The 47,395-nt window shown below is 63.1% G+C and carries 44 protein-coding genes and 2 pseudogenes; 9 read left to right on the top strand and 37 right to left on the bottom strand.

What is annotated here, in order from left to right; genetic code table 11:
* The 3 genes and pseudogenes from CFR80_RS20245 to CFR80_RS10155 form a co-directional block, all read right to left on the bottom strand.
* Nucleotides 1–178, bottom strand: a pseudogene (locus tag CFR80_RS20245) (IS110 family transposase); the annotation flags it as partial.
* Nucleotides 175–3,285, bottom strand: coding sequence for a hypothetical protein (locus CFR80_RS10160; RefSeq protein WP_181418193.1), 3,111 nt, complete (start codon nucleotides 3,283–3,285; stop codon nucleotides 175–177). The pseudogene CFR80_RS20245 and the gene CFR80_RS10160, both read right to left, overlap by 4 nt.
* 98 nt (nucleotides 3,286–3,383) lie before the next feature.
* The gene (locus tag CFR80_RS10155) at nucleotides 3,384–4,337 is read right to left on the bottom strand and encodes a hydrogen peroxide-inducible genes activator (protein ID WP_010513353.1); all 954 of its coding nucleotides are present in this window, start codon (nucleotides 4,335–4,337) and stop codon (nucleotides 3,384–3,386) included.
* A 144-nt stretch (nucleotides 4,338–4,481) separates the two neighbouring features.
* On the opposite strand from CFR80_RS10155, the gene ahpC reads away from it, so the two are divergent.
* From ahpC to CFR80_RS10140, 3 genes are all read left to right on the top strand, one after another.
* Nucleotides 4,482–5,045 (top strand): alkyl hydroperoxide reductase subunit C, encoded by a 564-nt coding sequence (ahpC, locus tag CFR80_RS10150; protein ID WP_010513351.1) that lies wholly within the window; start codon nucleotides 4,482–4,484, stop codon nucleotides 5,043–5,045.
* A 76-nt stretch (nucleotides 5,046–5,121) separates the two neighbouring features.
* A complete protein-coding gene (gene ahpF / locus CFR80_RS10145) occupies nucleotides 5,122–6,711 on the top strand; it encodes an alkyl hydroperoxide reductase subunit F (RefSeq protein ID WP_010513350.1) in 1,590 nt (529 codons plus the stop codon).
* A 217-nt stretch (nucleotides 6,712–6,928) separates the two neighbouring features.
* Complete coding sequence (locus CFR80_RS10140; RefSeq protein ID WP_048855927.1) at nucleotides 6,929–8,320, top strand: NAD-dependent succinate-semialdehyde dehydrogenase; 1,392 nt, start codon at nucleotides 6,929–6,931, stop codon at nucleotides 8,318–8,320.
* Between the two features lie 70 nt (nucleotides 8,321–8,390).
* Here the strand turns inward: CFR80_RS10140 and CFR80_RS10135 are convergent, their stop codons facing one another.
* The 9 genes from CFR80_RS10135 to CFR80_RS10100 all read right to left on the bottom strand — a co-directional run bounded on the left by CFR80_RS10135 (nucleotide 8,391) and on the right by CFR80_RS10100 (nucleotide 19,449).
* Entirely contained in the window at nucleotides 8,391–9,956 is a 1,566-nt protein-coding gene (locus tag CFR80_RS10135) for a glucoamylase family protein (protein ID WP_110507298.1), read from the bottom strand.
* A 130-nt stretch (nucleotides 9,957–10,086) separates the two neighbouring features.
* Nucleotides 10,087–11,607: an efflux transporter outer membrane subunit gene (locus CFR80_RS10130; RefSeq protein WP_010513346.1), complete on the bottom strand. Its 1,521-nt coding sequence runs from the start codon at nucleotides 11,605–11,607 to the stop codon at nucleotides 10,087–10,089.
* Nucleotides 11,608–11,612: 5 nt separating this feature from the next.
* Entirely contained in the window at nucleotides 11,613–13,145 is a 1,533-nt protein-coding gene (locus tag CFR80_RS10125; protein WP_010513345.1) for an MDR family MFS transporter, read from the bottom strand.
* Nucleotides 13,142–14,308 (bottom strand): HlyD family secretion protein, encoded by a 1,167-nt coding sequence (locus tag CFR80_RS10120; protein WP_029329281.1) that lies wholly within the window; start codon nucleotides 14,306–14,308, stop codon nucleotides 13,142–13,144. The genes CFR80_RS10125 and CFR80_RS10120 overlap by 4 nt, the downstream gene beginning before the upstream one ends.
* 327 nt (nucleotides 14,309–14,635) lie before the next feature.
* Entirely contained in the window at nucleotides 14,636–15,043 is a 408-nt protein-coding gene (locus CFR80_RS10115; RefSeq protein WP_010513343.1) for a YceI family protein, read from the bottom strand.
* A gap of 8 nt (nucleotides 15,044–15,051) precedes the next feature.
* Complete coding sequence (locus CFR80_RS19820) at nucleotides 15,052–15,273, bottom strand: hypothetical protein (protein ID WP_010513342.1); 222 nt, start codon at nucleotides 15,271–15,273, stop codon at nucleotides 15,052–15,054.
* A gap of 9 nt (nucleotides 15,274–15,282) precedes the next feature.
* Entirely contained in the window at nucleotides 15,283–16,113 is an 831-nt protein-coding gene (locus tag CFR80_RS10110) for a DODA-type extradiol aromatic ring-opening family dioxygenase (RefSeq protein WP_010513341.1), read from the bottom strand.
* Nucleotides 16,114–16,242: 129 nt separating this feature from the next.
* Nucleotides 16,243–17,406 (bottom strand): OprO/OprP family phosphate-selective porin, encoded by a 1,164-nt coding sequence (locus CFR80_RS10105; RefSeq protein WP_010513340.1) that lies wholly within the window; start codon nucleotides 17,404–17,406, stop codon nucleotides 16,243–16,245.
* Between the two features lie 168 nt (nucleotides 17,407–17,574).
* Entirely contained in the window at nucleotides 17,575–19,449 is a 1,875-nt protein-coding gene (locus tag CFR80_RS10100; protein ID WP_010513338.1) for an N-acyl-D-amino-acid deacylase family protein, read from the bottom strand.
* Between the two features lie 266 nt (nucleotides 19,450–19,715).
* Between CFR80_RS10100 and panS the strand changes: the two genes are divergently transcribed.
* Nucleotides 19,716–20,636 carry a ketopantoate/pantoate/pantothenate transporter PanS gene (gene panS / locus CFR80_RS10095; RefSeq protein ID WP_010513337.1) on the top strand — a complete coding sequence of 307 codons (921 nt, stop codon included), beginning with the start codon at nucleotides 19,716–19,718 and terminating at the stop codon, nucleotides 20,634–20,636.
* 18 nt (nucleotides 20,637–20,654) lie between these two features.
* Here panS and CFR80_RS19815 read toward each other — a convergent pair whose 3' ends face one another.
* The gene (locus tag CFR80_RS19815) at nucleotides 20,655–21,038 is read right to left on the bottom strand and encodes a hypothetical protein (protein ID WP_232275562.1); all 384 of its coding nucleotides are present in this window, start codon (nucleotides 21,036–21,038) and stop codon (nucleotides 20,655–20,657) included.
* 93 nt (nucleotides 21,039–21,131) lie between these two features.
* Here CFR80_RS19815 and CFR80_RS10085 point away from each other — a divergent pair, with 93 nt between their 5' ends.
* Nucleotides 21,132–22,148 (top strand): LLM class flavin-dependent oxidoreductase, encoded by a 1,017-nt coding sequence (locus CFR80_RS10085; protein ID WP_010513335.1) that lies wholly within the window; start codon nucleotides 21,132–21,134, stop codon nucleotides 22,146–22,148.
* A 127-nt stretch (nucleotides 22,149–22,275) separates the two neighbouring features.
* On the opposite strand, the gene CFR80_RS10080 is transcribed toward CFR80_RS10085, so the two are convergent.
* The 15 genes and pseudogenes from CFR80_RS10080 to CFR80_RS10010 form a co-directional block, all read right to left on the bottom strand.
* On the bottom strand, nucleotides 22,276–23,205 hold the full coding sequence (locus CFR80_RS10080; protein ID WP_029329279.1) for a 2-hydroxyacid dehydrogenase: 930 nt from the start codon (nucleotides 23,203–23,205) through the stop codon (nucleotides 22,276–22,278).
* Nucleotides 23,206–23,234: 29 nt separating this feature from the next.
* A pseudogene (locus CFR80_RS20140) lies at nucleotides 23,235–24,030 on the bottom strand (2-keto-4-pentenoate hydratase).
* A 186-nt stretch (nucleotides 24,031–24,216) separates the two neighbouring features.
* Complete coding sequence (locus CFR80_RS10070) at nucleotides 24,217–25,206, bottom strand: ABC transporter ATP-binding protein (protein WP_029329278.1); 990 nt, start codon at nucleotides 25,204–25,206, stop codon at nucleotides 24,217–24,219.
* Nucleotides 25,203–26,237, bottom strand: coding sequence for an ABC transporter ATP-binding protein (locus CFR80_RS10065; protein ID WP_010513332.1), 1,035 nt, complete (start codon nucleotides 26,235–26,237; stop codon nucleotides 25,203–25,205). Before CFR80_RS10065 ends, CFR80_RS10070 begins: the two co-directional genes overlap by 4 nt.
* A complete protein-coding gene (locus CFR80_RS10060) occupies nucleotides 26,227–27,198 on the bottom strand; it encodes an ABC transporter permease (RefSeq protein ID WP_010513331.1) in 972 nt (323 codons plus the stop codon). Before CFR80_RS10060 ends, CFR80_RS10065 begins: the two co-directional genes overlap by 11 nt.
* Nucleotides 27,195–28,196 carry an ABC transporter permease gene (locus CFR80_RS10055; protein WP_010513330.1) on the bottom strand — a complete coding sequence of 334 codons (1,002 nt, stop codon included), beginning with the start codon at nucleotides 28,194–28,196 and terminating at the stop codon, nucleotides 27,195–27,197. Before CFR80_RS10055 ends, CFR80_RS10060 begins: the two co-directional genes overlap by 4 nt.
* Before the next feature lie 254 nt (nucleotides 28,197–28,450).
* Nucleotides 28,451–29,761 carry an AGE family epimerase/isomerase gene (locus CFR80_RS10050; RefSeq protein WP_010513329.1) on the bottom strand — a complete coding sequence of 437 codons (1,311 nt, stop codon included), beginning with the start codon at nucleotides 29,759–29,761 and terminating at the stop codon, nucleotides 28,451–28,453.
* On the bottom strand, nucleotides 29,754–30,614 hold the full coding sequence (locus CFR80_RS10045) for an SDR family oxidoreductase (protein ID WP_010513328.1): 861 nt from the start codon (nucleotides 30,612–30,614) through the stop codon (nucleotides 29,754–29,756). Before CFR80_RS10045 ends, CFR80_RS10050 begins: the two co-directional genes overlap by 8 nt.
* 394 nt (nucleotides 30,615–31,008) lie before the next feature.
* Nucleotides 31,009–31,413, bottom strand: a complete 405-nt coding sequence (locus CFR80_RS10040; RefSeq protein ID WP_010513326.1) for a hypothetical protein — start codon at nucleotides 31,411–31,413, stop codon at nucleotides 31,009–31,011.
* Nucleotides 31,414–31,869: 456 nt separating this feature from the next.
* Nucleotides 31,870–32,034, bottom strand: a complete 165-nt coding sequence (locus CFR80_RS19305) for a hypothetical protein (RefSeq protein ID WP_157132894.1) — start codon at nucleotides 32,032–32,034, stop codon at nucleotides 31,870–31,872.
* A gap of 128 nt (nucleotides 32,035–32,162) precedes the next feature.
* A complete protein-coding gene (locus CFR80_RS10030) occupies nucleotides 32,163–32,405 on the bottom strand; it encodes a hypothetical protein (RefSeq protein WP_010513324.1) in 243 nt (80 codons plus the stop codon).
* Nucleotides 32,406–32,594: 189 nt separating this feature from the next.
* The gene (locus tag CFR80_RS10025; protein WP_010513323.1) at nucleotides 32,595–32,933 is read right to left on the bottom strand and encodes a hypothetical protein; all 339 of its coding nucleotides are present in this window, start codon (nucleotides 32,931–32,933) and stop codon (nucleotides 32,595–32,597) included.
* Nucleotides 32,934–33,297: 364 nt separating this feature from the next.
* Nucleotides 33,298–33,486, bottom strand: a complete 189-nt coding sequence (locus CFR80_RS18890; RefSeq protein ID WP_010513322.1) for a hypothetical protein — start codon at nucleotides 33,484–33,486, stop codon at nucleotides 33,298–33,300.
* Between the two features lie 115 nt (nucleotides 33,487–33,601).
* On the bottom strand, nucleotides 33,602–34,630 hold the full coding sequence (locus CFR80_RS10020; protein WP_010513321.1) for an MYG1 family protein: 1,029 nt from the start codon (nucleotides 34,628–34,630) through the stop codon (nucleotides 33,602–33,604).
* Nucleotides 34,631–35,135: 505 nt separating this feature from the next.
* Entirely contained in the window at nucleotides 35,136–36,593 is a 1,458-nt protein-coding gene (locus CFR80_RS10010; protein ID WP_010513318.1) for a phosphomannomutase, read from the bottom strand.
* 71 nt (nucleotides 36,594–36,664) lie between these two features.
* Here CFR80_RS10010 and CFR80_RS19300 point away from each other — a divergent pair, with 71 nt between their 5' ends.
* On the top strand, nucleotides 36,665–36,838 hold the full coding sequence (locus CFR80_RS19300; RefSeq protein WP_010513317.1) for a hypothetical protein: 174 nt from the start codon (nucleotides 36,665–36,667) through the stop codon (nucleotides 36,836–36,838).
* 74 nt (nucleotides 36,839–36,912) lie between these two features.
* Here CFR80_RS19300 and CFR80_RS10005 read toward each other — a convergent pair whose 3' ends face one another.
* Together CFR80_RS10005 and CFR80_RS10000 are read right to left on the bottom strand one after the other, a co-directional pair.
* A complete protein-coding gene (locus tag CFR80_RS10005; protein WP_010513316.1) occupies nucleotides 36,913–37,278 on the bottom strand; it encodes a hypothetical protein in 366 nt (121 codons plus the stop codon).
* A 328-nt stretch (nucleotides 37,279–37,606) separates the two neighbouring features.
* A complete protein-coding gene (locus tag CFR80_RS10000; protein ID WP_010513315.1) occupies nucleotides 37,607–38,308 on the bottom strand; it encodes a pirin family protein in 702 nt (233 codons plus the stop codon).
* Between the two features lie 187 nt (nucleotides 38,309–38,495).
* On the opposite strand from CFR80_RS10000, the gene CFR80_RS09995 reads away from it, so the two are divergent.
* Complete coding sequence (locus CFR80_RS09995) at nucleotides 38,496–39,428, top strand: LysR family transcriptional regulator (RefSeq protein ID WP_029329277.1); 933 nt, start codon at nucleotides 38,496–38,498, stop codon at nucleotides 39,426–39,428.
* 34 nt (nucleotides 39,429–39,462) lie between these two features.
* Here the strand turns inward: CFR80_RS09995 and wrbA are convergent, their stop codons facing one another.
* From wrbA to CFR80_RS09965, 6 genes are all read right to left on the bottom strand, one after another.
* Nucleotides 39,463–40,059, bottom strand: a complete 597-nt coding sequence (gene wrbA, locus CFR80_RS09990; RefSeq protein ID WP_010513313.1) for an NAD(P)H:quinone oxidoreductase — start codon at nucleotides 40,057–40,059, stop codon at nucleotides 39,463–39,465.
* A 140-nt stretch (nucleotides 40,060–40,199) separates the two neighbouring features.
* On the bottom strand, nucleotides 40,200–40,886 hold the full coding sequence (locus CFR80_RS09985; protein WP_010513312.1) for a phosphoribosyltransferase: 687 nt from the start codon (nucleotides 40,884–40,886) through the stop codon (nucleotides 40,200–40,202).
* A gap of 102 nt (nucleotides 40,887–40,988) precedes the next feature.
* Entirely contained in the window at nucleotides 40,989–41,303 is a 315-nt protein-coding gene (locus CFR80_RS09980; protein WP_085948199.1) for a hypothetical protein, read from the bottom strand.
* 161 nt (nucleotides 41,304–41,464) lie between these two features.
* Nucleotides 41,465–41,671: a TOBE domain-containing protein gene (locus CFR80_RS09975; protein WP_010513310.1), complete on the bottom strand. Its 207-nt coding sequence runs from the start codon at nucleotides 41,669–41,671 to the stop codon at nucleotides 41,465–41,467.
* A gap of 121 nt (nucleotides 41,672–41,792) precedes the next feature.
* Nucleotides 41,793–42,599: a family 1 encapsulin nanocompartment shell protein gene (locus tag CFR80_RS09970; protein ID WP_010513309.1), complete on the bottom strand. Its 807-nt coding sequence runs from the start codon at nucleotides 42,597–42,599 to the stop codon at nucleotides 41,793–41,795.
* Nucleotide 42,600: 1 nt separating this feature from the next.
* Nucleotides 42,601–43,626 carry a Dyp-type peroxidase gene (locus CFR80_RS09965; protein ID WP_010513308.1) on the bottom strand — a complete coding sequence of 342 codons (1,026 nt, stop codon included), beginning with the start codon at nucleotides 43,624–43,626 and terminating at the stop codon, nucleotides 42,601–42,603.
* 312 nt (nucleotides 43,627–43,938) lie between these two features.
* On the opposite strand from CFR80_RS09965, the gene CFR80_RS09960 reads away from it, so the two are divergent.
* Nucleotides 43,939–44,655 (top strand): aspartyl/asparaginyl beta-hydroxylase domain-containing protein, encoded by a 717-nt coding sequence (locus CFR80_RS09960; RefSeq protein WP_010513307.1) that lies wholly within the window; start codon nucleotides 43,939–43,941, stop codon nucleotides 44,653–44,655.
* 411 nt (nucleotides 44,656–45,066) lie between these two features.
* The gene (locus CFR80_RS09955; protein WP_029329273.1) at nucleotides 45,067–46,263 is read left to right on the top strand and encodes an MFS transporter; all 1,197 of its coding nucleotides are present in this window, start codon (nucleotides 45,067–45,069) and stop codon (nucleotides 46,261–46,263) included.
* 136 nt (nucleotides 46,264–46,399) lie between these two features.
* On the opposite strand, the gene CFR80_RS09950 is transcribed toward CFR80_RS09955, so the two are convergent.
* Nucleotides 46,400–47,290 (bottom strand): SGNH hydrolase domain-containing protein, encoded by an 891-nt coding sequence (locus CFR80_RS09950; protein WP_258367762.1) that lies wholly within the window; start codon nucleotides 47,288–47,290, stop codon nucleotides 46,400–46,402.
* Nucleotides 47,291–47,395 lie beyond the last annotated feature (105 nt).

Raw genomic sequence — 47,395 nt, 5'->3', positions numbered from 1 at the left:
AATGATGCGATGTGCCGCAAGCTTCGAGCACGACCTGACACCGCTCGAGTTTCCCGAAGAATGAGGCAACCTCACTGCGCCCGAGCTTTCGCTTGAGAAGACATTTTCCATTTGCATCTGTGCCGTGCGCCTGAAAAACGGACTTGGCGATATCCAGGCCGATCATGGTAATTTTCATCCGGGCGGTCTCCTCTGAATGGTCATTCCGACCCCAGCATGGCACATTGATGCCGCATGGAGGCCGTCCACCCCATCTTGTAACGCCGCCTCGGGCTGCCCGGTCTCCACCAACTGGTGCGCCATGGTCTCCAGCGTGCTGATCAGGGGCGGGGTGAAGGTTGCCGGGTGCCTGTGGGCAAGGGGCTCAAGGCAGTCGATGACCTCACGGTACAGCACCATGCATTGTGCCGCAGGCTGCCCGTCCCGTCTTGCGACATAGGACAGCGTCTCCAGCGCTTTCCTTACGTCCCCTGCAAATGTTTCCGGGTCCAGGGCGGCCAGTTCGGTCCTTATGCGCAGCCCCTCCCGCCATGGTGCGAGGGAGAGTTCATGCCGGCCCAGTTCCATCTCCAGCCCCGCACGCCATATCAGTATCGTGCCCAGCTGCGCGCGCTGCCGCATGTTGTCCGGGTCCCGCGCCACGATGTCACGTTGCAGGTCAAGCATCTGCCCCAGCATGACGGTCAGGTCATGCATATGGCTGGTGCTCGCCATCAGGTCCGCCAAGTCGCTGAATGCGTCAGACAGGGCGGCGTGGACCGCATCGGGATCGCGCCGGGCCAGATCCATGTATAGCCGGACCGCGGCGGTGGCGCTGCGGATCGCGTCCTCGATCCGGTCATGCCTTTTCTGGTGGTGTGACAGGGCCATAAGGCTATGGGCCAGCGGGCGTGTGAACCGTTGGGCGTCGTTGTGTGCCAGCGCGGTGTACAGGTCGGCGGCTTCCTGCGCCGCCTGCATGTTTTCTGCCGACAGGACCGGGTTGATGGGCGACATGTCCGTGCTGAACGTGACCAGCGTGCGGGCCAGCGTGGGACGGAATACCTCTGGCCCCTCTTCAGCCAGTGCCCGGCACAGGCGCACGGCTTCCCGCAATGCGTGATATGCCTCTTTTCCCCGGTCCATGGCGTTCTGACAGCGTGACAGGGTGATCAGGCTGTCCACGGTTTCCGGCATGCCCGCGTCGTGCCGTTGTTCCGTGATGGCGGTCTGGAGTGAGAAGGCTTCTTCAATGGATTTCAGCGCGGCAGCATGCTGGGACAGCTCAAGCTGACGGAGGGCAAGCTGATGCAGGCTGTCCGCAAGCGCGGGGCGGAATGCATCCGGGTGGCCGTGGGCCAGCGTGGTGTACAGGATAACTGCATCCAGCGCCGTCTCGCGCGCATCGTCATGCTGCTGCATGCTGGCCTGACACGATGACAGCAGCACGAGAGCAGCCGCCAGCCCTGGCTGAAATGTCACCGGGCTGTCATCCGCCAGAATGGTCAGGATGACGATGGCGCGGCGCACTGTTCGCATTGCCGCTGCAGACTGCCCCAGCGCATGCTGGCAGCGTGCGACCTGAAAAAGCCCTGCTGCCCGACCGGGGCGGAAGGTTCCGGGATCATCATTGGCCAGCGCGGTGTAGGCCGCCAGCGCCTGCCGCGCCATGGGCAGGGCCACAGCCGGATTGTCCAGCCCGTTCTCATAGGCTGCGATGTCATGCAGGGTGGCGGCCAGCGCGGGACGAAATGTAGTCGGGTCCCGTGTCGCAAGGCGGTTGTGGACCGACAGCACATCCTGCGCCGCCCTACGTGCCGCGCCGGCATGCCACAGGTCCGCATGGCGGTGGAACAGGGCGGTTAGGACACGGCCCAGTGCAGCCGACTCCTCCCCACCATCACGCAGGGACGTGGCCAGCCTGTCCACTGCGTCCAGCGCGGAGGTTCTGGCCACCGCACCATGGCGGGGCAGGAGGCAGGCAAGAAGCCGGAGGGTATCACGCTCCTGTCCGCACAGGTGCAGCAGGCGGTCCAGCCACGCGATGGGCTGCGGGTAATCCGTCCTGTCCCACAGGCCATGGCAGGCACGGCTTATGCCCGCGACCAGCGGCAGGCGCACCTGCGGGCACGCCCACAGCCGGTCTAGCGCTGAGGTCCCATCGGGGGCGAGCAGGTGTAGCCCAAGCGCCCCGGTGACCAGATCGGGCAGGGGGGCGAGCATGCACCCGTCATGCCCCGGCTGGACCAAACGAAGGGCATGCAGGCATGCATCAGCCACAGTAACGGCGGACAGGGATGTGGGCGGCTCATCCGCAATGTCGTGTTCTGCCACCTGCCGCAGCACGTCCGGGGGCAGCCCGCCACACAGCAGGCTGATGCCAAGCAGGTGCAGCGCCCGTGGCCATACGGTTTCGGGCACGTGGCCATCGTGCCAGATGGCCCTGATGCGCCGGATTTCTTCATTGACCACGCGCGACAGGAGGGAGGGAACATCCAGCGTGCGGGCGACCAGCAGCCCTTCGCGTGCCGCGACGGTTCCCAGCGCGGTCAGGAACAGGGTCGATCCCTCGCGCGCAAGACTGTCCAGCCTGTGGCGCAGCATGCGTGCTGTATCGGCGGGCGGGGCCTTGCCCGCCGTTGCACGATAGGCGGCGCTAAAAACCGCATATTGCGTGTCCATGTCGGTCAGGGGGGCAAGGTCGGGCCATTGCGCGGGGGACAGCATGGCAGGCAGGGTGGCCGTCTGCGCATCATCGGGTCCGAAAATGTCATTGACCCACAGCGTATCCAGCCCGGCGCGTTCCAGCAGGACAATACGGAACGGATGGACCGCGCGGGGCTGGTGGCCCAGTTCGTGCAGCCAGGCGCGGATGGGCGTGGTCAGGCTGGCAGCATTGTCGATGATGACCAGCGTGGGCTGGTGCCACACGGTCGTGAAGGGATCATCGTTAAAAACATGCGCGCACGCGGGCGACAGGAACCCCGCCATCCAGCCCTGTTCACGCGCGCGGGCAGCCAGTTCCATGCCCAGCCGCGTCTTGCCCATGCCCGGCCCGCCGGTCACGATCTGGACGGATACGGCCTGCGTCGTGTCCGCCATCCACTGGCCAAGCGCATGAAGTCGCGCCCTGTGCCCGTAAAAGGGGATGTCATGGCCGCGGCCGGGAGGCAGGGCAGGGTCCGTGTCGGGCGTCAGGCGCACGTCATGGCTCATGGGGGACGCCGTGGGCGTGGCGCCATTGCGGAGTATTTTCAGGACCGTGTTTCTGGTCCGGGACTCAGGCATGCGATGGCGACGGCTCATTGCCTGAATATATCCATGGATAAAAGGCGCGATAAGGATTCTTTCATATGCCCCGGCGCTGCATGGTCCTGAAAAAATGCCTGCCCGTAACGCAGGGTTCAGTCACGCGGGGCGGGGGCGGATGATACGGTATCGACCGGCGTGCACCCTTCGGGCGGGTTGTCACGCAGGAAGCGGGCGAATTCACTGAAGGCCGGGCCACGCGGGTCGGACGTGCGCCAGACAAGGCCGATCGTGCGATAGGCCGACGGAAGCGCGGTCACGGTGATCAGCCCCTCCCATGCGGCCCGGTGGCGCAGGGCGAGACGGGGGATGAGGGAATATCCCTCGCCCGCACCGATCATGTGCCATAGCATTTCTAGGCTGGTGGCCAGACGCGGCTGATCGCGCTGGGGCGGCATGCCACACAGCGTCAGCGCCTGATCACGCAGGCAGTGCCCGTCTTCCAGCAGCAGCAGGTCCGGTCCCCGCAGGTCGGGCATCGCCAGCGTCCTGCGTTGCGCCAGCGGGTGACCGGCGGGAAAGGCGGCAAGAAAGGGTTCGCGGAACAGGGGCGCGCATTCGAACCCGTCCCCACCGACCGGCAGGGCTGCGAATACCACATCCAGTTCATCATGCCGCAGCATGCGCAGCATCGTGTCCGTCAGGCTGTCGGTCAGCTGCAGCTTCAGCTGCGGATAGGCGCCGCGCAGCAGCGGCAGCAGGTCGGGCACGTAATAGGGGCCAAGCGTTGCAATGACCCCCATGCGCACCAGCCCCTCCAGCGGGCCGGTGCGCACGCGCGCGGCCTCGATCATGGCGCGGGCGGCGGCCAGCACGTCGCGCCCCATCGCGATCAGGCGCGCGCCATCGGGGGTTACGGTCACATGGCGGCGGGAGCGTTCAAACAGCACAACGCCCAGCAGGGATTCCAGCTTGCGCACCTGTTCCGACAGGCCGCCCTGGCTGACGCCGCAGCGTTCGGCCGCGCGGGAGAAGTTGCGCAGGTCATCCACCGCCACCACATACTCGATGTCGCGCAGCGACAGGCCGGAAAGGGGAATATAGCTCATGTCTATAGATAGGACCGATTTCGGGGTGTTTGTAAAAAGGTTTTTCCGATCACACCCATTGACAGAAACGGTTTCTCCCCATTTCGTGTTTGTGGGACAAATGGCCCGTCAACACCTGACAAGCCAAAGTAAGGAGCATTCCGCATGGCACGCATTAATTCATCTCTGAAGCCGTTTGAGACAGACGCTTTCCACAACGGAAAGTTCATCAAGGTGACCGATGCCGATGTGAAGGGTAAATGGTCCGTATTCTTCTTCTATCCGGCGGATTTCACCTTTGTCTGCCCGACGGAACTCGAAGATCTGGCTGACAATTACGAAGCGTTCCAGAAGCTGGGCGTGGAAATCTACTCGGTTTCGACCGACAAGCATTTCACCCACAAGGCATGGCACGACACGTCGCCGGCCATCAGCAAGATCAAATACGTCATGCTGGGTGACCCGACCGCGCACATCGCACGTAATTTTGATGTGTATATCGAGGAAGCTGGCGTGGCCGACCGCGGCACCTTCCTGATCGATCCGGAAGGCAAGATCCAGTACATCGAAATCACAGCCGGCAGCGTTGGCCGCAGTGCCGCCGAACTGCTCGCCAAGATCGAGGCCGCGCAGTACGTCGCCTCCCACCCCGGTGAAGTCTGCCCCGCGAAGTGGAAGGAAGGCGGCAAGACGCTTACCCCGTCGCTGGACCTCGTCGGCAAGATCTGACGCCCATGGTCATGGTCCGGCCCTGCGGGGCCGGGCCAGCCATGCCACCTTTTCCCAAAGAGCGGAGTCCATTCCCATGTTGCAAGATCCCATCAAGACGCAGCTCAAGGGTTATCTGGCCAGCCTTGCGCACCCGATCGTGCTGGAGGCCAGCCTGGATGACACCCCCAAATCGCGTGAGATGCACGAACTCCTGCACGAGGTCGCCGCCCTTTCGGACAAGGTGCAGGTATCCGAGGCAGGTCAGGCCACCCGCCGCCCCAGCTTTGTCATTCGTCGCGATGGCACGAAAACGCAGGTCACGTTCGCCGCCATTCCCATGGGGCACGAATTCACGTCTTTCGTGCTGGCCATGCTGCAGGTCGGCGGTCATCCACCCAAAATCCCCGATGACGTGGCGGCCCGGATCCGCGCCCTGCCGGGACAGTACAGTTTCGAAACCTACGTCGCCCTGTCATGCCAGAACTGCCCCGATGTGGTGCAGGCGCTCAACGCCATGTGCGTGCTGAACCCCAACATCCACAATGTCACGATTGACGGGGCGCTGTTCCCTGATGAAGTCGCCGCGCGCAACATCATGTCCGTGCCGCAGGTGTACCTGAATGGCAAGCTGTTCGAGACGGGGCGCCTGGAAATCGAGCAGATACTGGCCCTGCTGGATGCCGACGCCCCCCGGCAGGCCGCCGAAAAGCTGAAGGACATCGCGCCGTTTGATGTCCTGATCATCGGGGAAGGGCCTGCCGGGGCGTCGGCTGCGGTCTATGCCGCGCGCAAGGGGCTGCGCACCGGGCTGGTAGGCGACCGTTTTGGCGGGCAGGTCATGGATACCGCAGGCATCGAGAACTTCATCTCGATCCCTGAAACCGATGGCCCGAAACTGTCTGCGGCACTCGAGGCCCATGTCCGGCAGTACGATGTGGACATCATTTCCGGCCAGCGTGCAAAGGAACTGTTTCTCGCACCCCAACCCGGCGGCCTGCATGGCGTGGTGCTGGAAAATGGCGCGGTGCTGCATTCCCGCACGGTCATACTGGCGACGGGTGCGCACTGGCGGCATCTGGGCGTGCCGGGTGAGGAAGAATACCGCAATAAAGGCGTGGCCTACTGCCCGCATTGCGATGGCCCGTTCTACAAGGGCAAGCGCGTGGCCGTGGCCGGTGGCGGCAATAGCGGGGTGGAAGCGGCAATCGACCTTGCGGGCATCGTGGCCCACGTGACGCTGCTGCAGCGCGGGTCGCACCTGAAGGCGGACAAGGTGCTGCAGGACAAGCTGCATACCCTGTCCAACGTCACGGTCCTGACCGAAGCCCTGACAACCCGGATCGAGGGCAATGGCCGCAACGTGACGGGCCTGACCTATCGCGGTGGCGATGGCGCGGACCATCATATCGATCTGGAAGGGGTGTTCGTGCAGATCGGCCTGCTGCCCAATACCGGCTGGCTGAAGGGGACGCTGAACCTGAATGACTTTGGTGAAATCATCGTGAATGACCACTGCGCCACATCTATCCCCGGTGTGTTCGCGGCGGGGGATGCGACAACCACGCCTTACAAACAGATTGTCATTGCCGTGGGCGAAGGGGCGACGGCCGCGCTGTCTGCCTTTGATTACCTGATCCGCGTGCCTGCGCCCGCGCCCGTGCCGGAAAAGCTGGTTACGGCCTGATGATCGATCCGTCCGTCCCGACCAGATCATCATGAAGCGTTCCGGATGCCGCCTTTTTTAAAAGGCGGCATTTTTCTTACGTGCGAATGCCACGCAACCCGTCTGCCTTCGGGCCGTTTCGCAGGGGCAGGCGGCATGAAGGTGGCGTTGGTCGATAGGAACCGCGCGGCCGCATGAACCACGCCTGTTGCCTCATGATCCCGACGGAGACAGGCCAATGGCGTACAAGACAGTCAATCCGTTTACCAACGAAACCGTTGCAACATTCCCCGATCTGACGGATGCGGAACTGGCGCAGAAGCTGGACCGCGCCCATGCGACCTACAGGGACTGGTCGAAACTGCCCTTTGCCCGGCGCGCGGCGATTGTGGGCAAGGCCGCTGATCTGCTGCGCGAACAGAAAGACAGGTATGCCCGCCTGCTGACGCTGGAAATGGGCAAGCTGTATCGCGAAAGCCTGGCGGAAGTCGAACTGTCCGCCGATATCCTGCAATATTATGCCGATAATGCCGAAACCTTCCTTGCGCCGCAGAAACTGACGGAAAAAAGCGGGCGCGGGGACCAGGCCATGGTGGTCAGCCAGCCGCTGGGCATCCTGTTCGCCATCGAGCCATGGAACTTTCCCTACTATCAGCTTGCCCGCGTGGTGGGGCCGCAGTTCATGGCAGGCAACGTGGTGGTGGTGAAGCATGCATCCAACGTGCCGCAGGCGGCGGCCGCCTTTGAACAGCTGTTCCGTGATGCTGGCGCGCCGGAAGGGCTGTACACCAACCTGTATGCCACCCGTGACCAGACAGCGCGCATCATTGCCGATGACCGCGTGATTGGTGTCGCCCTGACCGGCAGCGAGGGCGCAGGGGCCATTGTGGCGTCACAGGCGGGCAAGGCGCTGAAAAAGACCACCATGGAACTGGGCGGTAGCGACGCCTTCATCGTGCTGGAAGACGCGGACCTCGAAAAATCCGTGAAATGGGCGGTCTGGGGGCGCATGAACAATGGCGGGCAGTGCTGTGTCGCGGCCAAGCGCATTATCGTGGCCGAGCAGATTGCTGATGCCTTCCTCGATCGCTTTGCAACCGAACTGGGAAAACTGGTGCCCGGTGACCCGATGGATGAAAAAAGCGGGGTTCCGCCCCTGTCATCGCAAGGGGCCGCCGACCAGTTGAATGAACAGGTGGAACTGGCGGTAAAGAATGGTGCGAAACTCATGCGTGTTGGCCCCACGCCCCCCAACCGGGGCGCGTTCGTGCAGACCGGCATCCTGACCGATATTGCCCCCGACAACCCGGTGTTTCATCAGGAACTGTTCGGGCCGGTGGCCATGTTCTTCCGTGTTCGTGACGAGGCGGAGGCCATCGCCCTTGCCAATGACAACCCATACGGGCTGGGTGGCTCGGTCTTTACGTCCGATCCGGCGCGCGGCATCCGGGTGGCGGAACAGATCGAAACGGGCATGGTCTATGTCAACCACCCCACATGGACCACGTCCGACCTGCCTTTTGGTGGCGTCAAGCGCTCGGGCTTCGGTCGGGAACTGTCCTCCATGGGTATACAGGAATTCGTCAACAAGAAGCTGATTGACGTCGTGCCGATCGATGCGGGTCCGTAAAAGATGTTTCCGGTGAAGCCGTATTGTTTTTCCAGGACCGGATGATTCTAAAACCTTTCCGTTCAGCCCGTTACGACGGGTTGGCCGGGGCGGCTGGTCCCCGCCCGGCATCAGGTGCCGGTGCGGCGGTGGGGGCGGCCGGCGCAAGCTGCGACGTCCGGGTGTCGGGCGTGGCGGCCGTGGCCACGGCAGGCAGCCATCCCCCTTCAAACCCTGCGCGTTCCAGTCCCGCGCGGATATAGGGATTGCGCTTCATGACAGCCCATACCAGCCCGCTGCGCCAGTTTTCGATCATGAGCAGGATCGGCCCCTGGTCGATGCCCAGATATTCCCTGTCGGTCCAGAAGGTCTGTCCGTTGCGGAAACTGGGGTTGAATGCATCGACGAAACCGTACTGGCCGTAAATATTCTGCCCGTATCTGTTTTTCATGTTGCGCAGCGTCGGCAGCACGATTTCCGGCGCGAATGCAATCGACCCGGCAGCAGCGGTGGGGGCTACGGTGCCATCATCCTGCGTGTAGTCACGGCCCGCGCCACGGGCGGAATAGGACAGGAAATGCCGCGACTGCCCGTCAATCTGCCGTGTGACATCACCGGGACCGTCACATGCGGTCAGGCCCCACATCGTGGCACTGTAATCATGCCATTTGCCGGGGTTGGCAATGGCATAGGCCTGCTGGGCGTAGACGGCGCGGCGGCTGTTTTCAAAATAGTCGATCTGTTTTTCACGCGCCCATGCATCCCGCACGCCACGGAAATCGATCCATGCATGGGTGTACTGGTGGCCGAACAGGGGTGCGAAATTCAGGAAGGTCTGTCCGTAATAATCCCCCCAGCGCTGGTTGTTCGTGGCCAGCCACGCCTGCCATGACGTGGGCGCAAGCGCATGGGTGGGCGACCCCAGGCCAAGGATGTAGGCCATCATCCCCTCGCTGTAGCCTTCCCAGTAGCTGGGAATGAAGCCGTGTTCGGGACTCCATCCCATGCTCAGCCGGTTGTCGGGGCGGGTCATCCACTGCCAGTTGACGCGTTTGTACAGCTGGTCCGCCAGGGTGCGGATCTCGGTTTCCTGCGGGGTATCGCGATCGAAAAAGGACTGTGAAAACAGCACGCCCTGCATCAGCAGCGCCGTGTCGATGCTGGACAGTTCGATATCATGGCTGAATCGCAGTCCCGTGTCCTTGTTCAGGAAGTGATAGTAAAACCCCTGATACCCCATTGCCCCGTCTGCCGTGTCGTTCTGGGGACCATCCATAAGATAGCGCAGGGTGGCAAGCGTCCGTGTCGCGGCCTGCGTGCGGGTGACATAGCCCCGGCTGACCCCGATGCCGTAGGCCGTCAGACCGAACCCGATGGAGGCCACGCTGCTCAGTGTCTGGGGGGATGGGTACCGGTCTGGTACCAGCCCGGTCTTTGGATCGCCCGCATCCCAGAACCATCGGAACGTCCGCCGTTCCAGATCGTTCATGAGCGCAGTATCCGCAGTGCTGGCAGCGGCATGAACAACGGATGGCGCCGCCGCCGCGCTGGCCGTTACGCCATCGGCCGCCCGTGCGGACAGGGTGGGGGAGGATGAGGCAATAATCAGGGCTGACAGGATGACACGCGCGTGCCGCCCCCTTGGTCGAGAATGCAAAACCCTGTCTCCCGCCCGTTGCCGTTCGGCTTTTATGAATTCAGATTCGGGCCGTGGCAATATCCCGGCAGGCATCCGGAGGCAGAAGTTTCATTGCGAAATGTAACTGACGAGGCGGGCAGGGCAGTTTTTAACGCCCTGCCGTGCGGACTGTCGCGGGTGACGGGGCAGCGGACTCCCACCCCAGGCCAAGTGCCTTCTGCACGGCAATATAGTCATTGGTCATGCTGGCCTGCGCCTGTGCCTGCTGCTGTTCGATCTGGATGCGCTGGCGTTCCACATCCAGCGCGTCAATGACTGACAGGGTGCCCGCATGCTGGCGCTGCTGCGCCAGTGCCCATGACCGGTCGGATGCCCCGCGCGCTTCGTGCAGTTTCAGCACGTATTCCCGCTGGTGGCCAAAGCGTGACAGCGCGCCTTCGGCATCCTGCAGCGCGGACAGGACGACGCCCTGATAATGGGCAAGGGCGGCGTCACGCCCGCCCTTTGCTTCGCCCACGCGCGAATTGGTGCGGGCAAAGTTCAGGATGCTCCATTCCAGCGTGGGGCCGCCCATGTAGGAAAAACTGTCGCCCGAGAAGAAACGCTGCCCGTTGGCGGCGGTGAAGCCAACCGTACCGAACAGGCTGACCTTGGGAAAATACTGCCCGATGGCCTGCCCGATCTGGGCATTGTTCGCGGCAATGTCGCGTTCGGCCACGCGGATGTCGGGACGTCTGCGCAGCAGGTCGGCGGGATTGCCGACGGGCACCACGGCAGGCGGCAGGGGAACCGGTGCAGGTATGGATAACTGCGCGTCAAGCTGCCCCGGCTCACGCCCGGTCAGGGTGGCCAGCGCGTCCATGTATCCCGCCTGCTGGGCCTTCATGGGGGCAATGGCTCCCTGGACCTGCGACAGCTGCCCCGCGAAGCGTTCGACGTCTTCCTGCGATGCCGTGCCCTGCGCCCGGCGCTGGCGGGTCAGGTCCAGCATGTTCTGCTCGATTTCGACGGAACGCTGCATAAGCTGGAGCCTGCGCTGCACATCACGCAGGCTGACGTAATTGCGTCCCACATCTGCGGCCAGCCGGACACGGGTATCGGCCAGCTGCGCCATCTGGGCCTCGCTTTGTGCGCGGGCACCTTCGTATCCGCGCCGGTTGCCGCCAAAAGGGTCGATTTCCCAGCTGGCGTCAAATCCCGCGCCATAGGAATCCGACTTGATGGCAGGCGGCAGTGACATGGCTTCCGGTTGTCCGCTGCCCCCCAGGACCGAAGTAATGTCGCCTGTGGGCAGGCGCGTACGGTCCCAGAACGCGGCCATGCCGCCGCCGGGGAAGAACCCGGCGAAGCGTTCACGCTGGGTTGCGCGTGCGGTATGCAGCCGGGCCGCCGCCTGCTTCATGTCGGGGCTGTTGCGCAGCGCGGTGGTGACAAGGTCGGTCAGCACCGGATCGTTCAGTCCTTCCCACCAGTGCGACAGGGGGGCCTGCGCCGTGGTCAGCGTGGGGTCCGCGCGATGGAAACCGGCCGCGTGTTCGGCCACGGGGGCGACGTGCGGCGGCCCCTTGTAATCGGGGCCCACGGAACATGCCGCAAGCAGTGTGACCAGGGTGATACAGGTAACGGTGCGGCATGCGCGTGCATGACGAAGGGAGGGGAAAGGGATCATGTGCGTCATCCCACCGTCATGCCGGCGTCTTTGGGCATGGGCTTGATAAGAATTACAAGGGGCATCATCACCAGCAGGGCGATGCCGAATATCCAGAACAGGTCGCCATAGGTCATGACCGTGGCCTGCCGCGTGATCAGGGCGCTCAGGCGTGCCAGCCCGTAATGCTGCATGAATTCCTGTCCCAGCGGGGAATTGGCGGTGATTGTTTCCTCGATACGGGCGGTATGCAGGTCCATCCTGCGGTCATGCAGCGTTGCCACCGCCGCCAGCCCGAACGATCCCCCAAGGTTACGCGCGGCGTTGAACAGGCCGGACGCATCTTCCGCATACTGTATGGGCACCGCACTGGTCGCCGCCTGGTTGAGGAACAGGAGCGAGAAGAACTGCGCAAAGCCACGCACCACCTGCGACCAGAAAAAATGCGGTCCCGCGCTGTCGGGCGACAGGTGCGCGTTCATGAAACAGCTGACGACATACAGGAACATGCCAAACGCGATGGCCAGCCGGATATCAAGCTTACGCACCAGAATGGGAAACACCGCCAGCATAAGCAGGGTCGGAATGCCGCTTATGGCCGCGATGATGCCGGACTGTTCGGAATTGTAGTCGGGAACGGCGGCAAGGAACTGCGGGATCAGATACAGGATGCCATACAGTGCGCCACCCACCCCGAGGCTGAGGACAAACACCCCGAAAAAGCTTTTCTGCAGCAGGATTTTCAGATGGATGACCGGCTGGCGCGACCGGAACTGCCCCACCACCAGCAGGATCATGCCAAGCAGGGACATGATGCTGAGTTCGCGGATCATGTCGGATTCAAACCAGCGTTCGCGCTGCCCTTCCTCCAGCACCACGGTCAGGCCACCCAGCCCCAGCACCAGTCCGGCAAGACCGTAATAATCGGTGTTGCGGAATTCGCCCCAGTCGATCCTGCCCTTGGGCAGGCCGACAAACAGCAGTACCATCAGTCCGATGCTGATGGGCAGGTTGAGGAAAAAGGCATAATGCCAGCTCAGGTTTTCCGTCAGCCACCCGCCAATGACCGGCCCGATCACCGGGCCAAGGACCGCGGTCATGCCAAACAGCGCGATACCCACCGGCCGTTGCGCCGGTGGCAGGCGCGTGGCCACGATGGTCATGGCGGTCGGGATCATCGCCCCGCCCGTAAAACCCTGTCCCACGCGGCCGATGATCATGTGCATGAGGTTGGGCGAAAGCCCGCACCACATGGAAAAGATGGTGAACAGCACGGCTGCGATCAGCAGGAAATTGCGCAGCTTGAATATGCGCTCGAACCAGCCCGCCAGCGGGATCATGACAATTTCGGCTACAAGGTAGGCCGTGGTGACCCATGTGCCCTCGCTGCTTGATGCCCCGATCTCTCCCTGGATGGTGGGCAGCGCCGAATTGACGATGGAGGTATCCAGCGTCGCCATAAGCGCGCCGATGGTGCCCGCGGCCACCGCCAGCCACGCCGCCGCATCCGCTTTCTGCGGGGGCGTGGGACCGCTGGCGTCTGCTGGCTGCGTGCTCACGATCCGCCACCGCCCGGGGCCGGGTCGGTGCCGGCTACCAACGTGTCGACTGCCGCCGTGACCGACAGGCCGGGGATCAGCACCGCACGCTGCGCCACATCGGGCTGGATGTGGATGCGCACCGGCACGCGCTGCACCACCTTGGTGAAGTTGCCGGTTGCGTTGTCCGGCGGCAGCAGGGCGAACTGCGCACCCGTGCCCGGCGCGAAGCTTTCGACCGTGCCGTGTATTTTCTCACCGCCCAGCGCATCGACCGATACCGTGACCGGCTGGCCCGGGCGCATGCGGCGGATCTGCGTTTCCTTGAAATTGGCGACAAGGTAGATGTCCTGCACCGGCACGATGGTCATCATGTGCGTGCCAACGGCGGCATACTGCCCCACGCGGGCGCTGCGGTCACCTACGCGCCCGTCCACGGCGGCGCGGATGGTGGTGGCGTCCAGATCCACCTGCGCCGAGCGCTGCTGGGCTATGGCCTGTTCAATGCGGGCCTGCGCCTGCAGGATCTCGGCGCGGAAGGTGGCGATCTGAAGCTGCGCGGATTTCAGGGCGGCGGTGGCCTGCGCCAGCTGGGCATGGGCCTGCGCGCTGCTGTTGCGCAACTGGTCGTAATGTTCGTTCGTTTCCGCCCCCGTGGCGGCCAGCGCGCGATAGCGGGCAACCTGCCGGTCGGCAAAATCGACCTGTGCCTGTGCTGCATCGCGCCGGGCCTGCGCCTGTGCGATTTCGGCATCCTGCGCGTCGATCTGGGCCTTGGTCTGGATGATCGCGGCATTACCCTGATCCGCCAGCGCGCGGGCCTGTTCAAAGCGCGCGCGCGGGTCGCGTTCGTCCATGCGCACCAGTACCTGTCCCTTTGTCACCGCTTGGTTTTCCGCCACCAGAACCTGATCGACAAATCCGGCCACGCGGGTGGACACCGTGACCTGATCGGCCTGCAGGTAGGCATCGTTCGTGGACTGGATGAACCGCCCATGTGTCCACCAGTGGACCAGCCACACCACGAACGCGATCAGGGCAAGACCCGCGATGCCTGCCAGCACCAGCCGGCGCATTGCGGTCCTGCGCGGGTCCGCCGGTTTTTCCGGTGGGGTGTCCGTTGTCGCACTGTCTGGTGCGCGCTGGCCTGAGGAAGAAGGATTGGTCTGGTGTATATCAGGCATGCGCCACCATCATATGGAACGGTTTGGTACTGTTTTGTTAGGTGGACATCACGATACGGTCAAGCCATCCACACGTTGTGAGATCAGTCGGCCATATATACGCCGGAAAACTGCGATCCCGGCCATTCTCCCGACCCGCGCCAGCATGAAACAGCCGCCACCGGCCATGGCGCCCGGCTTCTGGCAACCGTCTGGCCATTTCCGGGCATATCATGGCGTTGTCGGGACAATCGCCGGGAATGGGCGGATCAGTAATGGTGCGTGGCCCGCGAGCTGCAGGATGCCGTTTGCGTGCGCCCGGCGATCCATGGGACGGATCACGACAGGTCAGTTGTGTTTTGCAAACGCACCGGCAATGATCAGCGTGACGGTATCGCCCGGCATTGGCATATAGGCCGTGATCCCGAATTCACTGCGGCGGAGTGTGGCCGTCGCCTCGAACTTCACGGTATTGGCCCTGTTCAGTGGGTTGACGCCCGCGCCGATATAACGGGCCTGCAGGACCATCGGGCTGGTCACGCCATGCAGTGTAAGATTGCCCGAAATATCTGTGCCATCCGTGCCAGCGGGCACGACCGATGTGGCGGTCAAGGTCGCATCCGGGTAACGGTCCGTGTCAGACCAGTCCGCATCCTTCAGTTCCCCGGTCAGCCTGTTGCGGGTGGCCTGAAGGCTGCCGATTGGCACGCTGACCGTCAGTCGCTCAGCGGGTGGATGCGCCGGATCAAGCTGCAATGTACCGCTTACACCTGAAAAATCATGCCTGAAAACATGCCCGAATAATGCGTGAACTCCATGTGCAGCAGGAAAAAGATGATCTGGGTATGGGCTGGATCAACCCGTTGGCATCCGGCCTGTAGCTTCCCCACAGGTGGCGCGGCAGCAGCAGGGGCCGCCAGCAGCATGAAGGCTGCGGTCATGCTGGTCATGTAGCGTGTTATGAAACCACTCCATGGACGGGACATCCGCCCCCTTCAGCCAAACCGGAAACCCGACAGCGCCTTGCCCATCACGGTATCGCTGTAATCGCGCACGCCCCGGTCCGTCCCGGCGGCCCCTGCCGCGAACATGAGTGGCAGCAGGTGCTCGGGCCGGGGGTGGCAGATCCGCGCACCCGGTGCGTGCATCCACTGTGTCAGCGCTTCGGTCCGTACGTCCGGTGGGGCTTCCACTGCATGGGCCAGCCATGTGTCGAATTCCCGTGACACGACGTTGGACTGAGGGTTCTGGCCCATGAAATGATGCAGGTTATGATATGTCATGCCCGTACCTACGATCAGGATGTTCTGGTCGCGCAGGGGACGCAGCGTCGCCCCGATCCGTATTTCCAGTGCGGCGTTCAGGTCGCGTTGCAGCGACAGTTCCACAATCGGGATGTCCGCCTGCGGAAACGCCAGCAAGAACGGGATGAACACGCCATGGTCAAACCCGCGTTCGGGGTCCTGCGCGCAGGCAATGCCCGCCCTGTCCAGCAGGGCGCACGCACGGGCCGCGAGTTCTGGCGAACCCGGTGCGGGGTACCGGAGCTGGTACGTATGCGGTGGAAAGCCGGAATAGTCATATATCAGCGCGGGATTCATGCCGGATGTCACCGTGGGCATCCCCGTTTCCCAGTGGCTGGACACGACCACGATTCCGTCCGGACGTTGCGGCAGGCCTGCTGCCACCCCACGCAGGTAGGCCGCCATACGGTCCCACGTATCGGGCCAGTCCATGAAGAAGCACGGCCCCCCGCCATGTGGCAGGAACAGGACGGGCTGGCGGGGCCGTGCCGTTTCGTTGCTGGGGCTTGGGTGCTGTTCCATGCCGGTCACCTTCCTGTTGTGGTCATCATGATCCCTTCATATCGGGATCAACGCCCCATATGCGCATCCGTTACGGGGCAGGGGCCGCATGTCGGCTACTGGGGCGCGGCTACATGTGGATGGGGAACGTCAGAATTTTATCTGGAACATCGACATGACCGCATGAAAATGTTCAGGCATGTCACCGCCCGTAATCTGCCCGTATTCATACTGTAGGGTCGTGCGGATGATCCCCGTGGGCCACCAGTTTATGGCCAGTGACCCGGTCTGCTGGTCACCGCCGTGTATGGGGCCGGCATCAAGGTCCGCCTGGGAATAGCGGGCCGCGACCTCCAGCACGCCATAGCCGTTGCATGGCATGCTCTGCTTTCTGTCGCATGATGGTGAGGAAAACGCCGCCGTGCGTCCCTTCCACTCCCGTCCCTTTCCATTGATGGTGTAGCCAAGCTGCCCGTACCACCCGTGGAAGCGCAGTTGCTGGCTGCTGCTGCTGTTGACGTGGCTGTTCAGCACGATGTCATAGGCTTCACCCTGAAACAGCAGTTTCTGCCATGATACGGCGGCCTCCACCCCGAAAGCGCCCGCGCTGTCGGACTGGATTTTTCCTGTATTGAGGTATTTTGAAACCGTTCCGGGATTGATTTCCGGGTTGTCGGACAGCGACAGCATGGGGGCCGCATTCCCCGCGGAGGCCGGGCGGAATATCCATTCCCCCGAAAACCCCAGATGGAACAGCAGTGAGCGCGTGCGTACCGGCAGGCCGACCAGTCGGAATGCCATGGCGCGCTGGTTGCCGTTTTCGCCCGGGCCTGCGGTGCCAGCCGTGGCGGACAGGGCAAAATGATATCGTCTCCCATACGTTTCCGCCTGCACCGCCTGCCGTTCGATGCCCGTAGCCAGATTGCGGGTCAGGGTGGAGATGCTGGAACGTTCAATAAAGACGGTATCGCCCTGCGCCTGCATGGATTCAAGGCCGAAGCTGGGTTTGAAAATACCCGCCGTAAACACGAAATGCCGCAGCCCGATATAGGAAACCTGACCTTCAAACAGGCGCATCGGTCCGCCGGGCGCAGGCCCGAAATCCCATATCGCCCCGATTTCGACCTGTTTATGGATATTCAGCCGCACGCCATTGCGCAGGCGCGCGCCACGTGCCCCCGTGCCCGGACGGGCAGGCGACGCGCCGGGAAACCCGCCGACATCAAGCTGGTCCGTGGCGTAGGGTTTTATGGTTATGCCGTGCAGGTCAATGGTGGGAACGCTCTGGGCATCGGCCGCGGCTGCGCCCATCATCACAACGGTGCACAGTGCGGTTCCGGCTTGCAATCGGCATGACAAGGGGCAGTGCTCTCCACGCAACGTCATGGGGTGGGTTTACAGCCCATAGCATGGAAAGGGGGGGGAAGAAGCCATCAAATCTGTGCAGCGGCGCGTTGCCCATCAGGGAACAGGGCGTGGCGTTCACCGGGCATGGTCCTTCGTGCGCATAACCCGGCCAAAGGGAACCTGTCCAAAATCATGGGTATAGCCGCCATCGGTCCACGCGGTCCGGCCTGCGATCATGACATGGCGCACGACGCCGGGCGGCCGGTTGATGACCTGACGGCAGCCGAATGCGCTGCGATACACGAACTCATAGGTTTTTTCCGGATCCCACCGGCGCAGGGCACCGGGGTCGATGACGCACAGGTCTGCCTGTGCCCCGATTTTCAGCACACCGGTATCAAGGTTGAAAAAGGCCGCGGGCAGCCCGGTCAGCCGATGGACGGCAATGGCCACCTGCTGCGGCCCGTCAGGCTGGGCGATCTTCAGGGTGCGCAGGTTGCCGTCATAAAAGCCGATATTGGCCAGATGCGCCCCACTGTCATTGAATCCCGGTAGCGTGTGGCGACTGAACAGCAGTTTTTTCAGGGTGACCGGGTCGTTGTTGGCAATGACCGTTTCCCACCGCAGGTCCGTATCCCACTGCCGCAGCAGGTGTATGAAAAAGGCGGCGTCATCCTCGATGGGGTTGGGAAAGGTCGCGAAGAACGCGGCTTCCGCCGGGTTGGCGGCGCCATGGCGGCCCCGGCCTGCCTGCCACCGGCGCAGGCGGTGATAGGGCTGCTGCAGCGTCTCGCCTTTCCAGTGGGGCAGGGGGCATTCGGCCACCCGCATGTCCGACAGTCGGCGCGTCAGCACGGTGTCCTCCAGCCGCAGCAGCCGTCGCAGCCGTGCGATGGACCATCCCGCCTTGCCCTTCATCCACATCGCGCGAAAGGCCGCGATCCATTGCGGGCTGTCCAGAATACGCAGGCGTCCCGCCCGGTCATCAAGTTCCAGTTCATTCAGGGCGCGCAGTTCGGGAATTTCATCCGCAATGGGGTTGATCGCCCCGTCGCTCCATATCCGGAACGGACCTGGCAGCACCTGAAAACGGAAGATGCCGCGCAGCAGCTTTGAATTGAGGATGGCCGACAGCATGAGGCACATCGTGACCGCCGCGCGGTTGGTGCGCAGATCGATCGCTGCCAGCACCGTGGTCCGCAGCGGCCGGCCATACAGGCGCCCACTGCTGAGCAGGAAGGTGCGCACTGCCCTGAAGATATGATCCTTGGGTGGTGTCGCCTGCCATACGCGCCCGTAGCGGCGCACGATGCGGGTCAGGCGCGACAGTTCGCGAAAACTGGCGTACTGCGTGGGGATCCGGCGTTTTTTGTGCGGGGCATTGGCCAGGAAATGAAAGGGCAGCGCATCGGTGGAAAACCCGGCATAGCCCTGCGTCATGCCAGCCTCAAGCAACTGCGCCATCTTCGCGCGTTCGCGGCGGCTGGGCCGGCGTTCAATGGACCGCCGCAGCCCCATTACCGCAATGCGCAGCATGGAATGGGGAATGAGCGGCACGACATTGGCACCCAGCGGCAGGCGGGACAGGTGATTGAGATACCCCTGTGAATCCGTCCATGTGCAGGCATCCGCCACCCGGGCCAACACGGATTTGGGCATGTTTTCCACCCGGGCGAAACAGTCTACTATGGGGTCTTCCCCCCCATTGCGCAGGTGCCCATAGGTCACGCCGATGGAACAGTTGCCAATGACGACCGTTGTGGTCCCGTGCCGCACGACCTCAGGCAGTTGGGGGGCCAGTTCCAGTTCAAGGTCAAGGTGTGTGTGGATATCCAGCAGCCCCGGCATCAACCATAGTCCGGTGCAGTCCACCTGTATGGCGTTTTCATCCCATTGCAGGTCGGGTGAGATCGCCGCGATGCGGCCATGGGATACGGCAATGTCTGAAATGACGGGACAGCCACCGGTCCCATCAAAGAAAAGCGCGTTGCGGTAAACGGTATCGGGCACGCGGGCCTCCATGCATCAGGGCGCAGGTACGACCGGGTATGGCCTGCGTCCCGTCTTCTGTATGACAACAGTATGGCGCGGATGCGGTTGCGTTACGGTTTGCCGGGACGACATAAAACCCGGCCCGTACGCGCGTGTACGCTCTGGCCATATCACGCGCCCATGCGTATGGAGATGCCCCACATAATCATGACGCAGGTCCGGCCATACCGCATGGCCGGGCAGCACGGCGCAGGTGAGGAAATGATGGACGCACGGAAAATGACATGTCGGTCCTGACGCGGCTGTTCCCGCTATGGGCGGTGCTTGTTTCGGTTGCAGCCATTGCGTATCCCGCGCCGTTTCTGGTGCTGACGCCCGCCATCACGCCACTGCTCGCCTTCATCATGTTCACCATGGGGGTGACGCTGACGGCAGGGGACTTCATGCGTATCGCGCGCAGGCCGATGCCGGTGGTGGCGGGGGTCGTGCTGCATTACCTCGTCATGCCACTGGCGGCGTGGGGGATCGCGCATGTACTGGGCATGCCGCCCATGATCGCCACCGGCATGATACTGGTGGGCTGTGTGTCCAGCGGCACGGCGTCCAATGTCATGATCTACCTGTCACGTGGTGACGTAGCACTGTCGGTCAGCATCAGCACGCTGTCCACGCTTGTCGGTATTATCGCAACGCCGGTGCTGACGCGGTTTTACGTCTCGTCCGGCGTCAGTGTCGACAGTTGGGGGCTGTTTCGCAGCATTATTGAAATTGTTGCCCTGCCGGTCATGGGCGGGGTGATTGTCAATACCATGTGTGCCCGACTGGTCCGGCGGATTGAACCGGTGCTGCCGCTGGTGGCCATGGTGTCGATCATGACGATCATCGGCAGCATCGTAGCCGGCGTACGTCCGTCACTTGCGACGGTGGGGCCGCTGGTGCTGGTGGGCGTGGTGCTGCATAACGCGATCGGGCTGCTGGGTGGGTACTGGGGCGGGCGACTGCTGGGGTTTGACGAGGCCGTGTGCCGCACGCTGGCGCTGGAGGTCGGCATGCAGAATTCAGGTCTGGCGGCGACATTGGGGCGTCTGTATTTCTCCCCGCTGGCGGCCCTGCCGGGGGCGGTGTTTTCCGTATGGCATAACATATCGGGTTCGGCCCTGGCCGCCCTGTGGGCGGGACGGCCCCCGCGCGACGGCCGCCCATGACCCCCTGACGCGCCACCATCATGGCGGCGGCGCGCTACCAGGCGTATGCAGCAACAAAAAAAGCGCGATGACCAGCAGGATGATCGGCAGCAGCCCGAGGCCGTTGAAACCGGTTCCCCTCGGGCCGCCGTACCAGCCGGAGCGGTAACCATAGCCACCCCCGCCAATGGCGAAGATGATAAGGGCAATGATAAGAAGGGTCAGCATGGGATATACTCCACAGAATGCCTGCTGACCCAACGACCCATCAGGGGGATGGTTCCTGTATTCGGCCCCGTTCTGCCGGACTGTTTTTGCCGAAAGTATTTCACGATAACCCGGCGGATGGAAAATAACCGGCGGTTCAGGTGTATTTTTTCTGAAATAACAGTGTTTCCAGATGCTTTTGGAAAAAAGCTTCACCAGAAACTTCTGTATGCCCCGTGCTGGATTTCATGCGGATCCGTTTCCATATCTACCTGACCTTCCGTGTTTCATGTGTGCCGAGGTGCTGGTGTGATCCCGTTTTCCGTCCTTGACCTTTCCCTGATCACGCGCGGCGGCAGCGTGGGCGATGCCTTTCGCAATACGCTGGATCTGGCGCAACGGGCCGATGGTCTGGGGTTTGTGCGGTACTGGCTGGCTGAACACCATGCCATGCCGGGTATTGCGTCGGCCGCGACGGGAATCCTGATCGGGCAGGTGGCGGCCGCGACGCACCATATCCGCGTGGGGGCAGGGGGCGTCATGCTGCCCAACCATTCCCCACTGGTTATTGCCGAACAGTTTGGCACGCTGGAAACCCTGTTTCCCGGACGGATCGACCTCGGGCTTGGCCGCGCGCCGGGGGCGGACCAGCGCACGGCCCGCGCCCTGCGCCGCGATCCGCACGCGCCCGAACGCTTTGCATCCGACGTGGTTGAACTGCTGCAGTATTTTGAACCGGCGGCCCCTGAAGACACCCACCTGATCCATGCCATACCCGGCATGGGCCTGCGGGTGCCGGTGTGGCTGCTGGGGTCATCCCTGTTTTCGGCGGTTCTGGCCGCGCGGCTTGGCCTGCCCTATGCCTTTGCATCCCATTTCGCGCCGGGCCAGATGGCGGAGGCGGTCAGCCTGTACCGCGCACGCTTCGAACCCTCGGCCCGATGTCCGGCGCCCCATGTGATGCTGAGCGTCAATATCATCGCGGCGGATGATGACGCGCAGGGCGCGCTGCTTGCAACGTCCCTGCAACAGTATTTCATCGCCCTGCGGCGCGGACGTCCCATTGCCTTCCCGCCGCCGGTGGCGGATACGTCCGGCCTGTGGTCGCCTGCGGAACAGGCAATGGTGGACCATACCCTGTCCTGCACGTTTGCAGGTTCGGCCCGGTCCATCATGCCCCGCCTGCGTGATTTCATCGCCCGCCATGAACCCGATGAACTGCTGGTTGCACTGCCCATTCATGACCATGGGCTACGGTGTCATGCCCTGGAACTGACCGCCGGCATGCGGACCGTTCTGGCAGCCGGGTCCCCCACCGGTTCGTGAGATGCACGGCACAATGATCCGCCGGTTTCAAGAACGCTTCCGGCGAACCCTATTTCCAAAGATCCCGCAGACATCGCCGTTGTGGAAAAAGACGATACCCGGAAGCCCTGATTCCCTACCTGACCGTTCAGACCACCGGGGTGAGCAGCGGCTGGCCCGCGAAATGGGCGGCCAGGTTGCCTACGACCAGATTGCCCATCGCCAGCCGGGTTTCCACCGTGGCGCTGGCGCGGTGGGGTTGCAGGACCGTGTGTGGCGAGGTTCGCAGGCCGTCGGGCACATCGGGTTCATGTTCGAACACATCAAGGCCCGCGCCGCCCAGCGTGCCGTCGGCCAGGGCTGCGACAAGGGCTGCTTCGTCCACCACCGAACCCCGCGCCACGTTGATCAGGACACCATCCGGCCCCAGCGCATCCAGCACCTGCCGGTTGACCAGATGCCGCGATTCCGCACCGCCGGACGCTGCCACCACCAGCACGTCGCTGTGGTGTGCAAGTGTTGGCAGGTCCGGCACGAATGCATAACCGGGCAGGGCCTTGTCACGTCGGTCGGTGTAGGACACCGGCATGCCAAATGCGCGTGCACGCGTGGCCACCGCCTGTCCCACATGGCCCATGCCCAGTATGCCCAGCCTGCGCCCCGATACCCTGTGGCCCAGCGGTGGCGGGGGGGTGCTGCCCCATGCGCCGTCACGCACGTAACGGTCCGCTGCCGGCAGGCCGCGCAGCAGCGACAGCAGCAGGCCCATGGCCATGTCCGCCACGTCATCGGTCAGTACGCCCGGTGTAGTGGTGACATGAATGCCGCGACGTCTGACCTCATTCAGGTCGACCGCATCTGTGCCGATCCCGTTTATGGCAATGATTTCAAGGTGCGGCAGGCTGTCCATGACCGCGCGCGGCACGCCCGTGCCGCCGCCGGTGGCAATGCCGCGGATTGATCCGGCAATTTTTTCCAGCTGTTCGGGTGTGGCGGCACGGTAGACGGTATAGGCAGCATCAAGCTGTTTCTCGATTTCAGGCATCATGGGTTCAAGCAGCAGGATGGCAGGCTTCATGACAGACCTTTCATATAAAGGGCGCGTGTTCAGGCAAGATGGGTGCTGACCTGCCCCACTGCGGGAAAGCTGGCGGTGACATCCGTGCCATGCGGCACGAATATGGTGCCGGTGGTGGACCCGGTGGTGACCAGGCAGCCTGTACCGATGCCGATCCCCCGGCGGGATGCATGGTTGGCCAGCCAGACCAGCATGCGTAGCGGGTCGCCCGCTGAATTGCCGCTCTTTTACGACCCTGCCATCAATGCGCAGCACCACGGGTTCGTGGACCGGGTCCAGCGTGCGCCATGCGGTGGTGCCAGGGCCTACGATCAGTGCGCCGTGGCTCTGGTGGTCCGCGGCATGCAGCAGCCTGTGCTGTGATCCGGGCTGATCGAAACGGGTATCAAGAATTTCGATTACCGGATGCGCGGTGCCAATGGCACCCAGCACGTCTGCACGTGTCCACGGCGTGGCCCGTGGGGGCAGGGCACGGGCGAAACGGTAGCCAATCTCCGCCTCGACCCCCAGATGACGGCATGTGCCTGCCGGTACGGTCCCGCCATCCCTGAAGATGGTCGCGGCATGAATGGGTGCGCAGGCGGGTTCGGCATCCGGGCCGGATGCGCCGACCTTCCAGCCTTCGATCGGTCCCAGATGGCGCGCGACCGCATCCTGCACTGCATATGCCGCTGCTTCCGTGGCTGGCACCAGCGCCTGATCCACGGCCGCGGGAGGGGAAAGCTGGCCACGCCGGATGGCAAGGAACAGGTCAGGCAGGCTGGTGGTGCTGGGCATGAAAACTTTTTTCCCGGTACAGATCATGGCCCCGGCACGATGGCACATCCTACATCCGCATGCCATGTCACGACCGGGGATGTGCCCTGTGGTTGCGGTTAACTGGCGGGGATTTGACAGGACGATGGCGTATTTCAGACGCCCGTCCGGAAATCCGGCCTGATCTGGAAACGGTGATATCCGGAAACTTTTATTTTCCAGCGGGTTGTTTCCAAATATTTTCTCAACGCCCTGTCACGACGGGGCAAGGGGAAAATGACAGGCGGCTTCATGGCCTGGCCGGATGGGGCGCAGGACAGGTTCATCCACCCGGCAGCGGTCCTGCGCATACGGGCAGCGTGTGTGGAAACGGCACCCGGCGGGGCGGTTGACGGGACTGGGTATGTCACCACCCAGCGGCGGTGGAGGGCGTGCGCCCACTACGGGTCGGGGCACGGCGGCGGTCAGGGCGGCGGTATAGGGATGGACGGGATGATGCAGCACGCTGTCCGTAGGCCCGATTTCGACGATCGTGCCCAGATACATGACGGCCACGCGGTTGGAGACCTGACGGACCACGGCCAGGTCATGCGCTACGAAGACATAGGTCAGCCCAAGTCGCGCCTGCAGGTCGGCAAACAGGTTGACGATCTGCGCCTGCACCGACACATCCAGCGCGGAAACCGGTTCATCCGCCACAATCAGCCGGGGTGACAGGGCAAGCGCGCGGGCGATGTTGATGCGCTGGCGCTGGCCGCCCGAAAATTCATGTGGATACCGCGCCAGCGCGGTGGCGGACAGGCCGACCAGATCCATAAGGTCGTGCACGCGCCGGTCAATGTCCGCACCCGGGCGCCTGCGTCCGTCCGGGCCGGGATGGACCCGCAGGGGTTCGGCCAGAAGATCCCTGACACGCCGGCGCGGGTTGAGACAGGCGCTGGAATCCTGAAACACCATCTGCATGCGCGGGCGTAGCGGGCGCAGGTGGCGTTCGGGAAGGGTGGTGATGTCGCGCCCTTCAAACATGACCTGTCCTGCCGATATGTCCGTCAGCCGCAGCATGCACCGGCCCAGCGTTGACTTGCCGCAGCCGGATTCTCCCACCAGTCCCAGCATTTCGCCCGGCATGACCGACAGGGATATACCATCCACTGCCGTCAGGTGCTGCCCATGTCCCACGTGGTAGGTCTTGGACAGGTTGCGTACCGCCAGCAGTGCTGTGGGGGCAGGTGGTGTTGCGGTCATGGGCATGTGTCGTTGCTGGCGCGGAGAATGCGCGGCGGCAGGGGCGTTCCCTCGGCTGGCAGCACGCAGGCCGCGGCATGGTCGGGACCAAGCGGGACCAGCGCGGGCGGGGTCGTGGTGCAGGCTGCGTGGACATGGGCACAGCGCGGGCCGAAGGCGCAGCCGGCGGGACGGTCCATGGGCGTGGGGGGCGTGCCGGAAATGGCGGGCAGCCGGTCGGGCCGGGGGCCATAAAGCGGCGGGATGGAATCCAGCAGGGCCGCGGTATAGGGGTGGCCGGGCCGGTCAAACACGCGCGCCGTTGGTCCCGTTTCCGCCACCCGGCCGGAATACAGTACCAGCGTGCTGTCGCAGGTCTGGGCCACGACGCCCATATCATGCGTGATCAGCAGTACGGACGACCCATGCATGCCACGTAGTGAGCGGATCAGGTCAAGGATCTGTGCCTGCACCGTAACATCCAGCGCCGTTGTCGGTTCATCGGCAATCAGCAGGGTGGGGTTGCATGACAGCGCCATGGCGATCATCGCGCGCTGGCGCAGCCCGCCCGACAGCTGGTGGGGATAGCGCCGCGCCACGCGTTCGGGGTCGGGCACGCCCATTTCCCCCAGTATCCGCACGGTGCGCGCACGGGCCTGCGCGCGGGTCACGCGTTCATGGGCGCGGATCTGTTCATCGATCTGCCAGCCGATGGTGTAGACGGGGGTAAAGGCTGTCATCGGGTCCTGAAAGATCATGGCGATGTCACGCCCGCGCAGGCGGCGCATCTGCCGTGGGGGCAGGCCGATCAGTTCGCGCCCGCGAAAACGCACCGACCCGCTGACCCGCACCCCCGGCGCGTCGATCAGCCCCATGATCGCCATTGCGGTAACGGACTTTCCGGATCCGGATTCCCCCACCAACCCCAGTATCCCGGCCTCGGGCATGGTGAAGGACACATGATCCACGATCGGCACCATGCCCCCCCGCGCGGGGAAACCGATGCACAGGTCGCGTACGTCCAGCAGCGGGGCGGACCTGTCAGCGGGCATCACGCACCCTTGGGTCAAGGAACAGGTAGATCACGTCAACCGCCGCATTGGCCAGCACCACGAACACGGCGGAATACATGACGGTGGCCATGATGACGGGCAGGTCCAGCGTGGTCAGCGCGCGATAGGTCAGCCGCCCGACACCGGGCAGGCCGAATACCACCTCCGTCAGCAGCGCGCCACCGCCCACAAGCTGCGCGAAATCCATCCCGAACAGGGAGACAAAGGTGACCATGGACGTGCGTAGCCCATGCCACAGCAGGATGCGCACGGGCGACAGCCCCTTGGCGCGCGCCGTGCGCATGAAATCCTCGCCCGCCAGTGCGACAAGGTCCGTGCGCAGCACGCGGCTGTAGATGCCGATGAACATGACCGCCAGCACGATCCACGGAATGACCAGTCCCCTGAACCACCCCGACGGGCTCTGGCTGAATGGCACGTAACCCAACCCCGGCACCCACGAAAACAGCCATGTGTCGTGATAGCGGCTCTGGGTTACAAGGTTGGCGACTTCCCCCAGCCAGAACACGGGAATGGAAATCCCCACCAGCCCCAGCATCATCAGTCCCCGGTCCACCCATGTTCCTTTCATGGCGGCGGCCATCGTGCCCATGGCGATGGACACCGTAACCCAGATGAACGCCGCCCCGCAGACAAGACATGCCGTAACGGGGGCGGCCTGCAGGATTTCGGGCACCACCAGTTCGCCCCGGTCGGCATAGGATGCAAGGTCGCGGGTGATGAACAGTTTCTTCATCATGATTGCGTACTGCACCGGCAGTGGTCGGTCGAAGCCGTATTCGTGGCGTATTTTTTCCATGATCTGTGGTGATGCGTTCCGCCCGGCAATGCGCGCGGTCGGGTCCGCGCCGGGCGTGGCGAAAAACACGCCAAACACCAGCACCGACACGCCCAGCAGCACAAGCAGCGTCTGGCCCGCGCGGCGCAGCACGGCGGTCATGACCGCCGCCCCCCGTCACGCACATCCAGCGCGTCGCGCAGCCCGTCGCCCAGAATGTTGAGCGCAAGAACCACTGTCACGATTGCAAGCCCCGGCGCTACGGCCACCATGGGGCGGGTATAGATCAGGCCCTCGCCATCCTGGATGATGGTCCCCCACGAAGGCTGTGGCGCCTGCACCCCCAGCGAGAGGAAGGACAGCGCACTTTCCGCCAGTAGCGCCAGCGCCATCAGCAGCGGGCCAAGTGTCACCAGCGTGGTCATGACATTGGGCACGATGTCATGCAGCATGATCCGCCACCCCGGCACGCCCAGACAGCGTGCGGCGGTGACGAATTCCGCCTGGCGCAACGCCATGACCCGCCCGCGTATCGGGCGCGCGGCATAAGGCACGTAAACCAGCGCGATGATCAGGACGGGAACAAGCAGGCTGTCCGCCCGCAGCACGAACGGGCCAAGGCGCATCTGCTGGCTGACCATGACAATGGACAGCGATATGGCGAACAGATAGACCGGCACCGCCCACATGATGTCCATGAGCCGCGACAGGACAGTATCGACAATCCCGCCGAAAAAACCAGCAACAACCCCTACCGTTGCCGCCAGCAGAAGGCACAGTACCGCCGCCGCCGCTGAAATCACCAGCGAATTGCGGCCACCATACAGCAGTCGTGCCATCACGTCGCGCCCCTGGCTGTCCGCACCCAGCAGGTAGGTGGCGCACCATGTCGGCCCGATGGGGCTGAGGCCAAGGTGCAGCGGGTTATCATCGGGCTGCATGATATCCACCTCCCGCCCGTCCAGCATGATGGTGCCCGCAACGGTGGACTGGAACGGATTGGTCCGCGCTACGTCATGGGCATAGACCGGCGCCAGCAGGCACGCCACCATCACGGCCACAAGCACGCCCAGCGCCACCATGGCCGATGGCGTGCGTGCAAGCTTGCCTGCGGCCTGCCGCCATGGACCGGGGGATACGGGCTGGGTCGGGGCGGGCATGATGGTATGGCACTCGGACACTTGGGATCAGGACGCACGCACAAAGTGACACCATATCCCCCGCTTGCGAAGGGGCGGGGCATGGTCAGGGCCATGTCTTATCGCATTTTACCGTCCCGTCACAGCCACGGGGCCGTGCCGGGCGGGATGGCCACGGTCGCGGTATGGACAGACAGTGCGGCAGTCGCGGCGCGCGGATGCCGACCATGTTCCGTACGGGCGGCGGGGGTGTATCCGGTTACCCTCCGGTTGCGTCAGCCATCTGCGGTGCCCTGTGACGGGTCCGGTATCGTACCATGGTTTTCCAGCAGGGCCACAGCGGTCGCGAAACTGGGGGCAAGGGGCAGCAGCGGGGTCATGGTGGCCTGCCATGCATGGTACAGGTCGGCCTTGCCTTCGTACACCACGGCGGACGGGCGGTTGTCGCGGTCCAGTTCCTGTATCCAGCCGCCACGCCTGCGGTCAATCATGAAGGTGTCGATATAGTCCCACAGGGTGCGGTACCACTGTTCATACCGCCGGTGGCCCGTGCGTTTCAGCAGGGCGGCCGCCGCGGTCATGGCCTCTGCCTGGCACCAGTGGGGACGGTTATGCACCATGGGGTTGTGGTTCCAGTCGATGGTATACAGCAGGCCCGGTGCGCCATCACGTGCCCAGCCCGCCGTCATGCCGGCCTGGAACAGCTCGACGGCATCTTCCATCAGCCATGATGGCGCACGTCCGTCCGCACGCAGCAGGGCGGCTTCCAGCTTAAGCAGCAGGTGCGCCCATTCGGTGAAATGGCCCGGCGTCATGCCATACGGGCGCAGGGCATCGGTGGGCCGGTCGCGGTTATAATCCTTCAGCATGCGCCAGTCGCGGCTGTAGTGTTCGGGCAGGCTGTATCCGGCATTGCGCGCCAGTATGTGGATGAAGCGTTCAGCCACCCGCACGGCCCTGTTGCGCCACAACGGGTCGCCCGTTACATCCGCGGCCGCCATGCAGGCCTCGACCGAATGCATGTTGGCGTTTGCGCCCCGGTAATCTTCCTCATCCGACCAGTCTGCGGCGAAGCTTTCGCGGAAAACGCCTTCGTCCTCGCTCCAGAAGTGCCGTTCCCAGACCGCCAGCGCCTTGTCAAGCAGCCTGCGCGCGCCAGCAATGCCCGCAACAGTGGCGGATGATGCGGCCAGCACGACAAACGCATGCAGGTAGGCCTGCTTGCGTCCGCCACCGTGCTGCTGCCCGTCCATGGGTGGGGCAAGGAACCAGCCCCCGTTTTCATGATCCGCCAGCGGGCCCAGCATGGACGTGACCCCATGCGTCGCCAGCGGCCCGCAACCGGGCAGCCCGCGCCCCGCCGCCACGGCATACACATGCGTCATGCGCGCGCCCAGCGTGGCATCGGACACGGCACCCGGCTGCAGGTTGCCACAGTCATCCAGCGCGGCGAACCCGTCAGGCACCCGGGCGGGCCTGTAGAAATCCAGCAGTCGCTGCCCCTGCATGTCCAGCCAGCGCTGGTGCGGCCCACGGCGCAGCCACGAGGAAACCGGCACCATGAGCGCGGGCAGGGTCTCACCCATTGATGATCATGCCCCCGTTTACATGCAGCGTCTGTCCCGTCATGTAAGAGGAATCCCGGGCCGCGAGGTAGACATAGGCCGGACCCAGTTCACTGGGCTGGCCAATGCGGCCCAGCGGCGTATCCTTGCCAAGACTGGCCACGGCCTGCGGGTCCACCGGCCCCCAGCTTGCGGGTTGCAGCGGCGTCCAGACCGGGCCGGGGGCAACCGCATTGACCCGTATGCCCCGTGGCGCAAGCTGGAGCGCAAGGGCGCGGGTAAAGCCCATTTCCGCGCCCTTGGTCGTGGTATAGGCAACCAGTGATGCATTGCCCGCAAACGCGTTGACCGAAGACGTGTTGATAATGACGCTGTCCCGCCCCAGATGCGGCAGCGCCGCACGGGTCAGGTAGAAATAGCCGTTGATGTTGACATCCATATGACGCTGCCAGACCTCATCCGAAATATCGGTCAGGTCATTGCTGACGTACTGGACGGAGGCATTGTTGACCACGATATCCAGCCCGCCAAGGGCCTGCACCGTGCGTGTGACCGCGTCATCGCAGGTGGCGCTGTGGGCGACGTCGCCCCGTATGGCCAGTGCGTGCACGCCTTCGGCCTGTGCCAGACGGACGGTTTCATTCGCATCCTCGTCTTCTTCCAGGTACACGATGGCGATATCCGCCCCTTCACGGGCAAAATGCAGGGCCGCGGCCCGCCCGATGCCGCTGTCGCCGCCGCTGACCAGCGCCCTGCGGCCCTTCAGCTTGCCGCTGCCCTGATAATCGGCGCGGATGTGTTCGGCCGGTGGGTCAAGCAGTCGTTCAAGACCGGGCTGGTGGGGCTGGCTCTGGGCGGGAATGCTGCGGGGCATGTTGTATTTCCATCAGGAGATGACAGGGGGAAGGAGCGCCCGTCGGGCGTGCATGCAGGTTCAAACGTCGTGATGGCGGGAGATGTTGCACGCCGGAATGCCTGCCCCTTGCAGGGTAAGGGAATATGACCGGCTGCCTGCCGTGCCTGTTACCGGGATATCTGGCAGACCATAAAAAAAGCGTTACGAAATTCTGCGTCTGTCATGAAAAATGTGGCCTTCGGACTGACAGCGTGCCTGAAAGAACATCCTGCAATCATGAGAAGTTCCTGGCGCAGCTTTTATGAAAAATCGACATCCAAAAAACTTTTGTTATTTTTCATGAACAGGCTTTTTGAAACAGTTTCTTTTCATGTTCTGGTCAATGGACGGCTACGAAGCCATCCTGTTGCCATCAGGCCCCCATGCCAGCTTTTCTGATGGCCTGCGCACAGGCATCGCGCCGTGCCGGGATGTCGAAATCCGTCATGCGGGGGGAACCGTGCGTACCGGGCTGCAGGACGCCTGCCGTGCCATATGCATAATCCATGTTGCCCCGTTCATCGGCCGGCACGGCGCCTGTATTATGGATCAGCGTGTCCAGCAGCGGGGTTGCGCCCGCATGGTCCGCAAGGCCATTGCCAATGCAGAAATTCAGGTAACCTGCCAGCCGCGCCCCCGGCGCGGCGTCAATCATGGCCTGCGGTATGGCGGTGGCAGGGGGGGCGGCCATGTCACGGGCCATGGCGGGCAGGCCGCCACCGGCCAGCATGAGGCCAATCGTCATGACGGGCAGGGTTATGATCGGACGGTACGACATCTGGTGCATCCTGCTGCGGGACGTAGAATGACGTTGTGGCGTGGGAGGGCGGTACGCTGGATCATGTCCTTTACCCCTCCAGCAACCGCGGTCATAAACCCGCGACAGGGCAGCAGGTTGCATCGGCCCTGACAGGAAGGTGCCTGACCATGATGCCGTACGTCGCATGACAGGTACATGGACACCGGCATGATCCGTCCGGGAACCTTCCGGCGGCAGATTGCGCGGAATAAATGCAGGTGACAACGTGGCCCGTTCGTCCCTGATCTCTGGTACAGGAAAGAACAGTCCGGTTGTGGCCCCGCGCCGGAATGTCGGGAATAACACCCCACCATGGCGTCAATCGTAGCGAATCAGGCCGACCATGTTGGCGGACATGGCCAATATCATCACCACGATGTCCGGCCGATTGCCCCGGCAGGCCCGAATGGAAAATAGGCTGGTGCTCGAACCTTTTCAGGGGCAGGCGCCTGTTACCCCGGTCTCTGCGGCCATTTTGCCCGTGATGCTGCCCTGGCGGTCGAAATCACGGTAATGGTCAGGACGCATGAGAAAATTGACGGATAGTGTGATGCTGATCATCTGCTGTTCGAGCGTTTTTTGTGGGAATGATCGCATCATGCCGGAAATAATCCTGTGCCTGCGCAGGCGGGCACGTGCCGTTTTCGCATGATGAAAGGGGATTGATACGGCACTGGACGGCATGAAAGGCGGCATGCCGCCCCCCATGTCATGTCGGGTTGAGTGGTTTACTTCTTTGCCGCTGCGCGCTTGCCCAGAAGCTGGATTTCAGCGGCATTGACGCCGTCGGGGTCAAGCGCGGCCCGTTTGGCGATTGCCTGCTCCTCTTCCGTGGCGTGTTCGCCGCCTTTCAGCACGTGTTCGGCCAGACGGATGGTTTCCGCCTTTGTCATGATGGCAGGCGAATGTGTGGCCTTGCGTACCAGGTCATGAATGGAACCGGCGGCATGAGGAACTTTATGTTCGGGCATGTTAAGATAACTCCTTATGATATCAATATATGTTGATGGTCAGAGGGAGCGCTTCAATGCATGAACACAAATATTTTCCATAAGTATTCCGGATCAGTATATAATTATATATCTGATATTCCATGTCATGAATACCACCACATATATGCACCAGACCGGGCGCACCAAATGAATCCGCCCGGTGTTGTATCAGGGCAGTAGGGTGATCAGGTCGCCAAGCAGGTTATCAAGGAACGTGCGGGGCGAAGCCGTATCATCCGGCGTTGGTGCCGCTGTCGTCGTGGGGGCGGCCGCAGGTGGTGGCGGGTTCTTGCCCGATGCAAGCTGCCACAGATATTCGGCCCACTGCCGTTCGGCCTGCATGGACACCGCCGCCTTGCGCAGGTTGCCCAGTGCCTGCACGGCGTTCTGGTCGCCGCGCCGGACAAGGGGGATCAGTGCTTCGGCTGCATCACTGACGCGCGCCTGACTGTCCTCGATATGGGTGCCCAGCGTGAAGTAGGCTTCGGCAATGGTCTTGGGGTCCATAATGTAATCTCTCCACGGCAATCGGGGTGCCAGCCTAACGTACCGGCGACAGCGACGCCAATCAGGGGAGGTATGACACCCCGACGCGACAGCACGTAACAGGACAGCAGAAAGCCCGGCAGCGCTGTGCCACCGGGCTTTCCGGAAAAAGGGATGAGAAGGATGTCAGAACAGGAATATCATGGCCGTGGACAGTGCGAACGCGGCGGCGATCAGCGCTGGTCCCATAATATCCCATCTGCCCATCCATCCTGTCCGTGGTATGCCAGCCAGACGCTGGCGTCGCAGGTGTGTCCACATTGCAGCCTCCGGTAGATGTAGTGCGGCAGGACAGGCGATGCGTCCATGGGACGCGCCTGCACCATCAGATGAAAATGAACGACAGCCATAGGGCAAGGGTCAGCAGGACCATGCCAATACCGATCATATCGATCATGTCGGGGTTTGAGCGGTAACGGGTTTCCCTGACCATGGTGACCTCCAGTCCGGACGGAAAGGACCCGCCCGATGGATGCCATGTAGGCAGCCCCCATTTGCTCCGAAAGGGGGGCATGGCCCCCGCAAGCGGGCAGGCGGGCAGGATCTGCCATCACGTTTCCGGCATCATGCCGGCCGCCCCGCCACGATGTCCGTGCATCGGGAGGGAACAGGGGCGACAGTCGGCCGGATCAGTCCCCGGCCTGTTCCAGTTCGTCGTTGATCTTCAGCGCCAGACGCGCCATCTGCAGCGCGCCTTCCCTGCTGCCTGCCCCGCAGATGAAGCGGGCGGGATGGGCAAATACCGCGTCAGTCACGCCTGATACCTTGGCCAGTGCCGGGCCGTCCAGACCACGCCATGCCTCGGGCAGGGAGACGCGCTGCCCGAAATCGCCGCGTGTGGGGGGCACGGCCTTGACGTTCCAGCGGTCGGGCGCGGCGGGCGAGACGACATAGACGACAGGCAGGTCATTTTCAAAAATGACCTTTTCGGTCGGCATGCCCGTATCCATCAGCAGGATGCGCTTGTCTTCGGCGGCTTCATAGGCGGCCATGACCCGGTTTGCCGCCTTCAGGCTGGCGCGCACGCGGTCCACCACGTTGACCAGATGACCGGCAACGGTTGTCGCGGCATTGGCGAAGCCCAGCGTTTCACGCCGCTTGGCTTCTTCCGGGCCATACAGTTCGGTGGTGTCCCATGCCGGACGACAGGAGGAGACGATATCCGCCAGCGACAGCTTGCCCATCTTCACGACGCCATTGTCGTCCTCGTCAATCGGCAGGACCAGCGACCTGTCGATGGCCTGCCATATGGCGGCGACATCCGTATCCTCGGCCGGAACCCGCAGGATATTGCGAATGGCGGCCGTGCCGTAATCCTTCCACAGCAGGCCTGCGGCGCTGTAGGGCGTTCCATCATCACGCAGGGGCTTGTCCTTCATGTGATGGTCGTATCGCCCCCTGTCCGGGGCATACTGGCCGCCGACGTCAAATACGATATCCGATGCCGCGATCCGCTCGGGCGAACGCGAACGGGTGAACGCCAGCCGGTCCGCAGGTGCGTCCCCCAGAACGCGCCCGCGCAGGTCGCCTTCGGGTGCAAGGGCATAGTGAAGGATGACATATCCCAGCGTCTCATCAACGTGGAAATTCCCCGAATGGGTCAGCGCCCGGACGGGGGCGGCCGCGTTATCAAGACCAATGGGCGTATGCTCGGACATATAAAAACCTGCTGACAGACAAGAATTGGAGTGCTGGTACGCACCCTCATGCCGCAAAGGCCACGTCAAGACAACAGGCTTCATGGCTGCCTTGGTGCCGCATGCAGGGCAGGGTGTCGCCGTCCTTGATACATGTCCGGATATCTGTTCCGGGGGCATCCGCGCATGGACCGTCCTGCTGGAAGCATGCTGTCTTTATAAAAAAAAGTACCTGCCGGTTTATTTTGAAATGACAGTCTGCCCCGCTGCCTGCGCAGCGGGGTGACCTACGGGCGCCGCGTCCGGGTGCGCGGTCCGGTGCTGCACTTCATGCCAGTACAGGGGACGTTCACGGTGCCGGTCCTGACAGCCTGCAAGGCAGGAGGTGGCGGCCCAGAGCATGATTGTGTTCAGGATACGGCGCATGACAGGCCCCCGGTCGCTGCGGGTGCAACGCCGGATATGGGCGATGGTTCAGGGGTGCGAAGCCGTGCCGGTTTCGGTCTGGTCAGATACCGGGATGCAGTCAGGACGCCGTGCGCCAGGCACTGACGGCCTCCATGCCGGTTTTCAGCAGTTCGGCCGTGCGTTCCGGACTGTCGCCCTCCACATAAACCCGCAGTTCCGGCGCGTTGCCCGATGGGCGCAGGTGCACGATTTCACCATTGTCGAAGGTCATGCGCAGGCCATCGGTTTCATCGACATGCGCAAGCCCGCCGCAGGCATCAAGCAGCCCTAGTGATGCCGCCCCCGTGTCCGGGTCCTGCCGCAGGGCTGCGATCTGTGCCTGGCTGCGGGCCGTTGGCATTTCTGCCAGCCGGTCACTCAGCGTAAAGCGCCGGGGCAGGGTGGCCACAAGGCCCGCCAGATCTACCCCCTGCTGCCGTGCGGCGACAAGGGCGCAGATCATGGGCAGGATGGAATCCCGCGTGGGCAACGCCCGAAGGGTGCGCGTGTCCTGCGTTACGTCACTGGCCAGTAGGAAACCGCCATTGGCTTCATACCCGACGGAGGGAAGCAGCCCGGCTTCGGCCGCTTCGGTCATGGCGGCGACGACAAAGGGAGAACCGATGCGGGTGCGCCGGATATCCCGCGCAAAACCCGCCTGTTCCAGCGCGGTATTGCTGCTGACCGGTGTGGTCACGGCGGCTGCGCCAAGGAAACGCGCGGCAATGATCCCCAGAACATCCCCCCGCAGCCAGTTGCCGTGCCGGTCGGCCAGCAGCGGGCGGTCGGAATCGCCATCGGTCGTCAGGATGGCGTCCAGCGTGCCATCACTGGCCCATTCGCGCGCCAGTGCCGCGTCTTCAGGCCGCACGGCTTCGGTATCGACGGGAATGAAATCGTCCTTGCGGCCCAGCGGCACGGCGGTGCCACCCAGTGCCTCGACAATTTCCACCATCACGTCACGCCCCACGGCGGAATGCTGGTAAATGCCGAGTTTCAGCCCGGACAGGGCATCGGGACCAAAAAAATCACGGTAACGGGCGACAAAGCCCGGCACGACATCCGTTATGACCGGCAGCACGATGTCACGCGCAAGTGCGCCGTTGGCATCGAACCAGCCATCAGGCAGGGTGACGTCCTGTTCGCGCATGGCGGCTTCGTCGGTTTTGAGGAATTCGCCCCGCGCACGATTGAACTTGATGCCATTGCGGTCCGCCGGGATATGGCTGCCTGTTACCATAAGCGAGGGGATACCCAGCGTGAACGCATGCAGGCACAGCGCGGGCGTGGGCACGTACCCGCAGAAAACCGGCACGCCCCTCATATACGTAATGGCCGCGACACAGGCCCGCAGGATATGCGGCGTGCTGGGCCGCAGGTCACCTGCCACCGCAACCTGCGTGCCCGGCCCGAATTCCCCCAGCGTGCCCAGATGCTCCAGATAACCCACCGTATAGGCGAAGCAGACGGAATCCGTCATGGCGGTTACAAGGCCACGCGCGCCGCTGGTCCCGAAGGCGACACCGGACTGCTTCATCCACTGGGCTATTTTCATGTGGTTCTCTCAACAACTGTGATGGGGTTCGGGGCGGGGACCGGGCAGTTCGCATGCCCGGCCATGAACACATGGAACGTGTCGCGGTTGACGCACATGATCGTGGCCGCCCGGCCTGGTGCCGTCGTGGCAGGCGGGATTTCGCACGTCAATCCCATCAGGGCGGGCGGTGTCATGTCACCCTGTCGCCATATTCCATCCTGATCATGCTGTTCAGTGAATCATGAAAATGCGGCCAGAAAAAGCCCCGTCGCCCATGGCGGCAATATCAGGCCGGAGGCGATAAAGACCGGGGCAGGGATCAGTCCAGTGTTGCCGGGATGGCGGCAGCCCCGGCGCCGGGGCACGATTTCGCGACCTGCATGCGCTGGATGGCTTCCATCTTGCCCTTTTCACGTGCCAGCACGCCCGCCACGTCCGATCCCGTCATTTCCGACAGAGGCACGCCCAGCGCAAGGACACCCCATGTATCGGTCTTGTGCGCCCGACGCTGCTTGTTGGTCAGGGTTTCCAGCGTATCCCCTTCCTTCAGTTCCTCCTGCCCCAGCTGCTGGCAGTCCAGGCTGGAATAGGCGGTATCGGGAATATAGGTGGGCTTGATGTTTTTCGGGCTGGATGCGCATCCGGCCAGTACTGCCAGACCGGACAGGACAAGAAATCTTTTCATTCTGTTCTCTCTTCGTAGACGAAGAGCGGGTGTTACATATCGTCACATGGGCAGGTAGCCGCATACTGCATGGCAGTAACGCATGCCGGATGGATGGCCGGATGACAGGATGAGTAACTGAACCGTACCTGACGGCACGGGCGGCCATCCGCGCGCCAGCCGATGCGGCGGGTGCCCGCGCCGGACCTCTCCATATTGTGTAGCCCGCGACCAGTTTTATGGGGTGGGCTGCGCAGCCCGCAGGCAGGCATGCGGGGCCAGAGGCACCGGGTGGCGGTCAGACGCCACCCGGTTCGCAGGGCGGTCGCGGGCATCCCGCCCACCGCCATCAGGCGAGTGTATCGACCAGGATGATCTCGCTATCTTCCAGCGCGCGGACATGCAGCGTTTCGGTGTCGGAAATGGCGGCGCCATCACGCTCACCGACTGTCGTGCCTTCAATGTCCACCCGGCCCCGCGCGGGAACCAGATAGCCAAGCCGCGTGGCGCCCAGCGGGTACTCCACCACCTGTCCCGCCTTCAGCGTGGCCCCCAGCACGCGGGCATCGGCATTGATCGGCAGGGCGTCTCCATCGCCCGTACGGCCGGATGCCAGAACCACGAACTGCCCGGCCCGGTCTGCCTTCGGGAACGAGCGCGTACCCCATGAGGGCGCATGGCCCGCGCGGTCAGGCATGATCCAGATCTGGAACAGGCGGGTGGCCACGTTTTCACGGTTGTGTTCGGCATGCCGGATGCCGGTGCCCGCCGACATGACCTGCACATCGCCCGCTTCCGTCCGGCCCGTGTTGCCCAGGCTGTCGGTATGGGTGATCGCGCCTTCGCGGATATAGGTAATGATTTCCATATCCCGGTGGGGATGCGTGCCAAAGCCGGTGCCCGGTGCGATCATGTCATCATTCCAGACCCGCAGCGCGCCCCAGTGCATGCGCGCAGGGTCGTGGTAATGGGCGAATGAAAAATGGTGGCGGGCATCCAGCCAGCCATGGTTGGCGTGACCCAGCCGGTCAAAGGGACGTACTTCAATCATCGGGCTTTCTCCATATGCCAGTGTTGGCCATGGACAGCACGGTATCGTCCCGACAGGGTTGTGAATATAGAAACAGAGGAAAGTCACTGTTTCCATTTATTGACCATAAATAACCGGGATGGGGAGACAGGCACCGGACGATCAGTTATGGAAACAGCCAGTGGGAACCAGTGCGCGGGACGATGCAATGCGGCTGCCGGATTTTGAGGCATGGGCCATTTTCGCAAAAGTGGCCGAACGGGGATCCTTCGCCCGCGCGGCGGAGGACATCCAGCTATCGAAACCCACGGTGTCCAAGGCCATAGGCCGGCTGGAGCAGTCGCTGGGCGTTGCGCTGTTCAACCGCAATTCACGACAGATGTCCCTGACCGAAACCGGGCGAAGGCTGCTGGGGCATGCCAGCCGTATCCTGGCTGAAGCGGAGGCCGCTGAAATGGAGGCGCGTGGCGGCACCCTGACGCCATCGGGCCTGATACGGGTCGCCGCCCCCATGGTGTTCGGGGGGCGGCACCTTGCGCCCCTGCTGCCGGATTTCCTGATGCGTTATCCGGAAATAGACATCACCATAGATTACAGCGACGCCATCGTGGATCTTGTGGCCGGTGGCTACGACATGGCGCTGCGTATTGCGTCACTGGCTGATTCCGCCCTGCTGGCGCGGCGGCTGTGCACGGTGCGGCTACTGCTTGTGGCCACGCCGGAATATCTGGATCGGATCGGCCATCCCGATGATCCGCGTGCGCTGGAAGGCCACAAGAGCTTCGTTTACACCAATACATCCGCCCCGGGCATGATCCGCCTGCGGCAGGTGCCGGACGGGCGGGAGGTTGTCCTGTCACAGACCGCGCGCCTGCGGGCGGATAATGCCGAGACCTTCCTGCCGGCACTCGAGGCCGGGCTGGGCTTTGGGCTGTTTCCGGAATTCATGGTGTGGGACGGGCTGAAATCCGGCAGGTTCGTGCGTGTCCTGCCGCAGTGGGAGGCGCCTCCCGTGGCCCTGTACTTGGTTACGCCCGCCAGTACCCTGCGGCCCATGCGGGTGACGGCCTTCATCGATTATCTGGCCGGGGCGTTTGTCCATCCGCCCTGGGCGAAGGACAGGGCGCCGACCGGGACATGACACGCCCGGCGGTCGGCCGGGCGTGGCGTGCGGGTCAGGCCAGCTTTCTGGCCAGTTCCGCGACATGCTGGCCCAGGAAGCGTGCGCCATCCAGTTCGGTGGCGCTGGGCTGGCGGGAACCGTCGCCCGCGGCGATTGTCGTCGCGCCATAGGGCGAGCCGCCAGTCACTTCATCCACCTTCGTCTGTCCCTGGAAACTGTAGGGCAGGCCGCTGATCACCATGCCATGGTGCAGCAGATTGGACATGAGTGAGAACAGGGTCGTTTCCTGCCCGCCATGCTGTGACGCGGTGGAGGTAAAGACCGCGCCAACCTTGCCAATCAGCGCGCCCTTCATCCACAGCCCGCCCGTCTGATCCCAGAAATTCGCCATCTGCGATGGCAGCCGCCCGAAACGTGTGGGCGCACCGACAATGATCGCGTCATATTCAGGCAGTTCCGCCGTGGTGGCGACGGGAGCTGACTGTTCTGTCTTGAAATGGTGGGCTTTGGCCACATTCTCCGGCACCAGTTCGGGCACGCGTTTTACCTCTGCCTCCAGCCCTGCCGCGCGGACGCCTTCCGCCACCGCATGAGCCATGGTTTCAACATGGCCGTAAGTGGAATAGTATAATACGAGAACCCTGGACAATGTCGTAACCCCTTGCTGTGTCATGGATCGTTTCCAACTGGAACCTTCCTGACAATACGGCCCGTCACGCAGGTGCATACGCCAAAATCGGAAATGCTTCGTTTCCTGTCTTTGCGCCGGTCACGCGCGGGCAGGGGGCATTATGTGCCCGCAAGCGGCTCCCATCCCCCTGCGCTTCGGCCAAACATGGGAATATGGCCAAGGGCATGCACCAGTCCGGGCATATCCTCTCCCACCTGCTGCAGCGCGTCGCGCCAGGCCCAGCCTTCGGTCAGCACCGCCGTAATGCCGACGATGCGTGCCTGCACCCGCTGCATGAGCCCGATGGCGGCAACTGCCGTCCGGCCTGTGTTCAGCACGTCATCCATAACCAGAACGCGCCTGCCGCGAACCCGCTCGATCAGGGCGGGATCAAGGTACAGGCGCTTGGCCTGATCGGGACTGGTGGAGGATGTGAGAGGCTGTGACAGGGCGTCGTCATACCAGAATTTGCGCGAGTGACCCAGTGCGACATAATCGTCAAAACCAAGGTTTTCCGCCACGGGCCGGGCATAGGCCAGACCCATGGTGGGCACGCCGACAATGACCTCCGGCTGAAGTTCCCGCGCCAGATCGGTCAGCAGGCGGACCAGCGCGTGTTCAACCGCAAATGCCGTCTGGTTGGACATGAGCAGCGCGATGGCCTTTTCCCCGTCCGGCAACGGACGTAATGGCAGGACCAGCGTGGACCCGTCACGCAGGCGGACGGGATAGGTGGTGTCGTGGCAGGGCCACTCCCCGGTCATGGGGGACGGGTAAAATCGGGTCTGGTAGGGTGGTATGGACACGGATGCTTCCGGCTGGGGCTGACAGGATCATGGACCGGCAGCGGGATGGTGGCTGCCGGTCCGTTACGATAGCCGTATGGTCTGCCGCGCGCCAGTCCCCGATTAGTGCCATGCTCCGCTTTCAACCATGCACTGGGCATAGAAATTGCGGCGCGATGCCATGCTGACGCCAACCGTCACGCTTTGCGACGTGACATTATCCAGCCCACGGGCGGAACATTTTGCATCTATGTTGCGATATTCGCTGCTGTCGGGCGGCAGGGCGGCTGTATGGCCATGGAAGTGGCCGAATTCCGTATTGACCTGCCGTGGATGACGTTCCGTCGTGGGAACGTGGATACGGTGCGTCCGGCCCAGTGCGGGCGCACCCATCAAAACAATCCACAAAACAGGCAGGGCAGACAGTATGGTTTTCATGATCACACGGGCACCTTGGGATATGTCGGGTGCAGTATATGCGGGCAACGTGACCAGCCTGTGTTTCGATCCTGTCGTTATGTATCTGGCAGATTAGGAATTGTTCATGTCGTGGAAGTACGCCGCCCGTCCCTGCGGACGGACGGCGCGGGTGATGCGCCTTACACGCCCACCATGACATCGGACGCCTTGATGATGGCCGTCGCCGGTTCGCCGACCTTCAGATTCAGGTCGGCAACCGCTTCATTGGTGATCGATGCGGTGACAATGGTGCCGCCACCAATGTCGATGCCAACATGGGATGTGGTCGCACCCTTGGCAATGGATGTGATCTTGCCCGCGATCTGGTTGCGTGCGCTGATTTTCATTTTATGCCCTTTCCTTGGGTTTTGGCCTGCCGGCTGTAATCACGAAATGGGGTGCAATGCAAACCATGGCCACGGCAGCGGCCACGGGCATTCGCCTGCATTGTAGTGGCGGAACGGTCCTTTACGCGCCGGTCTGTGCGATCACGACCGAGGCCTCGGTCGTCAGTACGCGGAACGTGAAGCTTTCCTGCAGGTACAGGTTCACCGACGTGTCGGAATGGCTGGTATAGCCGATCGAGACATCCTGCCCGATCGACAGTTCGAAATCCCCGCCGCGGGTGGACACGATATAGGCGCCTTCAATGGCCGGGGCGCAGATGATCTTGCCTTCGGTCATCCGCTCGATATGGCGCAGCACGGGATAGCCTTCCTCGTTCCCGCCACTGACGGCGGCAAAGGCGCGCGCACCCAGTACGACGGCGTACGGGCCGTTCACGCCGGCAATGCGCAGTTCATTCAGGCCATCGGCAATGATGGCGGGATAGTCACGCGCGGATGCGGGCAGGGTGAACTTCGCGTTGGATGTATCCTGCCCGATGCCGGTGATCCCGGCGGCGGCATAGCCGTCGAATATGGCGCGGTCCTCGGCATAGGCGATTTTCTTTGCCGCGTCCTTCAGCGGCTGCCAGTCGGAATCCAGTGCGCCGCGTTCCACGTCGTCAATGGCGTCACGGTCCAGCGTAAAGGGCACGCGCAGTTCAACCAGCGGCAGCACCTTGCGCTGCAGCGCCCGCACGCCCTCTGCCGGGCTGTCGATACGGGCCGTGTGGCCGGTATCCACCGCGGCGAAGCCGACACCGCGGGCATCAGGCACGTCCACCACGCGCCGCCCGGCAAGGTAGCGGCGCAGCGTGCGGGACGCCTCCTGTTCAATTTCCGCCCATGCGGCGTCGGAAATGGGGGCAAGGTTCCGGTGCAGGTTGTTCATGTCAGGCTTCTTCCTTCAGTGACCCGATGCCAAGTGATCCGGTCGGTACGGGGCGTGTGTCTTCGTTGGTTTCCGCAGGCGCTGCTGCCGTGGCGTCATATGCCGGGGCGGCGTCAAGGAAATCGGCGGTGGGAATGAAAAACAGCGTGCCCGTCACCGCGCGGCTGACATCCAGCAGGCGGTCGTAATTTCCCGGCGGGTTACCAATGAACATGTTGTCCAGCATCTGCTCGACCCGGGAAGGGGATTTTGCGTAACCGATGAAATAGGTCCCGAATTCTCCCCGGCCGACTTCGCCAAAGGGCATGTTGTCGCGCACGATCTGCAGCTGTTCGCCATTTTCCTCGATATTAGTCAGGACGTTGTGGGCGTAGCTGGGCTTGGCGGCTTCGGGCAGTTCAATGTCCGACAGCTTCCTGCGGCCAATGATTTTTTCCTGCTGCTCGACGGGAATGGCGTCCCACTTCTTCAGGTCATGCAGGTATTTCTGGGTAATGACGTAGCTGCCACCGGCAAAGTCCGGATCCTCGTCGCCGATCACGGTCGCATCGGTCGCGGCCTGGTTGACCGGGTTTTCCGTGCCATCGACAAAGCCAAGCAGGTCGCGGGCATCGAAATACTTGAAGCCATGGACTTCATCGACCACCCGTGCCGCCCCGTCCAGCCGGGCGGTGATGGCGGCGGCCAGTTCAAAACACAGGTCCATGCGGGTTGCGCGGATGTGGAACAGCAGGTCACCAGGGGTGGAGGGTGCTTCATGGACGCCATGTATGGCGCGGAAGGGGTGCAGTTCCCTGGGCTTCGGCCCCTTGAAGATACGTTCCCACGCATCCGCCCCGAAACCCATCACGCAGGACAGTCGCCCGTCGGGAATGCGGAATCCTACGCCACGGACCATGGCCGACAGATCCCCGCACAGGTCGCGGACCGTAGTGTCATGTCCCTCTCCGGGGTCAAGCGTGAAAACGAGGAAAATCGCCGCACTGGTCAATGTGGTGTCAACGGGCTGTGGTGTCGCTGAAGGCACGCCTTACTCCCTGCATGGCGCCATGAAGAACATGCGGCAGACCCGGCGCGGCGTAGGTCTGCGGTTGACAGGGGATTCTATATGGTTCGGCCCGCCAGCAAAAGGGCCGCCATAATGATTTCCCCCTGTGTTCTGACATGATGCGCGTGCATCCCTGCATCCGCCCGGACGTTTGCAGGCAGTTTTCCGCGCCTGTGCCGGGATGTGTGGCGGCCAGGCGACGGGTGGCCATGTGGGGAAGGGCGCGGGAGGGATATTCAGGCATGCCTGGCCGGAATATATTTCCGCGCGACTGCTCAAGGAGGAGAGGGAATGGCGAAAAAGAAGACCATCTATCATCTGACAAAGGGTCTGCGGGACAGGGTCGATGCCTTTGTCATGCGGTTTTCCCTGCTGCCGGATCAGGCTCTTTTTGATCCCTACATCATGCAATGGGTTCGTGATCTGGAGCAGAACTGGGAAAGAATTCGCGACGAGGCGCTGTGCATGGCGGCGTCCGATATTCCCTCGCTTGGTGAGATTTCCCCCGATCATGGCCGGATCGCGGCGGATCGGCGCTGGCGGTCCTTCTTTCTGGAAGGTTATGGCTACAGGCGGCAGGAAAACCGCGCCCGTGTTCCCACGACGGCGGCGCTGATCGACCGGATCCCCAATTTATGCACCGCCAGCTTTTCCGTGCTGGAACCCGGCTGCCACATTCCCCGCCACCGGGGCATGACCAAGGGCATGCTGACCTATCACCTTGCGCTGCAGGTACCTGCCGACCGCGAAAACTGCTGGATCCAGTTCGAGGAAGGCGACAGGCTGCATGTCTGCCCCTGGACGGCGGGCAGGTCGATCCTGTTTGACGATACCTATAACCACGAGGTGTGGAACAACACGACCGACACACGCTACGTCCTGCTGATCCAGGTCCGGCGTCCGTGCCGGTGGCCTGCGCGCCTGCTTATGGATGTCTTTTTCCAGGGTGTCCGGTATTCACGTTTCGTTCAGGATATCCGCAAGAACCTGGACCGTCGCGGCACATAACGCGCGTTCCCCCAATTGCCCTTTCCGTGGTCCGGCCTGCGGGGCGCAGGGACGGCATGATGTCCATGCTCCCGCTGCTCCCGGTAAGCCGTGCCAACATCGCAGTCATCCATTGTTGCCCGCACGGCATGGTGGCGGGGCACTGTGTCCGGAATAACGGCCGGCCCCCGCGGGCGCGACGGCTGAATGCCTTTGGGGTTTTTTCGTAGATATTATTAAAAAACAGCATATTGGACTGGATCGGGACGAGGGGTCCCGCCTGCTTTTCCCATGGCGATCCGCCTTGTGAACATTTTGTATCTTCCGGTGCGCTGAAACGCGAAATACGTCTATTCCATCCGGATGTGGAAAGTGCCACAAGGCAGCGGAAAACCGGCGTCATGACACGGACGCCATTCAAAGCAGGTGATCATGCTGTTCAAAACCCTTCCTCCGGGCGCCATGGTCGGGCTGTTTGCCCTGTTTGCCTGCACCTTTACCGCCCTGACCAGTGAGGTCGCCCCTGTCGGCATCCTGATCGAGATGGCGCAGGCCTTCCATATCCGCGAAGGTCAGGCCGGGCTGGCCGTCAGTGCCTTTGCGCTGATGGTCATGATCGCGGCGATACCCCTTACGATCATGACGGCGCATATCGACCGCAAGCGGCTGGTCGTTCTGTCCCTGCTGGGTTACGTCGCATCCAACCTGGCGGTGACCGTGGCGCCGACCTTCCTTATCCTGTGTGCCGGTCGCCTGATCGGGGGGCTGGCGCATGCGCTGCTCATGTCGATCGCGGCGGCCTATGCCGCGCGGCTGGTGCCGCAGAACATGACGGGACGTGCCATTTCGTTCGTATATGGCGGGACGTCGCTGGGCATGGTGTTGGGTGTGCCGGGGGCTGCGGCCATCGGGCACATGGTTGGCTGGCGCATGGCCATGGGTATCATGACCGTGCTGGCGGTGGTGCTGACGATCTGCATTGGGTTTTTCCTGCCGCCGGTCTCGTCACCAGTGCAGGTCAGGGAAGGGTTGCCGGCAATGGCAGGCCAGCGGGCGATGCGGATATTCCTTGTTGTCGTGGTAGTGGATGCGGTGTTCTTCTTTGCCCATCACCTGCTGTACACATACATCACGCCGCTGCTGCTGGCGCATGGGCTGTCAACCGGGACACTCAGCATCGCGCTGCTGATGACGGGCGGGTTCAGCATCCTTGGCCTGTGGGCGGCGGGGCTGGTGGTGGACCGCTGGCCCGCCGCCGGGCTGTTGGGCAGCGGGCTGGCCATGCTGGTGGGCATGGGGCTTATGTACGGGCATATCCTGTCGGGCTGGATGGCCGTGGCGGCGGTGGGCCTGTGGTGTATCGGATATTCCGCCGTCGTGCCCTTTGTCATGTCCGGTGCGATCCGGGCGCGCGCCACGCGGCCCGATGTCGCGGGGGCAGCGATCAATGCTGCGTGCAACATGGGCATATTGCTGGGATCGGCCGTAGGGGGAGAGGTACTGTCCAACGGGGGATTTGCCGTCCTGACCCCGCTATCCTGCGCCATGGTGCTGCTGGGCATGATCGTGGCCATGCTCAATCCCGCCGCTTTCCCCCGCGCGCTGACCCCAGCCGAGGAAGAAGGCTGAAAAGCTTTCGGGTGTCCCCTTCTTTCAAAAAGGCGATGTCCGGGGAAGCTTGCGGGATAGGCATGCCGCCCCAGGGAACAAGGACGGCATCCGGAATGTCGGTAGGGTTTTTGTCAGTGGATTCCGGCTCGGCCCATCAGTGAATGGCCACCTGCGTCGCAGCGGACAGAGGCATCGGCGCCGTGGGGATGGGGGGCTGCGTGGCAATCCGGGCGACGTTGTCCCCTGTGACGGGAAGCAGGCCGTCTATCCGCGCCAGCAGAAAATCGGCCCCGCCGCGCGACAGGTGCTGCTGGTCTACATAAAACGGGTCATTCCCCGTGCGGAATTTGCACCCGGCTGGCGAACACAGCCCGTCCGCCAGGGAAAAATAGGTCACATCCGCCGTGTCCGCCACCGCATGGCGCACGGTGTCGGCAATGGGCTGTCCGGGGACGGATAGCAGCGGGACCGGGGCGATATCCCCCGCGGTCAGGAATGACGGGTCCAGCATATGCGCGACATGCTGGCGCACGGGCATGAACGCCGTAACGGCTTCGCGTGCGGGATCAAAGCGGAACTGCGGCACATCCCCCAATATGATGACATGCCTGTGCGCGCGGGCCAGCACCTGTGTTGTGGTACGTACCGCAACATCCAGCCGCGCAAGGCTGGCTGCCACGCCGTGGTTCATCCTGTCGCGTGGGTCGATATAGGCATCCCCCCCGGCGTCAGCTGCGAAAGGGGCGGCCCAGTACCCGGCCAGAACGACCGTCTGAACACGTGGGTCGCGCATGACGGCAGCGAAGGCCCGGTCATTGTAAAGCGCGCACTGTGCGGCATGTCCCGGATGGGACGGCATGAGGCGTGCGGTCCCCAGTAACGGGGGGCAGGACGATTTGGTAAACTGAACGAAATCAAATCCCGCCTGGTCGGCCAGATGCGACAGCGATGCGGCAAGTGCCGATGCATGGCTGTCACCCAGCAGGGCGATGCGCGGCCGTCCCGCATCATGCACGCAGCGCGGGGACACATTGGGTTTGGACACCCCGTAATACCAAGGGCTACTGTCTCTGACTCATCTGTGAAGTGACGCGAAGGGCCTGTTCTGATTCTGTCGTGAGAGGGAGGATCGGGAATGGCTGGTGCGATT

The sequence above is a fragment of the Komagataeibacter oboediens genome (assembly GCF_003207815.1).
In the GTDB taxonomy this organism is placed as follows: domain Bacteria; phylum Pseudomonadota; class Alphaproteobacteria; order Acetobacterales; family Acetobacteraceae; genus Komagataeibacter; species Komagataeibacter oboediens.
This window is presented reverse-complemented; position numbering and strand designations above follow the sequence as displayed.

What these genes read in the sequence shown, in the direction of transcription:
- CFR80_RS10160 (WP_181418193.1), bottom strand. Translation starts at nt 3,285, where the DNA reads ATGAGCCGTCGCCATCGCATGCCTGAGTCCCGGACCAGAAACACGGTC.
- CFR80_RS10155 (WP_010513353.1), bottom strand. Translation starts at nt 4,337, where the DNA reads ATGAGCTATATTCCCCTTTCCGGCCTGTCGCTGCGCGACATCGAGTAT.
- ahpC (WP_010513351.1), top strand. Translation starts at nt 4,482, where the DNA reads ATGGCACGCATTAATTCATCTCTGAAGCCGTTTGAGACAGACGCTTTC.
- ahpF (WP_010513350.1), top strand. Translation starts at nt 5,122, where the DNA reads ATGTTGCAAGATCCCATCAAGACGCAGCTCAAGGGTTATCTGGCCAGC.
- CFR80_RS10140 (WP_048855927.1), top strand. Translation starts at nt 6,929, where the DNA reads ATGGCGTACAAGACAGTCAATCCGTTTACCAACGAAACCGTTGCAACA.
- CFR80_RS10130 (WP_010513346.1), bottom strand. Translation starts at nt 11,607, where the DNA reads ATGATCCCTTTCCCCTCCCTTCGTCATGCACGCGCATGCCGCACCGTT.
- CFR80_RS10120 (WP_029329281.1), bottom strand. Translation starts at nt 14,308, where the DNA reads ATGCCTGATATACACCAGACCAATCCTTCTTCCTCAGGCCAGCGCGCA.
- CFR80_RS19820 (WP_010513342.1), bottom strand. Translation starts at nt 15,273, where the DNA reads ATGTCCCGTCCATGGAGTGGTTTCATAACACGCTACATGACCAGCATG.
- CFR80_RS10110 (WP_010513341.1), bottom strand. Translation starts at nt 16,113, where the DNA reads ATGGAACAGCACCCAAGCCCCAGCAACGAAACGGCACGGCCCCGCCAG.
- CFR80_RS10105 (WP_010513340.1), bottom strand. Translation starts at nt 17,406, where the DNA reads ATGATGGGCGCAGCCGCGGCCGATGCCCAGAGCGTTCCCACCATTGAC.
- panS (WP_010513337.1), top strand. Translation starts at nt 19,716, where the DNA reads ATGTCGGTCCTGACGCGGCTGTTCCCGCTATGGGCGGTGCTTGTTTCG.
- CFR80_RS10080 (WP_029329279.1), bottom strand. Translation starts at nt 23,205, where the DNA reads ATGAAGCCTGCCATCCTGCTGCTTGAACCCATGATGCCTGAAATCGAG.
- CFR80_RS10070 (WP_029329278.1), bottom strand. Translation starts at nt 25,206, where the DNA reads ATGACCGCAACACCACCTGCCCCCACAGCACTGCTGGCGGTACGCAAC.
- CFR80_RS10065 (WP_010513332.1), bottom strand. Translation starts at nt 26,237, where the DNA reads ATGCCCGCTGACAGGTCCGCCCCGCTGCTGGACGTACGCGACCTGTGC.
- CFR80_RS10060 (WP_010513331.1), bottom strand. Translation starts at nt 27,198, where the DNA reads ATGACCGCCGTGCTGCGCCGCGCGGGCCAGACGCTGCTTGTGCTGCTG.
- CFR80_RS10055 (WP_010513330.1), bottom strand. Translation starts at nt 28,196, where the DNA reads ATGCCCGCCCCGACCCAGCCCGTATCCCCCGGTCCATGGCGGCAGGCC.
- CFR80_RS10050 (WP_010513329.1), bottom strand. Translation starts at nt 29,761, where the DNA reads ATGGGTGAGACCCTGCCCGCGCTCATGGTGCCGGTTTCCTCGTGGCTG.
- CFR80_RS10045 (WP_010513328.1), bottom strand. Translation starts at nt 30,614, where the DNA reads ATGCCCCGCAGCATTCCCGCCCAGAGCCAGCCCCACCAGCCCGGTCTT.
- CFR80_RS10040 (WP_010513326.1), bottom strand. Translation starts at nt 31,413, where the DNA reads ATGTCGTACCGTCCGATCATAACCCTGCCCGTCATGACGATTGGCCTC.
- CFR80_RS19305 (WP_157132894.1), bottom strand. Translation starts at nt 32,034, where the DNA reads ATGATGCGATCATTCCCACAAAAAACGCTCGAACAGCAGATGATCAGC.
- CFR80_RS10030 (WP_010513324.1), bottom strand. Translation starts at nt 32,405, where the DNA reads ATGCCCGAACATAAAGTTCCTCATGCCGCCGGTTCCATTCATGACCTG.
- CFR80_RS10025 (WP_010513323.1), bottom strand. Translation starts at nt 32,933, where the DNA reads ATGGACCCCAAGACCATTGCCGAAGCCTACTTCACGCTGGGCACCCAT.
- CFR80_RS18890 (WP_010513322.1), bottom strand. Translation starts at nt 33,486, where the DNA reads ATGCCCCCCTTTCGGAGCAAATGGGGGCTGCCTACATGGCATCCATCG.
- CFR80_RS10020 (WP_010513321.1), bottom strand. Translation starts at nt 34,630, where the DNA reads ATGTCCGAGCATACGCCCATTGGTCTTGATAACGCGGCCGCCCCCGTC.
- CFR80_RS10010 (WP_010513318.1), bottom strand. Translation starts at nt 36,593, where the DNA reads ATGAAGCAGTCCGGTGTCGCCTTCGGGACCAGCGGCGCGCGTGGCCTT.
- CFR80_RS19300 (WP_010513317.1), top strand. Translation starts at nt 36,665, where the DNA reads ATGCCCGGCCATGAACACATGGAACGTGTCGCGGTTGACGCACATGAT.
- CFR80_RS10005 (WP_010513316.1), bottom strand. Translation starts at nt 37,278, where the DNA reads ATGAAAAGATTTCTTGTCCTGTCCGGTCTGGCAGTACTGGCCGGATGC.
- CFR80_RS10000 (WP_010513315.1), bottom strand. Translation starts at nt 38,308, where the DNA reads ATGATTGAAGTACGTCCCTTTGACCGGCTGGGTCACGCCAACCATGGC.
- CFR80_RS09995 (WP_029329277.1), top strand. Translation starts at nt 38,496, where the DNA reads ATGCGGCTGCCGGATTTTGAGGCATGGGCCATTTTCGCAAAAGTGGCC.
- CFR80_RS09980 (WP_085948199.1), bottom strand. Translation starts at nt 41,303, where the DNA reads ATGAAAACCATACTGTCTGCCCTGCCTGTTTTGTGGATTGTTTTGATG.
- CFR80_RS09975 (WP_010513310.1), bottom strand. Translation starts at nt 41,671, where the DNA reads ATGAAAATCAGCGCACGCAACCAGATCGCGGGCAAGATCACATCCATT.
- CFR80_RS09970 (WP_010513309.1), bottom strand. Translation starts at nt 42,599, where the DNA reads ATGAACAACCTGCACCGGAACCTTGCCCCCATTTCCGACGCCGCATGG.
- CFR80_RS09960 (WP_010513307.1), top strand. Translation starts at nt 43,939, where the DNA reads ATGGCGAAAAAGAAGACCATCTATCATCTGACAAAGGGTCTGCGGGAC.
- CFR80_RS09955 (WP_029329273.1), top strand. Translation starts at nt 45,067, where the DNA reads ATGCTGTTCAAAACCCTTCCTCCGGGCGCCATGGTCGGGCTGTTTGCC.